Source organism: Trichocoleus sp. FACHB-40, assembly GCF_014695915.1.
Taxonomy (GTDB): domain Bacteria; phylum Cyanobacteriota; class Cyanobacteriia; order Cyanobacteriales; family FACHB-T130; genus Funiculus; species Funiculus sociatus.
The window spans coordinates 1-57,157 of sequence record NZ_JACJPF010000024.1; the positions used below are offsets into that span (position 1 = coordinate 1).

Consider the following 57,157-nt stretch of genomic DNA (forward strand, 5'->3'; position numbering starts at 1 on the left):
TAGAGTATTTATTACATCGGCTTTTAAATGAAGGAGAGCTGGTTATTAAGTGGGGACGAAAGCTCAAAAACAAAGGTAATGCTTTTATCACAATTTAAATGCACAACAGCTTATCAAGTCGAACCTGCTTATCTGCAAAGCTTACCCAAGGAAAAAATTGGTATTGAGTTCATCTGCGCGATCGCTGCTGGGGAAACCCGCGAACAAGCAAGGCGACGGGTGAGATCGATCTTTGTTCATGTCAACCTGATGGCTACACCTTTGAGCAAAGGCCAGTTAGCACAGCTGAATGAGGATGATGGTTTTTCGATTGTTGCTAGAAAAATTGCTGTCACCCATCCGCTTTTGCAACAGTACACAGATCGCAAGCCTCGCGTTAATTGGAATAGTGCGACTGTTGCAGCAAAGTCAACAGTTTTGACGACGTTGCAAGCTCTCAAAGATATGTCTGAGCGATATTTGGGGCAAAAGTTTCCTCACTGGAAACCCTTGGAAAAAGGTCTAATTGCCATGCGGCCAGAGGATGAGGAACTGAAGGAGGGGATAGAGGATTTTCAGGAGCTTTTCGATAATTTGGCAAACCTTCCAAGTTATCAGATACTCGAAGACATGGATACGCCACAATTACGAAGGTTCAGTTTTGAAAAGGATGGCGGCGAAGGAAATATGCTTTTCCGTCCTGTTGGTCAAGTGGCTTTAGTTCAAGCTCTGGGAATTTTGGTATTTAGGAAAGGATTATTGCTGGAAGACATTTTTAAGAAGCTGCGGAAGTTCGACCTGGAAGGCGGATTTAGTGGTATGGAGTACCCGCAATCTCTGTGGTATGGGGTTTTGTATGACCCAAATAAAAAGCGGGTGCAGGTTGCTGGACGGGAGCTGGCGGCGAGGTTAGTGATTTATATCCTGGGTGGAATTCAGGATCAGATGGAACGTGCGGAACTTCGCAAGGTTCTAGCTGATGCAAGAACTATTGAAAACAAAACAATAAGTTTTGATGGTAAGTTTGTTGAACCCAAAGCAGTAGGTTTGCCACCTATTCTGTAACTATACTTGAAATACATTTTCGCGATGCCACTCAAAAGCTTTCTTATCTGGCAAACATTCTTTTTCATTTGGCAGTAGGAGTTTTTGCCCATGAAAATATTTTATAGGTTTAGCGTGAGGAGATTCCTCCACCAAATTATTGCTAACTATAATTTTGTATTCTTCATCAATAGTAAACCAACCAATATCAAATGCCCAATGATGATTTTTACAAAATGATATTCCATTGTTGATGCTACTATCATAAAATCTGGCAAAAGGTTTTATGTGTGCGCCATCTACAACATTTTGATTTATTGAATTAGTAACTTTAAGTTTACAAAACGCGCATCTGTAATCATAAATATGTACAACGGCTTTTCTGAAAAAAGCATCTCTAATTAGCGATTTTTTTAATGTCGCTTTCGGTATATTATTTATGCTTTCTGATTTACCGAATAATTGTGTTTCTATGGTTGAAATATGAAAGTTTTGATTGATTTGTAAAATTTCTATAGTCTTATTTTCTTTAAAAGAAAACCAAGCTCCCACAAGTGCATCAAGTAATTGTTTTCTATAAATTTCATCTTGCAGAAAATCAAATAATTCACTGTCCAAATATGCGTAATCAACAGCCGCTTTTAGCTTGTTAATTGTTTTAGGTTGTATACCATTGAATTCAGGCTTAAATTTTAAATGCCAAAATTCATCTCCTTGTAGATGCAGAAAGGGATAATGTAAACCACCTTTGTAAGTCGTAGAGCCTAATATATTCCAATATCTCTCAAATGTTTCAATCAATTCATTGTCAACTGGAATCTGATTATTAGTAATCAAATTCCGCCCAATTAAATCAATTACAGATAAAACTAATATCGGCTTGTAGTGAGCATCACCACGTTTACGACTACTACTTACATTAAGTTTAGAAAAACGTTGGCAATAGTAGATAACATTTTTCATATATAAAATAAAAATAAATCGATAAAAAAGCTAAAACAAAAATTCATAATGAATATCATAAATAATGTTAAAATTTAACATTATTTATGATAAAAATTTAGTAATATCAAATTCTTCTACTAGCTGTTCCTTTTTCATCCGCTCAGAACTTAAAAATAATAAAATTCGCTCTGAGTAGTCAACTGCTCCCCGCAACTCGTTTTGCAAAATTTCAAGTCCTCCATTAGCATACTCTTCAAATATATGGGTGCGTTTATCTTCATGTTCTTCGTTTTTAGAAGAGAGAATTTTGATATCTTCAGTTTCATTAACTGCTAATAATTTTATTACTATGTCATGTCCTATTGATATAAAATGTTCTTGTGGTATCGGAGAAAGCTCTTTTTTTGAAGGTTCCCCCAAAGGAACTCGTTTTTTATGCTTTGCACCCAACGCTGCTGCAAAGGCGATCACTTCTACATAAGTTTGGAAAGCTCCAGTTGTGTCATCCGATGCAACTAAGGCTTTAACTAAATCAGCTTTATCTTTAGCAACTTTGATTCTATTGGTAGCCATTTTATTAATATAGGTTTTGTTGCCATTTTAACTGAAAGCTGGAAGCGATCGCACTCTCCCAGATTACGTGATCGCATCCATCCCCCAAATTATGCGATCGCACTCTCCCAGATTACGCGATCGCATCCATCCCCCAAATTATGCGATCGCTATCCCCAAGCCGTATTTAAACTTTTATGACAAATGTCTCAGATGATTTTGAGGATGCGATCGCATTTGAATCATCCTGCCGTTTTCACAGTCAAAACCTGCGGTGGAGTAGAATCTGGGGGATAAAGAAAGTCTACCCGTACTTGCCTTTTTTCGCCTGGTGGCATCTTCAGCGTTACCAGTGGTTCACCAGGTTGTCCGCGTCGCTGTACCAGATGAACATAGCGCGTTTTTTCAACTTTATTATCATCAGTGTAACTGACCCTAACTGTACCTCTAAAAAACACTTGATTAACTCGTGGATTTAAGAACAGAAGCCTGTCTGTACCCCCTTCATCTTTCAATGGTGTTTGTACCGATACAGTAACAGTTTGGGGTTGATTGGTAGAGTTATTCAACGGTAAAATAAGATTGTATTCTACTCCATAGTTACTATGAGCAAAGTATGCCGTATCCGAATATCTAGCTAACATGGGGGCGCTTTGAATTTGCCCAGTAGCAAGAGTAATTAAATGTAGAGTACCCAAAGGATAAGAAATTGCTTTTCCGGGCGAAGGAATGCTCAAATCTGAACTATTATTATCAGTAATTTGAGCCTGCCACTGCGCCCCTTGAGAGACACCCGCGACGCGACTGAAAATAGTTGGTTCTCTGGGAGGATCTAAAGGCGTGGGAACTGGATCGCGCTTTCCTGCTAAACTGCCTGTATCGAGTAACTTTTGCCACTCTGCTAACGTGGGCGGACGGCTGGAATTTTTGGCTAAGTTGGCGACATAGACAGCGCGATCGCTCGACAACCGCATCATCGTCGAGCGACCATTTGATGAGGGAGCCTGAACTGGAATTGCCCGATTCATCAACATTGCCGATTGTCCAGGCGGTATTACCAACTTTTCGGGAAAATTCGACTGTCTAATTCCCCGCAACACATCATTCATAGTACGACTGCCAGGGCCAGAATAGACTGTTCCGTTGGGATTTTCTACGATGTCGGGTAAAGTTATAAACGGCGCTTCTGGAGTGGAGAGATAACTAGCAGCTTGCAACACTTCCACAGTAGCGGGTTGAGCGCCTGGGTTGTGGACAATTATGCCTTGATATAAAGTGCTATTTTGGGTTTCCGATCTGGCGATGTGGTGAGAAAATATATCAAATCGCCCTTGAAAGGGAAAGTTTAAATGTGCTTGCGGTACTTGCTTGCCAGTTGGGGGAAAGGTAGAAAGCAAAATGCCTTCAGTTGTCACAAGTTCGGGGCTATTACTATTAAACGTGGGAACAGTATCGAGTTTTCCCGGTAAAGTCCGCACTTCCATCGGTTGCACTTCCACGCCAGCAATGTATTGAGGTGGTACAGCGTAGATATTTAACGCCCGACACATCAACGCTGCGACTTCGCCACGAGTGGCAGTTTGATTGGGTTTTAGCTGTTTGACGTTAGGATAGTTGACGACGATGCTGTTAACTGCGGCGGATGCGATCGCATTCTTGGCATATTCTGGAATCTGTGCCGCATCGTTAAAATACTGCCCAAGAGTTTGAGTCGGATTTTCCGGGATACCATAATTTTTAGCACCAGCCACAACGCCTACAGCTTGCGATCGCGGGATAGCTTGGTTGGGTTGAAAAACTCCCCCTGGATACCCGGAAAAAAAGCCTCGTCTGTAAGCATCTTGAATTGCCTTATGCGCCCAGTAACTCGTAGGCACATCTTTAAAACTCGTGCCATTGCGCTTTATTGGTGCATCGGGAAAAGCATTCAGCATCAACACGGCAAATTCAGCGCGAGTGATAGTAGCGTTGGGGCGAAAAGTGCCATCTGGGTAGCCACTGACTAGCTTTCGCGGTGCCATCTGGCTGATACATTCTTTCGCCCAATGGCTGTTAATGTCACTAAAGGCGGCTTGATTGGGGGTTGCAATCAATAGGGAAGCAAAAAACAGGGAACCAACGAAAGGATGTGTCAGGACTTTTAGACTTTTACTCATGAAAATGTTTTTATGTCAACTGAAATAAGAGAAGTATTTTTACGCTTTCTCGTTCCCTTACTTCAGCCTGATAACGAGGGAAGGAATGCGATCTCACTGTTTTAACTTTTGCTAAATCTTTGGAGTAACCAGCGAGTAATTGCCCCATCATCCTCTGTTTGACTGCGTTGCAGTGCTTCTTTAACTAAAGCTATTTGTAATCCCGGTAACACCAGCGACTCGTGTATTTCACCGCTGCGCCCTTCAGAGATAGAGAATGCGATCGCGTCCCTTAAATTAGCATCAACAACCCAATATTCTCCTACTCCCGAACGTTCGTATAATAACCGCTTTCGCCCCAAATCATCACTAATAGTAGATGCACCAATTTCTACCGCCAACGTAGGCGGATTGTACTCATTCAAATCAACAGGTGAATTAGTTTCAGGAGGTATATTCAACTCCAAACCGATGTAGAAAGCCAAGTCAGGTTGAAATTCATCTAAACCTGCTTTCCTAAAACTGGTATTGGTAAAAACAACAATCGGAATATTTTTAATAGTTGCATAAACAAGAATAATGTACGAAACAATTGAATTGTGACGTCCGTGTCGAGTCCCTACTGCTGCCATTTCAATCCTCATGTACCCTTTATGGTAATAGAACCTTCCTTTTTCATAATTTGGGCTATTAGCAAATGCTACAAACTCATCCCAACTGGCTTTTACCCAGGTATCCGTCACCAAATTCTGCACATTGGGCGCTGAACTAGAAACCATAATCGACCTCTACAATTTCCGTATATTCAAACTCATTCGGGCTTTGCCTCACCAAAGGATAGATATTTCCATTTATCTCAATTGAATCTTGTTCGCATTCAGGCTTAGAAGAATAATAAATCAACACATACTCTCTACCTATTCTATCGGCTATTTCTTCGGCAACTTCACCCCGCCACTGAGTTTTCGTCACCAAAACCACCAATTGATTTGCTAATTTTGGAATTATCTTAGCAATTTGCCGCCGATAAATTTCATCCAAACTGCCAAACGGAGAATCCATCACAATCGGGAAGGTGTTGCTGTCTGGAACCATCAGCATTTTGTTTTGGCTCCATTCTCGCACCTTGTCAATAATGCTACCGATAAACGATAGACTGAGAATTTGATTTTCGCCCGTAGAAGCCGCAACAGGAGCCTCTAAACCTGCGGTATTTTCCACTAGAGTCAGCTCGTATTTTTCGCTAATTCTGGGGATGTAAGGCGTAAAAGAAATGTCCGTAAATAGTTGTTGTACCCTTTTCTCTAACTCTAAGCGAAACTGTTGTTCTTGCAATATCTTCACTTTCGTTAAACGTTCAATCGCCTCTTGAGTTGCAGCAATGCGTCGCTGAGCTAAGGCTTGCTTTTCCTCATTCATTTTATGCTTAGCAATTTGTTTTCCTAAGTCTTCAATTTCAGCTTTTAAGTTTATAACTTGCTGCTGATTTCCTCCTTGATCTAGCGTTAGCTCTAAAATTCTGGATTCAATTTCATCCAATCGCTTTTGTAGGTTCCGAATATCATCACTCGGATCTTTTCTCAATTTTTCTTGAATTTTATCTAATTCCGCTTCTATCTGAGAAATATCTTGTCTAAATCTACTAATATTAGCTTGCTCTTTGTCAATTTCTTCCCAAAAAGCCGGAGCTTGCTTATCAATTTCATCTACCTGAGCTATCATGCGAATTGCTGTTTCTTCTACAGCCGCAATTCCCGCTTTATCTAACCAACCGCTCACATTTGCATGAGCATGATTTCCATCGTGCAATTCTCCACCACAAATACAGCGTTTAGAGTTCAGTAAATCTTTAACAAATTCTCGCGAAATTCCAGTCGTTAACTCGCCTCGCTGCTTCAAATCATCCACAATTGTCCGAAATTGAGCGGTGGTTTCCGATAGCAGTACCGTATAACCCCGCGTAGAAATTGCTTTTTTCAGTGCTTCCTTACTTCTTTGAAGATTTTCTAGGTTGGATGCTTTCAGATTTTCTAATTCTTGGCGTCTTTCTTGCAACTGTTTTGCTGCACTGAGTTCGCGCAAACGGTGACTGGTTTCTTTTTTTAAGGTTTGTTGATTTGACAATTCTTGGATAATTTCATGCTGACGCTGGGCGAGTTGTTCGCTTTCCTTTTCGAGTTTTTGTTGCTGTTTTAATAGTTGTTTGGTTTCGGAGTCGCCAATTGCTTCTAACTCACTTCTAAGAGTTTTCTCAGCTTCTTTCAAGTGCTTAATGGAATTATTTAAAACTTCCACACCCAGAAGCTTTTTAGTAGCTTCGGCAATTTCGGCTTTTTTATCAGAGCGAACTATTTGTTCAATTCGCTCTCCGTCAAAGAAAAAATACTGATGCAAACTACCTGGTAAAATTTGATTAATTATATCTTCTGGATGTTCTCGCGGCAGTAACCAGCGCCCATCATCTTCAGCTACATACATCAGTAATTGACTTTTGCCAGCCTCAAAGTCAGTTTCATTTTTATAAACACGGCAGAGGCGTTGAGCTTGATAGCGTCTACTGTCATGTTCCCAGCCAATTTTTACCCAGCATTCGACAGCTTCGCCCGATTTCGCTTCTGCGATCGCTCTCTTATTCACTAACTGCTCAACTGATGCAAAAGCCGCGCTAAATTTCTCGTACAGCACCCAAGAAAACGCATTTAATAAACTGGTTTTTCCTGCGCCGTTATTGCCATGAATAATAGTAGTATTCTGAACATCTCCACTAGCCAACAAAATTTCTGGGGTTTTGCCATAAAATGAGCGAAAGTTGCAAAGTTTTATTGAAGTAAGCTTCATTTCACAACTTCCTTTACAATTGCTAAAATATCATTATTAATATGTCCGAGACTTTTCTTATCTAGCCTGCCTTTTTCTAGCTGGCACACTCGTTCGATAATTTGTTGCACTTCCGGTGAAGCTGACTTTATTGGCTCTTGCACATCATTTATATTCGCTTCGTTTGTCATTTTCATGCCACCCTGAAAGATTACTTAATTTTAGCTTAAATTTATAAAAGCATAAAGTGGTGAGAGGAATGAACCGCAAAGACACTGCATAGCGCCAACGAAAGAGGAAACAAAAGAAAAGAAACCAGAAGCAAAATAATCTTCTCTCTTCCTCTGCGTTCTCAGCGCCTCCGCGGTTCGTTTCTCATTTCTGAGATAATTTACAAATCCAACAATTCATAGCGCTTTTGCAAAGCCAATAATTTCATTCTGGCTTCTCCTGCATTGTCAGCTAAATCGGCAAATTCTACAAAGCGCCGCAACTCCTTTCGCAGCAAATTTCTCTCTACTTCAAAAGTGTCTCTATCTAAAGTTGGAGGCAGTACAATTGTGTCAAATAGAGTAGCACGTTCCTTGCCTGGATGAGGGCGCAAAATTCGCCCTCGACGCTGAATAAATTGGCGTGGATTGCTACTACTCGCCAAAATTACCGCGTTTTGAATTGCTGGAATATCGACACCTTCATCTAAACAGCGAATAGCAACTAAACCCTGTAATTCGCCATTTTCAAATTGTTGCCGCAAATTCTCTCTTTCTGACAAAGGTGTTTCGGCAGTGTAGGTATTAACGCGATAACCCAGTTCTTCTCCCAGAATTTTAACAACAGCTTTGAATTGGCGTGAAACGAAATTATTCGAGTTAGCAAAATCGCTATGTACGGAACCATCACCGCAATAAAATAAGGTGTGGGAAGTATCCAGGCGTTGACTCATTAACTCGCGCAAAGCTTCTAACTTATTAGCAGCAGCGCCAATTAACCTCGCCCGCTTCATCAACAACGGCTTCAATTCTTCATTGTCTTCAAAATTTGCCGCAATATTATCCCGTTGTTTAAACAGAAGATGTCTGCCAATACTGGCACTTAGTTTGGTATAAGTACGCGCTTCCGCTTCTGTTAGTTCTACGAGTATGGGATAATAAAGATAATGTACCAGCGCCCCCTGTTGAATTGCATCTTTCAGGGTAAACTCTGGTTTTATAACTGTGCCAAAGTAATCAAATAAAGATTGCGTACCTGCATCATCAAAATAGCGTTCTGGTGTTGCCGAAAGTCCTAAACGCAACCCAATACTAGAAGGTAAACTTTCCTCTAAACGTCGTGCGCCGAGGTTATGGGCTTCGTCTCCCACAATTAAAGTTTTTGGGGGAAAATACTTTAATTGCGACTGCAACCCCTCACCGATCAGCGTGGAATTTGTAGTAATGACTGTGAGAAAATGTTGGTTGCCAGAACGCAAGTTGTAAAGTTGCGTCGATAGCTGACTTTGCCAGCTGCGGAGATTCTCAAAAGCTAAGACTGGTTCTAATCCAAATTTTTCGCATTCTCGCGCCCATTGCGTCACCAAATGCCGATATGGGCAGACTATAAGCAACACTTGCAAGCCGATTTGTTGATACAGTTCAGTTGCGATCGCTAATGCCGCAATAGTCTTGCCGCTACCAGTCGCCATCTTCAGCGTACCACGCCCTTTGTTGGCAAACCAATTAGTAACAGCTTCCCGCTGATACTGTCGCAGCTGAATAGATGGTGGCATTCGGGGACATCCCTTTCGCGGTGGATTTCCCTCGGTTGAGTAGCTGCCCTTATTTTCGCCCGCTACAGGTAATCTTAATCTGAACTGAAGTCCTTCAAATCGGGGAGTTGCCTTGGGAGGAATCGTAGGCGTTAGTTTCGGGGCATTGTAGGCGGCATTCATGGCAGATACAGGGCAGCATATAATCTAATGAATTATACATCTAGTGTTTATGGGGTTCCCTTCACAGTAACTTCACACTATATGCGTAAATTTCATTATCAAAACTCATATTTATTGACAAAATGCCTTTCCTAAGACCATTTTTATCCCCATTCCGCATCCTCATTTTGGCATATGAAACTTGAGGGCGCGGAATGTGGACTAAGACATTATTCGGCTCAACTTAAAGGAAAGATACTTTGCTATTCCAAGTCGGAAGAGATGCTGAAATTATCAGTTTGCTTGTTACATTACCTAAAGTATAAAACTGTCCCCGTACCTCCCGGTATTATCCCCTGATTGTGCAACGCCAAAAATCCAAAACTTACAACTTATACCTTCTCAATACAAGCTTTTAGCTGTTCGCTGAGAACCTGAACATGAGGTTTCTTTAGCATAGTTAGATGATTGCCAGGAATATTATGAATTTCCACCCCTCCAACAGCTAGATTGCTCCAGCCCATACTTGTATCTTGCTCCGTTTTTAACTGAACGCTAGTCTTAAAAAGAGTAATTCGATTCGGGTAGACTTGTGGAGTATAGTTGAGAGTTGCTTCGCTGTTAGCATGGAAAACGCGAAGCATAGGTTGAATTGTTAACTCTCTTAAAATCTGCGACCTAGACTCCTCAGACATGAGATTACCTATAGCCTCCTCGCCCAATATCGAGCGCCAGAACAGATTTTTCTCCAGCAGCAGAACCAACTTATTTAAAATAGGAAAACGACATAGAAAACTCTGATACTCGTTTTTACTATCAGTAAGTAAATAAAAATAATCTATAATAAATGACCATATATATCGCGTCGCTATGGTAAAAAGAAACCTGAAACCATCTCTAAAAGAAGGTTGATTATCAGAACCTGGGGCTAAAGTATCAAGCATAGCAACTAGACCGACTTCATACCCGGATTTTTGCAATTGTTGAGCCATTTCAAAAGCAACCAAACCTCCAAAAGACCACCCTCCTAAAAAATAAGGGCCTTTTGGCTGCACCACGCGCAACGCTTCAATATAATAAGCTGCCATATCCTCAATGCGAGTTATTGGGGGCTGTTCTCCGTCAATACCTCGCGGTTGTAACCCATAAAAAGGCTGATTTTTGCCCAAATGATACGCTAATTCGTAATAAGGGAAAACTACACCAAAAATAGGATGCACGCAGAAAAAAGGTGGATTTGAACCTTTAGGTTGAATTGCAACTAAAGGCGACCAAGACCGAGAATTATTTTCTACAAATAAAGTGCTTGCTAAACTTTCAACTGTCGGATTTAAGAAGAGGGTAGATAGCGGTAACTCGCGTTTAAACTGCTTGTATACCTCATCCATGAGGCGTATAGCCAGCAGGGAATTTCCACCTAAGTCAAAGAAGTTATCGCCAATACCTACACGCTCAATGTTAAGAACTTCAGCCCAAATTTTTGCTAAAGTTGATTCTGTAGAAGTACGAGGAGCAACGTGTAAGGTTAAATTCAAGATTTCAGATTTTAAATTGAATGGTGTAGGTAATGCTAGACGATCTACTTTTCCATTAACAGTCAGTGGTAGAGAATCTATCAATACAAAAAATGAAGGTACCATGTAATTTGGTAACTTCTTCTTCAGGAAATCGCGAATTTCAATGGTGGTTAACGCCTGATTTTGCTGCGGTACAATATAAGCTACTAAACGCTTATCATCAGGTCTATCTTCACGCACAATTACCACCGCTTCTTTAACTGCTGGGTACTGCCTCAGAACCGCCTCACTTTCTCCTAATTCGATGCGAAAACCGCGAATTTTAACCTGTTCGTCAATGCGTCCTAAAAACTCAATGTTTCCATCTGGTTTAAACGTCGCTAAGTCACCTGTTTTATAAAGACGCTCGGTTCTACTCTCCTCTTTAAGGGGGTAGAAAGAAGAATTTACCTGTATTTGTGCTTCATTTTCTATTTTTACTGCCTTTATAAAAGGGCTAGGAATAAACCGTTCAGCAGTTAATTCCGGACGGTTTAGATAGCCGCGTGCTAGTCCATCACCGCTGATGTACAATTCGCCAGTAATACCGATAGGTACTGGCTGTAAATATCTATCTAATATATAAATTTGAGTATTAGCAATTGGGCGACCGATGGGCGGCTTTTCGCTATTGTCATTAATTTCTGCAATCGTAGCCCAAACAGTTGCTTCAGTTGGCCCATAAGCGTTAAAAAATCTGCGATCAGAAGCCCATTTGTTGACAATATCTTTAGAACAAGATTCACCTGCACAAATTATAGTATGCAGTGCGGGAAGTTCTTCTTTCGGTAATACCGCAAGTACAGCAGGCGGAAGGGTAACGCAAGTAATATTATTGTCTTTGCATAGCTTTATTAAAGCTTGTCCAGGCAAAAGAGGTTCTTTTTTAGCTATGTAAAGCGTTGCTCCTATTCGCAATGCCATGATAATTTCAAAGATTGAGGCATCAAAACTCAAGGAGGCAAATTGTAAGATGCGATCGCTTGGCTGTAACTTGAAAACTTCGATCTGAGCTTCTCCTAAGTTAGACAGTCCTCTGTGCTGTACTAAAACACCTTTTGGTTTTCCGGTTGAGCCAGAGGTGTAGATGACATAAGCTAGATTATTAAGTGTTACGTTACTGGTTGGGTTGTGTTGGGGATGGTAAGCGATCGCATCCCAGTCCGTATCCAAACATACAGACAAACCGTGTTGGCGATCCCCCCAACAGTCTTTCCAAAGGGGAGCTAATATAGATTGCGTTAATAAGATGGATATTTGAGCGTCTTCCAGCATGAAATTAAGACGTTCTTGCGGATAGCTTGGATCTAAAGGTAGGTATGCTCCACCTGCTTTGAGGATGCCCAATAGTCCCACTATCATATCTACAGAACGTTCTACACAAATGCCCACTAAAACGTCTGGAACTACACCCAGTTGTTGCAGGTGGTGTGCAAGTTGATTGGCTCTGATATTCAATTCGCGGTAGGTTAATTGCTGATTTTGAAAAATGAGCGCGATCGCATCCGGACTTTGCTCTACCTGCGCTTCAAATAACTGATAGAAACACTGCTCTATTTTAGATGCTAAATCTTGGGGTTTCGATTTATCCTGGTTAAATATTAATAGTTGTTTCTGCTCTGCATCGGTCAAAATTGTTAATTCAGAAAGGCGCTTTTGTGGATTTGCAACAATACTTTCCAGCAGCGTTTGGTAATGTCCCAGCATCCGAGTAATAGTAGCGTCATCAAATAAATCAGTGCTGTATATTACTTGCCCTTTAAAACTTTCCGGCGATTCCCACAAGTGAAACTCTAAATCGAACTTGGCGCTTGGGCTGTCAAACTCCAACTGCGAGAGCGTTAAACCCGGCAATTCTAACGCCTCAATGGGAGTATTTTGCAAACTAAATGCAACTTGAAACAAGGGATGTTGGCTGAGGTTTCGCTCTGGATGCAGTTCCTCTACTAGCTTCTCAAAGGGTAAGTCTTGATGGGCATAAGCTCCTAGCGTAACCTCCCGGACTCTGCTCAGCAATTCCAGAAATGTTGGATTGCCTGATAAGTTAGTACGCAGCACCAAACTATTGACAAAAAAACCAATTAATCCCTCAATTTCGCGACGGTTGCGGTTAGCAATTGGTGAGCCGACAACAATATCTGATTGCTGAGTGTAGCGATAGAGTAAGGTTTGAAATGCCGCCAAGAGAGTCATGAACACAGTTACCCCTTGGCGCTGCGAAAGTGCCTCTAGTTCGTTACTCAGGCTTTTCGGTAACTCTAGAAATTGCGTCGCGCCTCGGTAGGTTGGAGCGGTTGGGCGAGGTTTGTCAGTGGGCAAGTTCAGTGAGGGAATATTGTCCAGCTGCTGCTTCCAGTAGGCTAACTGAGTCTCTAGAACCTCACCCTGTAGCCATTCGCGCTGCCAGTCGGCAAAGTCTGCATATTGGATCGGCAGTTCTGGCAAGGGCGATCGCGTGTTGTTGGCAGCTGCATACAGCGTTCCTAGTTCCCGAATTAGCACCCCAATCGACCAACCATCACAGATAATGTGGTGCAGATTCAGCAGGAGTACATATTCTGAAGAGTCTAACTGTAGCAGCATCACTCGCAGTAACGAGTCCTGAGATAAATTGAAAGGACGCGATCGCTCCTCGGTAGCTATTCGTCGAGTTTCCGCTTCCCGTTCGGTTGCTGGTAGCGAACGCAAATCTACTACTGGCAGAGGAATGGTTAAGCTGGGAGCAATTACCTGGACGGGTTGCCCATCAAGCATCCTAAAAGTGGTACGCAAAGCTTCGTGGCGACGCACGATTTCGTTGAACGTCTCTTCCAGCGCCGAAGTGTTGAGCGAACCTTTTAGGCGAAGTGCAGCCGCTACATTGTAAAAGGTATTGCCTGGGAAGAGTTGGTCGAGAAACCACAATCGCTGTTGAGCAAAAGATGCTGGAAATACAAAAACTTCCGTTTCTTCAGCTTTCATTTTGTTGTTGTTCACTCAGCACTCCCATCTTAAAAATCTGAATCACCCCGTTATGCAGTTCATAGCGTCCAATTTGGGGCTTCCACTCTAGAAAGTCTTCCAATGCGATCGCTTTGGGTAAGGCTTGAGTCATGGCTTGCTGCTTTCCCAGAATCAATATAGGTGCATTTTAATCAATGGTGCGATCGCGCTGATTTCGGCACTCACTTCTTTTTCTACTTCTTCCCACCCCAGTAAAGGCGAATCTCCCACAGTTTGCATCCAAGGGGTGTTTTAGCCTCGAACAGTTTATCCTGCATGGCAGTTTTTATCGATTCGGTTCCCATTGAATTTACCTTGGCTCTATTAGGATAGGATAACCAGTATCCAAGCGAAAGCGATCGCCTGCACGAGTTCCCTTCACCAAGACAAACATAGTGCATTTTTGTAGCGATCGCACGCTGAACGATCGCCCAAATGCTCAAAGAAAATTCTCAGCAGATGGAAGCGATCGCAATCTAGAAAGGGACATTACCTGGTACGGCTGCACCGTAAAACGAAAGTGCTACTCCTGCGTCAGCCCTTGATGTTGAAGTGTTCCCTCCGCTTGCTGCTCCACTATTTGAAATATCGGACAGTTCCTGTTCAAGCTTAGTTCATTAGACTTTCAGAAAAACCCCAGTTACTAATTCCCAGCTTGCCAAATCGGAATTCCTCCTACCGTTGGAACAGCCAACATCTGACCATCTGGACTAAATAATCCTGTACTAGCACCACTACTCACATCAAAACCACTAAGAGGCCATTGCTTGCGAATTTCGGCATTAATAATACGTGAACCAGCTACCTGACCAGCAACCAGATAAGTTTTAGCATCAGGACTGAGTGATAACTGGTCATCCGTTCTGTCTACCGAAGCCGAAACAGTACGCACAGTTCCACCCGTTTTCACGTCCCAAGTGCGGAGGTGAGCTTCATATATCGCGTCTTTTGACAGACTGGTTAAGGTTTGACCATCCGGGCTAAAGGCCATGCTCTGGGGAAGTAACTCATTTTTTTCTTTTAGGGTATGGAGGAGTTGACCTGTGTTAGGATTCCAAAGTTGAATTAAGCCTTGCCAGTGATAAGTTCCTCCCTTGAGGATAGATTCATTGGAACCGAGGCTGGCTAACACTTGGCTATCAGGGCTAAAACTCATCCTTCGTAAAGATTTGATATTACTCCTGAGTACAAAACGCTTTTCGCCGGTTGCTACATCCCATAGCTGAATCTGCGGATTTTCGGAACCAAAATATTTTCGGGCGCTACTGGCAATAAATTGTCCGTTTGGGCTAAATTCCAGGCTGGAAATAATGCTAGCCGGGAAATTTTCGCCAGAATCATTAGGGGAGCGAAACTCTGCACTATTGGTGACAATCGGTTTTTTCCAGATCGCTTCTCCGGTTTTGCTATTCCACAGACCAACTGCTATTGATTTATCAATTTGCGAGTAGACGATGCTGGCAACAAACTGTCCATCAGAGCTGATGGAAACATCTCCAAAGGAAGTGGTATCGTCGGCTTTGATAGATGAGAGTAATTCCCCTTTCCTTACATCCCACAATTGAATGGCTTTACCCTGTTCACCATTACACACGAGTAGAAGCCCATTAGAACTAAACTTGGCATAGTTGGCGACAGTGGGCAACTTGTGAACTAGCTTGGAGTTTTCCCAAGATGGTTTAGCTTGAGCCACGGAAGGGGTTGGTGCTTGAGTGAAGAAGCCAGCCGATTTTGCCACAGATGTCCCCACAAGTGTAGCGATCGCGAGGACGGTTACTGTTAAGACAGTTGTTTTCTTCATACTCAAGCCAAAAGTAGTAGTGATGAACTACTTACTAATGACTCTCGATGAATGATTCTGTTTCCCTTGGCTTGGCAACACTTCGCCCAAGATAGAGGCATGAATGGATGAGGCTTTGTTTGCGATCGCCTTCTTTTAGAATTGCTTATAAGTTGGGCGGTTTGCCTCGCTTCCTTTTGGGGATGAGGTTGCGATCGCGTCTGGTCAAATTCGTGCGCGTCTTGCCAGTGAGGTAACTCCGATTGGTGCCTATGATTTGCAAATTGCAGCGTTAGCGAAACTTTCCGAAGGAATCGCTCTGGCAAATAATTTAACGCTGGTGACATATAGCGGAGTTATAGGGAATTTTGCAAGAATTGGGTGAGGAAGTCAGTTTGTAGGTAAGGAGTGAGAACTATGCACAGCATTACACTAAAATCCCATATCGGTAGCGATGGTCTTTTGAAGGTTCATTTACCTGATATGAGAGATACAGATATCGAGGTTGTCATTGTCTATCAAACTAGCCTGCCCAAAGGTGTTGAAGCTGCATCTGTTTCACAGTTTTACGGATGTATTCAGGATGACTCATTTATTAGGCATCCTCAAAACGAACAACCTGAACGCGAACCTTTGTAATGAAATATCTTCTTGATACAAATGTCTGCATTATTTATCTAAAAGGCAGAAATTTGAACTTAAAGCAGAGGCTTGAGGCGGTTCCCATTCAAGAGATAGCTGTATGTTCGATCGTCAAGGCAGAACTTTGCTTTGGAGCGATGAAAAGCGCTAATCCAGAACGCAACTTTGCCCTACAACAGGCATTCTTGGCGCAATTTGTCTCACTCCCTTTTGACGATCTCGCTGCTACTATCTTTGGGGTGATCCGGGTACAGTTAGAAACTAAAGGGATACCCATTGGGGCTTACGACTTGCAAATTGCCGCGATCGCTCTGGCAAATAATTTGACTCTGGTGACACATAATACAAGAGAGTTTGGACGGATTGAGGGGTTGCAGGTTAAGGATTGGGAAATTGAGGCGTAAGCGATCGCTTCAGTACCTTCAAAAGGTTGTATAGAATTGCTCACGGGAAACAGATACCGGAATTCTAGCAAGATGCTTTACGCTGACAGTTTCGTGTAATGGTCGCAGATAATACCTCTGGTAGTTCCTATGGCTACCGGATGTCGAAAGTAGCGTTGTCAATGGCAGGCAAATTGCTTCCTAGAGCCGATAGATATAATGTAGTGAGTGGAAAACGATGGTGATTTTCCTGTCGTAGGTAGCCACAAGATTAGCAATCGTACTGTGTTAACAACTTAACTTACCTCTAGGCAATTAGTTTATCAACCAATATGCAAATTAAAATAACTTTAAAGAATTACAGGTGCTTCTCCGATTCCAAGCCCGCAAGAATTACCCTTCGTAAGGGTTTTACTGCACTTATAGGAATAAACAATTCTGGAAAAACTGCTTTACTCAAATTCTTTTATGAGTTCCGATCCCTTTTATCGCCTCTTTCTGAGACAAGGACTTGGCTAGACTTCTCTGCTGGGCTGGAGCATACTTTTAATCCTCCCAAAGAGCTTTTAGACAATCAAGAGATTTTTTGCAATACCAATAATCGTCCATTAGTAATAGAACTAGATTTTTTGCGTGAAGATAAATCAGAGTTTGGAAAAACACTGATTCCTAAAAAACTGACAATTACAGTTCAAAGAAATTTAAAATACGTTGGTCATGTTTTTGGAAAAAATAAGCTTCTAATAAGCCACCCAAAACACTCTTTTGACGGGCAGAAAAATGCTTTTGTAATTGAGGGAAGTGGTACAATTTTAGCAGAAATATCCTCAGCATTTTTAGATTCACTTATATTTCTAGGTCAAACATTGTATATCGGCCCATTTAGAAATGTAATAAATCTTTTTCCAACTCAAGATATAAATCAAGTTAGGACTATACAATCCCTTCATACTAGCTATTTTGATATCAATGTTGGATTGTCTCTTATTCAACGGTGGCGTGAATCTAAAACAGGAAATAATAAGGAATTAGTAAAGAGAGCATATACATTACAGAACGACATAAAGCGAATTTTCGATTTTGAGAGTATAGATATTAATTCATCAGTCAACGATCAAACAATTCAATTCGTTATCAATGGTGAGGTCTATAGCCTTTCAGAAATTGGCTCTGGGCTTTCTCAATTTTTCTTAATTCTTGCAAATGTTGCTGTAAATCAGCCATCTTATATTCTTATTGATGAACCTGAGCTTAACCTTCATCCTTCATTACAACTTGACTTCTTAACTACACTTGGAAATTATGCTGAGCATGGAATCCTCTTCAGCACTCATAGTATGGGGCTAGCAAGAGCAAGCGCTGAACAAATTTATGTAGTTCACAAAGACAAAAAAAATGAAGGTAGTGAGATAAATGAGTTTGATAAAACAAAGAGTTCAAAGCATTTGTCGGAGTTTCTTGGTGAGTTGAGTTTTTCTGCTTACAGAGAGTTTGGCTTCAATAAAGTCTTGCTTGTTGAAGGACCAACAGAAGTCAAAACTATCCAACAATTCCTCCGCAAGTATGGAAAAGAACACGAAATTCTTCTTTTACCTTTGGGTGGTAGTAGTCTTATAAATGGAGCATTTAGAGATGAATTACAAGAAATTAAACGTATTTCTGACAATATATACGCACTAATTGATAGTGAGCTAGAAGCACCTGATGAAGAATTAGCCATTGACAGAAAAGAATTTGTTGATACATGCAAACAAATTGGTATTATATACCATGTTCTTAAATATCGGGCTATTGAAAATTATTTTCCAGATCACGCAGTAAAAGCGATTAAAGGAGATAAATTTTCTGCACTTAACCCCTATGAAAGTCTTAAGATTAAGTCCCAATATGGGTGGAGCAAAGCAGATAATTGGCGAATGGCAAAAGAAATGACTCTTGAGGAACTATCAAAAACAGATATTGGAAAATTTATTGAGCAATTAATCGCTTAATCTTACAAAGCAATAGAGTTAGACCAGCGCCCCCTTACTTTAGGTAAGCCTCTGGTTTCATAGTGCGATCGCGCTTTCCCTGACAACCCAAGGAAAACACTATTTCGACTTTCGTTTCGACTTGGGCGGCGTTCGGTGTGCGCCAAAGTATTTTTCACTGCGGTAGCGAAGCCACACCCGCAACTGCTGCGGAATCTGGTCTTTTTGTTCTTTGGTCAGCGTGTTGTAAAGGGCTAACGCGCGATCGCGTTCTCCCCGACAAGCAGCATTATTATGAGCATCCCAGTAGCTACGGGCAACCCGAATCCGCCGACAGACTTCCTTGATGAGAGCTTCTCCCGTGAGGGGATTTTCCGGCTTTGCCATACTTCAATCAGAACGCCTTACAGTGAGAATATTAAGTAAGAAAGGAACCAGCAATTCCTTGTCGAAGTACACGCGAATCGCTGGCTGCGCTTATAAAGTAACCATGCTAGGTGAATCGCCGCTGCTAATCCTTATCTTCTCCATCCTTCTCCTCATCGTCCTCATTTTCAGAGGGTTGAGTTTTCTCTTGGCCCTCTTCATCGTCATCATCAGCCTTATTAACGTTCTGGGATTCTTTTTCCGATTCTTCTACAGGTTCGGAATTTTTAGCGGCTTCACTACAACCAACCAGAACGATATTACCTGCGAACATCACAAGCAGACCCAAGCAAAAAGCACTAAAAGATTTAGTCCACAACGGTATCATTTGGGATTTGGGTTCTCCATCAATACTATTCATATCTTTTTAAACTTTAGCGAACTGCACTGCATTTAAACCAACGATTTGATTTGTCTACCGTCATAAATTGGGTTATGGCTGGACTTGTGCTTGCCAGCCTCCATTGAATTGGCTATTTCAATGACCAGGTATTTTTGCACAAATGGGATGCTTCCGCCGAGCGCCTTAAAATATCAGGTGGTTGATGGAAGTTCCAACAACTCCGGTTGTTCTTCGACAAGAGCCAAAGGTTGTTTAAGCTGCCAAGTCCTATCCTGGGATTCCAGCAAAGACTGATGATAATTCGCCAAAGTAGCGCGATGTCCCACACTTAAGAAAGTAGTCCCTTTCGCCTGCAAATGTTTATACAACCGCTCCTCGTTGTCCAAATCTAGGGCGCTGGTTGCTTCATCTAAGATGGCGTACTTGGGTTTGTTCAGCAGCAACCGGGCGAAGGTTAGCCGTTGTTGTTCACCCAAAGAGAGGACATCTGCCCAATCCTCCTGGGCATCAAAACCGCCAAATCTTTCCTCTAAACCTGCTAAATTCACCTGTTCCAGCACTTGCTTTAAGTGTTCGTCGTCAACCTCAAGGTGCGTGTTCGGATAGAGCAATTGATCGCGCAGAGTACCCAGCACCATATAGGGACGTTGCGGCAAAAATAGGATCTGGTTGGATTCAGGACGAATAATGGTTCCTGTACCAGAATCCCATAGTCCCGCGATCGCTCTCAGCAGGGAACTCTTACCACAACCACTTGGCCCCATCACCAAAAGTCCCTCTCCCGCAGCTAACTCTATCGACAAATCTTCTACTAATGTGCGTTGATAGTTGGGCGTTTGCAGGTTGAGATGTTCGACAGCGAGGCGTTCCGCTTCCACCGTTTGAATTTTAGGCTGTTCCTGATTCGATTCCGTCCGCTCTAAAAATTCTGCAAAGGTATAGAGACGGTTAATTCCAGCGCCAAACGTGGTTAATTGCTGGAAACGAGCAACGACAACATTCAGCGAGAAAAAGACTCTCACAAAAGCGCCTTGCGCCTCAGAAACTTTACCTACCTCCATTTCTCCGGCAAAAATCGCCGGTGCAACCACTAAAGCAGGCAAGATAAACGGGATAAACTCATAAGCATTTGTGAGAACATTTAAGTTCAATTCCCAAACCAGCAGCCGTTTGACATTCTCAAATACATCGAAAAACCGCTGCTTAACTTGGTTTGACTCCCGTTCTTCACCTTGGTAAAAAGCGATCGCTTCTGCATTCTCCCGAATTCTCACCAGACCGAAACGTAAGTTGGCTTCCTTCTTCAGTTGCTCAAAATTCAGTCGGACAAGCGGCTTCCCAAATACAACCGTCGTCACCAGGGTGCCAATCAAGGCATACAGCACCAGAAACAACACCAGCGGTTTAGAAATACCCCAGAGTACGCTGCTGAAGGCAATCGTTGACAGCACCGACTCCACCAACCGCAGCAAAAAGGTGAGAGATTCTTGGGTAAAACTGCGAACATCTTCCGAGATTCGCTGATCTGGGTTATCGATTTCGGTGCCAGAGATATGCAGATTATAGTAGGAGCGATTCTGAAAGTAGCTATCTACGAATCGATGGGTTAGCCATTTGCGCCATTGCAAACTCAGGCGATCGCGCAAATAAGTATAGCCTGCTAAAAGGGGTGCATAAATTACCAACACACCGACGAAAATGATGACAGTTTGCCAAAAGCGTGGCTCATCACGGGCTGAGAGCGATGAAATCAGCACCCCTCGCTTATTGTTGAGTACCACACTCAACCCCGTATACGCCAGCAAACATAGCACAACGCCCAGCAGTAACCCTCTGGCTTGCCATTTCTCATCCCCTGACCAATAGGACTTGGCGATCGTCCAGAACTGCTGGACTACATTGAAGTTCAATCGATCCATCGGCTTGCTTTCCTTACAACCAGGTTTGCCAGGAGATAATCTGTAAAGGTGAATCAGAGCAAAATTTGCTCAAATATTGGTGCGGCTCATCTCTGAGCAATTGTTAAATTATGCTACAAATTTCTAACACGGTGAGTATCCCAGAGTATGAGATTGAGATGAGTGCAATGCCCTCTCAAGGGGCAGGCGGGCAAAACCTCAATAAGGTAGAAACTTCTAAGCGCCGTTGCAGCCAATCAATACAAACTTCTGCCAAATCTTCAGATATAAAGGTGCGGAGTGCGGTGCCAATTGCAGAAGCTAACTATACAAAGGCGCGAATAATAAGTGATGAAGGGGCAATTTTAGGAGAAAACTAACTTGTTTATAGTCAGCTTGATTTAGGAACAAAGAGCATTACCGCGATCGCAGAAAACACAACCACGTCAATACATTAATCAACAACCGTTACTTTGGTACCTAACTTCACCCAACCCTTCTCAATTAACTGCTGCAATGTGTTGGAGTCGAGATGGATGCAGCCACCTGAGTTAGCTTGACCAATATTCTCCGGATTGGGTGTACCATGAAGTGCAATTGAGAACCAGTAGGGCGTTCCCTGGAATGTACTCATTTTAGGACCCGTGATGCTTGCCGTTGAAGTGAGTCCGATATAGCCATTGCCATAGGCACTGTCTGGGCTACCGTTCCCATCAAAGTCAAGAGAACTCATGTTCTTGAATAGCTGAGCTAATCCTTGCCGAGGGTTAACTAAGCTGCGATACTGAGTAACTTTGACAAAACGCTTAACGTTATCTTGGGAAATCTGGTTGTACTCAGATTTTTTGTAGAGAATCAAGTCTACCCTCATCTCGCCTGTGGGAGTAACAAAGTCATTCATATTTTGTTTGTCTTTGAGTCCGCCCTTACCAATACCAATACTTGCCTTGTAAATCGGAACGCTTTGGTTATTGAGTACCTCTAAGCGCTTGTCTACTCGATGAATGAGCAGCGAGTAACGTTCTTCTTGAATGCTGTTGAGTTTATCAGCATTATTTACGGATGGTGGCAAGGATTGTGGCTTAGCTTCAATTACGTTTTTTGGAGTTGGAACGACAGCATCAGATGATGTACAAGCGCATAGCGCTATTGGTAGTGCAACTAAGAGCCAGTTTGAGATGAGACGAGATGTTGTAAACACAACTAACCTAACTGGGGCTTGCTCAACTATTTCTCATCATAATAAGGGAGATCCTCTAAATTGTTCTTCTACGCAGGACACGAGAATAAGCGATAGAGGATGCTGCGTTGTTGGCTCAAGTGGTTCAATACATTGGCGTATCTGCAACTTTGCTTGGTTAAAAGCTGTCAGCCACGAACTGAGAGTCCGAAAATACCAAGGCATTGGCTCCCACTCGTCCTCGCCAAAGCTCGTGAAGCGCTCGGTTCGCCAGCCCTCTTTGTAGGCGGTGTCGCCACAGGCACTCCACGGGTGAACCGTTTGCACAACTAGGTGTCCATTAGGTACTAGAACTGTACCCAGCGCAGCCAGCAGCGGTACAATGGTTTCCCCTAACAGCGAGAAGTTACAGACTACGAGATCGTATAGTCCATCGAGTTGATTTGGGTCGTTGACGATCCGATCGTAAGAGAGGGTGCGAAACCTACCACCACCTGCTGCGTGAGCTTGTTGAACTAAAGCAGGACTCCCATCTACCCCAAAGGCTTCGATACCGCGTTCGTTTAATGCGCGTACCAGCCAACCTTCACCGCATCCAACATCTAGCACGCGGCGAGGTTGCAGCGCCACCAAAACCTCCACAATGGCGGCATCAGTCACAACGCGGCGACTGGATATTAGTTGCTCGCGGACTGCTTTTGTCCAAGCACGAGCATTCGCATTCCAACTTAAATGCAAGCGGTATTCCAAATCAGATTGGGACATAAAAGCCTCCAGTTGTGCAAATTATACGTGCAGCGATCGCCAATGGCATGAACAGTATGAAAGCACTCAAGCGTTGTCGAGGAAATACTTGCAGTACAAAGCGAACGTTTCTAGGCGTAGTGAAAGAAAAACTCCGTGTTTGATATATTGCAGCTAGAGAGGGAGCTAGAGGCGAGGCTGCTACTTTATGCTGGAATCAGCACCAATAGAGCGAAACGGGGCAACAATTTCTGTGCAATGCTGCACTGTCTATAATCAAGCGAATCAATCATGCTGCAAATTTCTAACACCGTAAGTATTCCAGAGCATGAGATTGAGATGAGTGCGGTGCGATCGCAAGGGGCAGGGGGACAAAATGTAAATAAGGTGGCGACTGCCATTCACCTACGCTTTGATATCATCGCTTCCTCGCTGCCCGATCGCTACAAAGAGCGGCTGTTGAAGCTTTCCGACCAACGCATTACTAAAGAAGGTGTCATTGTCATCAAGGCTCAAGAACACCGCAGCCAAGAGCAAAATCGAGAAGAAGCATTGCAACGATTGCAAGACTTGATTAAAAGTGCGATCGCAGTTGCCAAACCACGCAAAAGGAGCAAGCCGACCCGTAGCTCTCAAAGAAAGCGTCTGGATAGCAAAACTAAGCGATCGCAACTTAAGACGATGCGAGGAAAAGTTACAGATGAATGAGTGGTACAGAAAAGACCTCGTTTACATTCATGATGTCGGTTTCAGGAGTTACGTTCTGCAAGCGATGCCAGGAATTCTGGCAATTCTCAAACAGCATGGCACCGAGGAGTATGGGCGATCGCGCTGGATTACAACTCTCAATTTCCATCGCTGACACCCCATTGAAACTTCATTGCATGGATCTTTGCTACTAAAGTAGAAACTTCAACACTTGAACCAATGGGTGCTAAATCCTGATTGAGAATTTGTTGAGCAGTTGCAAAAGCCTGAGAACCTGTAGTATCACCTGTATGGAAAACCAAGCGATTTACCTGTGCAAGACGAGCCGCCAAAAGTTGCAAAAGAGCCATCAATACACGATTACCTCCGTAGGCTCCGCATCCCCAGAAACCAGTATGAATTATCACAATCGGTTCTTTCAATTGTGAGTATGATTCAATCCTTGCCGCCGAAAATCCAGTAAACGCTGTCGCAAGAATATATTCAATATCTTCTTGGGAGTAAGAGCCATAGCCACCTGAAGGGGCTTCCATAGCGATAATGTTGGTAATTGTGGGTGGATTGAGTGGTTTTGTTGCCAGTTCAATGGCTTTTGCTGTAGCACGTCCGAAATTGTTACCATAAAGCCCAAAAGGTCTTCCCTCTTCTGCATTTGGATTAGTAGCGATCTCACATCGCCGTTCAACTCCACAAATCAGGACAGGTGTGGGTTCTCCTGCCTCTACGGTTAGCGGCTGAATGCCTGCATCTAACAATGCTTCTCGAAGCGAACCAAGAGCAGGATGTTCAGCTACCTGCATCTCATCCTGAGCGAATAGCGAACCACCGTATGCACAGAAAAGGTCAGAATGGGCGAAATTGAGATACCACTCAACCTGGTTACTGTTCTGATTTGATGGCTCGTAACCAAAGTAACTTGGTTGCTGATGAAACTCAGTTTGAGACTCTGAAAAGGAAAGAATATTTGGAAATGGCATTGCACGCCATCGTGAGAACACTAACTGACCACTAAACTTAGAGGCAGGGGGACAAGCGCACTGGTAAACAATTTTCTTGTTTGTGTCATACAGTTTTGGTGGATAAGAATCTACCAGGTGTTGGGCGTTGAACGTATGACGACAAATCAGATTTTCGTTCATAAACTTTTTCACTTACAGATAGATCGCGCCGCATGGCACAGAGGTGTGAAACGACAAAACCCCAAATGGCTTATCCTGCAACTTTAAACTATGTGCAGCCTCGCTTGACGCTGGCTGCCAACAGATAACCTTGTAACCATGCCCCCATCAATAACTAAAGCGGCATAACTATTTATTCAACCGCACAAGACCTGTATAACACGCTTATCTGTAATGTTATCCTGCACTTTTGCGGTCTGACACCCGCTAAATTGTACTTTTTTGACTTTTAACTTTTGGCTTGCTTAATGGGTTCTATATGCAGCAGCAGAAATTGCCACGATGCTGCAACAGGTGGGCTACCAAGTCGAAATTCAGCGTTGTTATGGTCAGTTTGCTTTACCCAATGCAGCATGGGCATTGATTGCCAGAAAGTCTAAGAGCAACCCTTGACTCTTCGCGGTTATTCCGGCAGCCATCAAGATTTTAAGCCGCAGATTAAGTCGATGCGAGGGAAGGTTACGGATGAATGACGGTGCTGAATTGAATTTTTGGCGTTGCATAATGGAAGTATGAATAGAGGTCAATTGAGGATGCAATGCCCTGAATGCGGTTCCACCCATATCCGTAAAAATGGGAAGAAACAAGGTAAACAAAATCACATTTGTGTTGTTTGTGGTCGCCAGTTCATCGAGCGCTACGAACCACCGAAAGGCTACTCAGATGAAGTCAAACGAGAATGTCTGAAAATGTATGTTAACGGCATGGGCTTTCGGGGTATCGAACGAGTCAAAGGTGTGCATCATACGACGGTGATTACTTGGGTCAAGCGCGTGGGACAACTGCTGCCTGATGCTTACGAGCCAGAGACTGTTCCCCTGGTGGGTGAGCTAGATGAATTAGAAACCTTTGTCGGTTCAAAAAAAACAAAATCTGGCTGTGGACAGCAGTTGACCACTTCAAGCAAGGGATCTTAGGGTGGGTCTTAGGTGACCACAGTGCAGAAACATTTCGACCGTTGTGGCCAATTGTGCAGGCATGGCAGTGCTATTTCTATGTCACTGATGGATGGTCGGTTTATCCAAGCTTTATTCCAGACGGCGACCAGATTGTCAGCAAGACATACATGACACGGGTTGAGGGGGAAAACACAAGGCTTAGACACTCCGCGAGCTCGACTGCATCGCAAGACACTGTGCTATTCCAAATCTGAAGAACTACTGAGACACTCAATTAGATTGTTACTACATTATCTGAAATTCTGGGATGTTCCGGTTCCTCAATAATTCATACCGCTATTCAGCAACGCCGAATTTTTAACTCCAATTGCGATCAGCTTCTGGCTGCAATCGTTTAGCCGCGTCAATCACATCTTGCAGTTCTACTGGATCACTCAACGGATCAGTATCAAGTGTCATGACCCGATTGAATTCCTTCTGCCAGCGTCGCAGTTCTGCAATATAGGGTTCGTAAGGCACACGTCTGAGATTATCCCCTTCCTCCACCAGGTCACAAATTCCGTTGTGTAGCCACTCACCCGTATGCCAATCCGGCATATCAACAGCGGGAAATAAACAGATTCCATGCAGATCCATGCCAGAATTAACCGCCGCCAGAGACTCTTCCACTACGTCCTTTAGCCACTCATCTCTTCCTTCTTCCAACCCACTGGTTTCGCCAATGATCATCGGTCTGTGATACCGCTCCCAGACGCGCTGCATTAAGTCATGGAGCGGTTTGATGCGATCGTCGTGGGGTTCGAGCGCTTGATGGGGCCCCTGTTCCCGGTATTCCATCTGACCAAAGGAATAGTTATTTGCACCAACGATATCGAGAATTTCCGGGGAACCGCCGAGTTCCGGGTGTTCTTTTCCGTAAAGGATGTCCCATGCGAGGAATGTGTCCACATAGGTTTCGTGATGCGCTGCCTCGACTAAATCCGGGTGATCGCGCGGTGCGACCACCTGAACCAAGGGATCAATGTGAACCATCCTTGAGGCGGGTTCCACTTCTCGAATTGCCTTAACTCCTGCGATCGCTGCCTTACACAACGCCAATCGCAAGCGAAAACGGTCTTCTTTTGTGGTTTTATAAGGAGCCACCCAACCCCACTCGCCACCGCAGAACGAGAAAAAGGTAATCTCATTAATCGGCGTGAAAAAATAGGGGCCTGGTAAGCGGGGAATTACATACTCTGCTGCTGCGCGACAGTAACGGGCAAAGCGATCGCTAAACTCATCAGAAAATGGATCGAGATCGTCTGGATATCCGTAGTGGCACAGATCCCAGATGGGAAGAATCTGCGTCTCCTGCATCGCTTCAATCATGGGGTCAAGGCTAGAGAAGTCGTAGCAGCCACCGCGATCGACTAACGGCCAAGGAATCGCTTCGCGTGCCACATCAATCCCCAGCGATCGCAATATGTTGTAGTCTTCCTGCGCGTGGCGATCGTGCTGTGTCTCCTTAATCAGATTCCGCCGCTGCTTGTCCTTCCAGAGAAACGTCGAACACTCAAAGCCAGAGATGAAGAAGGTGGGGAAAATTCCAGATCGTTGAGCCATGCGTTTGCTCTGTAAGTTTACTCGTCATGGTAGGCACTCTTGCTCATTTGAGACACTATCTAACGCGAGATAAATCCGTTGAGTTCTTTGGAGAAGTGTTTACAGCATTTCTAAGGAAACAGGTTTAGTAGGTGCTGGAAAAGCAGCATCTAAGGAAGCCAATTCATCAGCACTCAATTTCAAATTCAGGGCAGCATAATTCTGCTCTACATGGTCAATGCGGCTGGATTTGGGGATTACAATTACATTTTCCTGATGCAACAACCAGGCGATTGCTACTTGAGCCGTAGTGACTCCTCGTTCCCCTGCGATCGCCTTGAGTGCTTGATTGTTCAGCAAACGCCCTTGCTCAATCGGGGAATACGCCATGATAGGGATACCTCGTTGCTGACACCAGGGCAGTAAATTCCACTCAATTCCCCGTCGCATCAGGTTGTAGAGGACTTGATTGGTAGCAATTGCTTTCCCACCCTTCAACCCAATGACTTCTTCCATATCCTCGACATCAAAGTTACTCACCCCATAGCTGCGAATTTTGCCTGCTTGTTGCAGCGTTTGAAATGCTTCCAAAGTCTCTACCAGTGGCACAGAACCGCGCCAGTGGAGCAGGTAAAGGTCAAGATAGTCGGTTTTCAAGCGTTGGAGACTTCTTTCGCAGGCAGCAATTGTTCCTCGCTTCGAGGCGTTATGAGGGTAGACTTTGCTAACTAGAAAGACGGATGCACGACGATTTGCGATCGCGTGGGCGATTACTTCCTCTGCACCGCCTTCGCCATACATTTCGGCAGTGTCAATCAAAGATAAACCCAAATCGAGTCCGTGGCGTAAGGCATCAATTTCGCTCTGGCGATTTCTGGCATTCTCCCCCATCTGCCAGGTGCCCATACCAAGAATCGGAATTAATTGTCCAGAAGGTAGTTTAAGAGTTCGCACGGCAGTTTCCATCCATTCAACCTATTGCCCTTGAGCGCATTTTTGGCTGACGCATGGGCATGGCATCAATTCTAGAGAAAAGCACTGTTAGAGCGGTAGGTGCTTCCGTTGTTTCTGAGTAGAGTTTTTTTCAACCAAAACTACGGTAGTCTTCCGGCTTACAACAAAGTTATTGTCTGAGATGGTTAGCAGAAGCCTTAGAGAGTAAATATAAGTACCAGGAATTACGCAACTGTTAGCCGCGAGCTAACCCGATGAAGTAATAATGAAACTGATTTCTTGCCTCCCTCAGTTGTGTTTGTCTTATGCTCAGTGTCCCTCTGCAACTACCTGACGCAGATATCGTGTTCTACCCGTCTCTGCTGGATGGGCAGGAAAGCGATCGCTTGCTCACACAACTGACTGAAACAATCGACTGGCGACAGGACTGGATTACCATTTACGGGCGTTCAATGCCTCAACCGAGGCTGACGGCTTGGTATGCCGATCCCGGTAAATCCTACACTTACTCTGGCATCACGATGCACCCCTCTCCCTGGACAGGCACACTACTCGACCTCAAGGCAAAGGCTGAAGCGGTTTCTGGTGTGGTGTTCAACAGTGTGTTGCTCAATCTCTACCGAGATGGCAACGACAGCATGGGGTGGCACAGCGATGATGAACCAGAGCTAGGACACAATCCAGTTATTGGTTCTCTGAGTTTGGGAGGAACACGGCGGTTCATACTGCGGCACCGAGCCGAAAAAGGCTTGAAGCATCAACTTGAGTTAACTTCTGGTAGTTTTCTACTGATGCAAGGGACAACGCAGCATTACTGGCAGCATCAAATTCCTAAGACTAAACGTCCGGTTCCTCCCCGGATTAATTTGACCTTTCGAGTCATTGACTTGTCAGTTCGCCTTACTAGCGAACTTGACACTGATTGAGCTTGGTAAACAAAGCAGGCACGTAGTCATAATAGCGATCGCTAGCAAGATAAATGGCATCCGTGGTACAACTGCCACAACCGGGTTCGCTGAGCATGTCACTCAGCAAGTTGGAGGAAATTCCTCCCCAAGGAAACTGTCCGATTGGTGCCGTAGCAGTAGAGTTCAGTTCCGAATCGAATCGCCATTTGGTTCCAGCTAACACGACCCCAAAAGGATTGTTTTCCGGTAATGGTTGGCTTCTGCGCCATCCCACTGCCTGTCCAAACTGCTCAACTCGTGCTTTCGGATTTTTCGTCTGGGAGGCTGTCTGCTGCCAGATGCGCTTTTGAGCGCTATAGCCAAAGCGTCCCTTACTGGCTTGCGACCAGAGAGTGTCTATGCTACGAAAGTCTTCGCAGGGAAGACTATTGAGCAGGGTTTTGCTGCCGTAGAGTAAGTCTGCACCCTGTCCTTGGAGCTTCTGCAATCGCTGGAAGATGGCGCGAGTCTCTACATCCGCACCCCGCCAGTCACCGGCTGCTAAAAGGCTTTTGAGGCGGCTGTAGTTGATGCGCCATTTATTAGGAGAGGTGCTAGCGATCGCATCGAAGGTGAAGCTTTTAACGATGTCCTGAAATACCTGCCGGATGGAATCGTTCTTTTGCAGGTAAGCGCCTTGTAGCCGAAATACATAGCGACCATCAGCGCTGCTGAACAGCACGTTATCAGACTCGTAGAGTCCAGTCGAAGTGTAAGCGATCGCTTTCTGTCCCGCAACGGTGAGGGGGCGATCGTCATTTTGGCTGAGTTCGCCTTTCCAGCTGGTTAGGGGCAACCGCTTGGAGTTGTCGTAAATGGTGATGCTGACGATCGGAGGAGTTTCAGGTAAATTCCCCCGGTTCAAAAAATCTTTCTGCTGCCAGACTTCTAGGACTTCCAGAGGCGGACTTGGCTTCGTCGATTGAGTGGTTTCGGTAGGCGTAATCACATAGGCCTTTGGGGATACGAAGCGAAACCCAAAGAGATCGCTCAGGTAAAAGACATCCCGACTTTGGACGGTTGCAGAGTTGGGAGTAGGTTTGGCAGCAATTGCCACAGGCGCGGGAGATTGAGTGGAGGATGTTGGAAGATTTGTACTACAGCCAATAGCCAGAAATGTTAGTAACCCAACTACAATAGAGCGCTTCATATCGCTAGCTTAAGTATTCTTTAATCTCGATGTCGTCTCCAGTCTGGCAAGTTTGCGATTGAATCGGTTGGTTTGTTTCAGTTTGAGATACAAAGGCGATCTCTCTATTGGTTTGCACCGATCAACTCAGAAGACGAAAGGCAAACTTAAGCCGCCTTCGCTGCCGACACTCGGCTGAGCTTCGTTGTTGTGCAACACTTACAAGCCTATGAGACTGGTAAACCAATTTGCGTGAACCAAGTGTACTTGTCTATGTAGCCACGCTGGAAACGAATTTTGCCATCAATGACCTGAAAGAAGCCACACCCGCGTAGTGTAAAACTCTTGCCGGTTGGTGGGTTGCCGCCAAGCTCACCCAAGAATGTGCCGCCACCGCTCCACTCAACGATCGCCCACTCGCCATCCTCGAAGATATTTTCAGGATGCGTGTAGTTGTCTGGAAAGGCATTGAAGAAGGCGATGAAACTCTCAAGCAGTGCCTCCCGCCCTTGAAGTGGGGCACCAAAGGCAACCTGATGGTTGATGGCATCATCGTGATAAAGCTCGATGAGTGCGTAAGGATCGCGAGCGTTATAGGCAGCAACCCAGTCGTGTAGAACTTCTTTGGGCAATTTCATATCGCTAATCATACCAAAGACAATTGCGACCAAATATTATTTGGCTGCACAACGATAATGCTAAGCGCTGGCAAACAACCGCAATGCTGTCAAATCAATCACAGAAATAATGAGATGTTGGTTTTTCAAAGCCCGATTCAACCTACGGTGATGAGCGATCGCACTATCAACAGATGCAGCGTGGACTAATACCATACTGTACTGGACTGCTGGTTTGATCGGCGGTGGTGCAAAGGTTATCGACTACGAGCAAAGACACCTCCTTGAAGATACGGATTGCACTCACCCAACACTAAACAAGTGCGATCCCCAGAGATTAAGTGAGCCAGTCTAACAGCTGGTTAGATTTTTCCTAGAATGCGATCGCTTCCATTTGCTGAGAACTTTCTTTGAGCATTTGGGCGATCGCATTATTCGTGAAGGGAGAGCGATCGCTTAGCATAGTATACCGAAAGTGATCGCTCTCCTTATCAATAAATAACACAGCAAATATTAAGAGGAAATCCTAATATTAGAGATATAGAGCAGGGACGAGTACTTATGTTGTTTAGGTGAACCTTGTCAATGACTAAATCTATATCTTTATTGTGATAATACGCCTGAGTATGAAATCTAAAATATTATCTTCTGGGAGTCTCTCTCGTCTCCAGCTTCTAACAGTTCCCTTAGCACTTACTCTCACCTTGATTGGAGGGATTGGTTGGTATGTGTGGGATTCTTACCAAGCTTTCAAAAGAATCCAGACACAAGATATGCGGATTCAACAATTGAGCGCAGAGATTACCTATCTTGATGAAGTGCTAACGATGTCAGCTCACATGGCTGTTGCAACAGGTGATTCTCAATGGATAGAGCGTTACCAAAAATATGACCCCCAAGTTATTGCAGCGCTGGCAGAAGCGACAAAGTTAATCCCGACTGTTTTTGAGGGCAAGGCTAGCGAGCAGATTAATGCTTCTGCTCAAAAGCTGCTGGCTATGGAAGAAGAGGCGTTTCAGTTGGTTCAACGGGGTCAGCGGCAACTAGCATCCGAGCTTTTGTTTGGTCAAGAATATGAAACACAAAAACAGATTTATACAGCAGCAATGGGGCAGGTTACATCTGCTATGCAACAGTATGCAGAAAACTCGCTCAAGACACAAACCCAAAAAGCATCGATCGCAATCTTGATCGTGATTGCAACCTTGATAATCTTAATACTGGTTTGGATTTTTGTGCTGCGGATGTTAGTAAACTCAATTCAATCAATTCGCGAGGTGAGTTCTACCATCTCTGCGGTAACTAATCAAATCACATCCGCTATCCAAGAGCAAGAAGAGTTAGCAGTAGAACAAGCTTCCGCCGTTAGTCAAACAACCGCCACAATGAATGAGTTAGGCAGTTCGGCGCGTCAGTCAGCAGAGCAGGTTGAAGTAGCTCTAATAGAAGCAAAGCAAGCTCTAAACTTAGCAGACAATGGAACTCAGGTTGTTAGTCAAACCCTCAACAGTATGGATACTTTGAAAAATAAGGTAGGAGCGATCGCGGATCGGATTTCCTGCCTAAGTGAGCAAACCCGACAAATTGGTACTATTTCTAGCTTGGCTAGGGACTTAGCCAATCAAACCAATATGCTTTCACTTAATGCTGCTGTGGAAGCAGTTCGGGCAGGTGAAGCTGGAAGAGGATTTTCAGTCGTTGCTTCAGAAATTCGCAAATTGGCCGACCAAAGCAAAGGATCAGCCCAAAAGATTGCTAATCTGGTCAACGATATTCAATTAGCCATTACCTCAACGGCTATGGTAACGGACGAAGGGACAAAAACCGTTAGTGAAGGCATGAATCTCAGCAACAGGAGCGCTCAGACATTTAATAATGTTGCTAACGCTGTGAATACGATTACCCTAAATAGCCAGCAAATTTCGTTGACTGCTCAACAGCAAGCTGTTGCCATACAACAAGTTTTTGAAGCGATGAACTCTCTAAACCAGGGGGCAAGCCGAACAACTAATGTTATCAGTCAAACTAAAACCGCTGCTCAACAACTCAACGAAGCTGCCTCTAGCCTTAAAGAACTGGTCTAGTGTGTGTATTTAGTTGAGTTGAGTGCGTAGATACTCCCTATGCTACGATCGCTTCCATGTGCTGAGAACTTCCTTCAAGCATTTTGGCGATCGCATTCTTGATGAAGAGAGAGCAATCGCATATTGTAGCGGAAGCGATCGCTTACGCCTCAATTTCCCAATCCTCAACCTGCAACCCCTCAATCCGCCTAAACTCTCGTGTATTATGTGTCACCAGAGTTAAATTATTTGCCAGAGCGATGGCTGCAATTTGCAAATCATAAGCACCAATCGGAGTTCCCACGCTGGCAAGACGCGCACGAATTTGACCACACGCGCTCGCAGCCTCATCTCCAAAAGGCAGCCAGACAAACCGCCTCAAAAATTCCTGTTGCCGTTCTAGCGTTCGAGTTGGGTTATTGCTTCGTAGCGCACCATAAAATAGTTCAGCTTTGACCACCGAACACACAGCCATGTCTTCCGTAGGTGTAGAAAGCAAGCGATCACGCACCGAAGTTGAACGACTATTCAAATACGTCACACAAACATTCGTATCCAACAGGTAACGCATTCCTAGTCAAAAGCTCCGGCAAGGTCATCATCAAGAGCTTCTGCAATCCCCTCTTCATCCAGAATAATCGGGTCATCCGCACAGATACCATAGAGAGATTCTAATGAGGGTTCAATGGTTGTTAACGATGGAACAGGCTGATAAATCACCATTACTTCCAGATCCTGCTCTCTTAGCCCTACAGGAATTTCAAGATAGAGGATGCCATCTTGTCCAACACGTTGCCTTACTTTAATGCTCTCCATCGTCCTTGGCTCCGTGCTTACAACCTAGAACCCCAACACACTGAAAAACAGAGGCAATACCTTGCATTCATCTACTATTACACCAAACTCAACGGCGATCCACCCATACTTACCACGGCAGCACCTCTCCATTAGCGTGCCAAAAAGTACCTGTATTCTCCAACGTCAATTCATCAATCCGAGCCAACAAGCCCTTGACGGACTCTTCTGGAGTAATGCCACCAGATGTAAAATTCGTCATGCGGGTTTGAACTAACCCAGGATGCAGAATTGCCACTGCGATCGCACGCGGTTTGAGATCGAGAGATAGCGACTTGCCAGCCATTGACAACGCTACTTTAGACATTCGGTAGCCATAGGAACTGCCAGAGGTATTATCTGTGATCGAACCCATCCGACTTGTCATCAAGGCGATTTTGGAGCCGGCTTTGAGAAGTGGCAATAGCGCGTGAGTCACTCGTAAAGGCCCCAGAGCATTCACCTCAAACTGCTCTCGAATGCTCTCAAAATCTAAGTCTTCCAGCGTCACGCGCTTGACAATTCCTGCATTGTTAATCAGGACATCAATAGTCGTACCATCAAGGCGATCGCGCAAAGAAGCAACCGAAGCATCAGAGGTAATATCAACCCCCTCCTCAACCTGCACCCCTAGCTGCTTCAATTCCTCAGAAGCACTGCGACAGACGGCAATAACGCGATCGCCCCGCGCTTGCAGTTGGCGGCAATATTCGTAACCAATTCCCCGATTGGTACCCGTAATCAGATAAGTTGCCATGCGAACTCCAATGTCTTAATTAGAGAGACGTTCCTAGAAACCACTCATAGCCTATTTGAAACTGTCGCTTACCATCCTGCTCCAGAATGCTGCCGTGTGCCACGATCGCTCGGTCAAAATCCCAGGAGAGGATCTGTTGAATGGACTGCTTTACCTGGGTTTTCTCCTGAGTTGCGATTTTTTCCAGTAATGATGGACGAAGTTGCTGGTAGCTACCGATCAGTTTGGCAACTAACTGTGTAGTAAGCGAACTGTTTCCATCAAAATGAAATGCCAGGTCGGTCACAATCAAAGTGCGACTTTTGGCATGGAAGAAAACCCATTCATTCAGAGGAGAGTATCCTTTGATATCCAGTGTGTTGAACCCTGTAACCATCGCAGCTTCAACGCCATCAAAAAGCTGGCTGGTGCGATCGCTAAGAATCTGGTCAATCACTAAATCGGGGCGCTTCTGTTCTAAACCCGATGTTGCCCAAAGTTCTGCATCAGGATAAATCTGCTTGAACTGGGCGACGAACAAGTGATGATACAAATTGGGAACAACGATGTAACCAACGTCTCCTAATTGATTCAATTGATTAATCAGTGCCTCATCAATGCGAATTGGTGAGATGACCATTAATTTGTTATCGTTCAGACGAATCACCGTCATTCTCGTCCCAACTTCTAACCCAAAATATTTCAGCGGTTGTTCAGCAACCCAAATGTCGGTATCAATCGCTCTCAGCATCGTCATGATTCAATTAGATTCGGTGGGTGAAGGATTAGAATTGCCGCACGCTGTAGTAAAGACAGGCTACACTACCGACGATATAAACTAACCAGGTGCCAAAAAAGCCAATCGCCCGTCCCGGTGACGGCCCATAGGTTTGGATCAATCCCCAAGCATGAGCAATCCGCGCCAGAATCAGCGTTGCACCCAGCAGCCACAGCATTCCAGATGCGGCTTGCATCCACTCCAAGGCAATCAGAAATAACAAGCCGAGAGGCAGATACTCGGTGAAATTGCCATGCGCCCGGATCGTCCGCTGCAACACCCCATCATCCACCTCTTTCGTGACAACGGATTGTTGCGTCAGTTTCTCTACAAATGCTGCCCAGGCGTTGGGATGCTTCAAGTAATTGGGCTGTGAGGCAATTTCTGCGGGGGTCGCACCATGCCAAATGCGAGTCCGGGTACGTTCCATCGCCACCCGATAGGACAAACCTAGAGCCAGTAACCCGTGACAGCCAATGAAGAAGGTTGAAATCGGAATCAGTGCAGACATTGATACTCAACAATCGCAATTCTGGTACTGAGGTTATTTGATGTTGGCGATCGCAGTCTTTTAAATTCTTGCGGAATATCGCCATCAGCTTTTTGGGACAATCAATTTTGAGTGAATGTCACCGAAATTGGATCTAGATGCCCGACTTCTTCAAGAAGTCTGGTATCTGAGTAGCAATTCAATGATCCATCGCCCCTGCCTATGAATCTCTTGCAAGAGTTTCTGTTCAACCCAAGCGATCGCACAATTCCCCTCGACCAGCCACCGGTGGAAACCCTACCACAATGGGGACATTGGCTGGAAACGCCAGAAATGATGGTGGCAATCATCCCACCGGGACATTTGGAAGTGAATTTGCGATCGCCACTTCATCTGGTAGTCACCAGTTTTGGCGTCACTCGTGGAGTTGCTGCCTTTGATAGCGATCGCCTGCGACCTTACGAAGCCCTGCCGGGAGGATTTGATATTGTGCCTCAAGGCAGCACTTACCGTTCTGTCGAAGATGCCTCCTGTTTTGTGGTGTTTGGGTATTCGCAAGCGTTCCTGTCGCGCACAGCGGCAGGAGAGCAAAGAGTTGAGTTACTGCCGGGGCAGATTCCAAAGACGCATTGGGGTTTAAGTACAGCGATCGCTATACAGGAGTTTTTTAACGACGGACAGGTTGGCGGTGCGTTCTACCTGGAATCCGTGGCAACGGCAGTGCTAGGGCAAATTATCTACCGGAGATCGAATCTCTCTGGATTCAAACGTCCGCCAGAATTTTTGGAACCCAAGCTGTTAAAAACTAGCCTGGAATACATCCAGGCACACCTGTCACAGGAATTGAACCTGAGCAATATTGCTGCCACGGTGGGGTTTAGCGCGTACCATTTTGCGCGGGCATTCAAAGCTACCACGGGGCTGTCACCCTATCAATACGTCCTGCGGTGTCGGTTGAAATATGCCCAGAAACTTTTGCATGATCAAACCCGCAGACTAGCTGAGGTTGCAGTGGAGGCGGGATTTGGCAACCAGAGTCACATGACCACCGTGTTTCGGAGAATGTTGCAGACAACCCCAAGACGTTATCAACAGGAGAAGGGGTTACGGCTACCCATTCTGTGACAATGCCAGCATTACTGATGACGGCGGCTTTATAGGGTCGTCAGGTCGAGGATGGCTTGTAGCCCAGCATTCGGAAGTAGAGCCCTTGTTGGGACAGAAGTTCGTCATGGGTGCCTTCTTCGACAATCTCGCCCTCCTGCATCACAAAAATGCGATCGCAGTCTACGGCGGTTTCGAGTCGGTGCGTCACTAAGATAATTGTTCTTTTGCGACGCAGACGCTGGAGGGTTTCTATAACCCATTGCTCGTGCTTCAAATCTAGCGAACTCGTGGGTTCGTCGAGGATAAGTATCGGAGCCTTCGTAGCTAGCGCCCGCGCGATCGCTAAACGCTGCCGCTGTCCGCCCGATAGGTTCTGTCCACCCTCAGTGAGCAGAGTATCGTACTGATCCGGTAAGGCTTCGATGAACTCAGCCGCCCCGGATTCCACCGCCGCCTCCCGAATCTCTTGCAAGGTCGCTTCCGCGCAGCCGTAGGTAATATTCTCCGCGATCGTTCCGGGGAAAAGTGGGCTGCCTTGCGTGACCAGCGCCATGTGTTTGCGGACATCGGCAACCTTAAGGGTGCGGATGTCGAAACCGTCGAGTTGAACGCTCCCCTTTGTCGGATCGTAGAAGCGTGGAAGGAGATTGAGCAGCGTACTTTTTCCCGTCCCGCTAGGCCCCAAAAATGCCACCATCTGACCCGGTTCGATAGTCGCATCGATCTCCTGTAACACGGGTCGCCCAGGGATGTACTCAAAGCTGACATCGGCAAGGGTTAGAGTGCGGGGATGGACGGGAAACGATCGCGCATCAGGCTCGTCCGCTATGGTGGGCGGCTCGTCAATGACCGTAAACACGCGATCGCATGAGGCTACGAATGTCTGGATCTTGGTCGTGAACCCCAACACCCAACCGATTGGGTCCCAGAACTGATTGAGGTACGCCAAGAATACGATCAGATCGCCGAGGGTCAGTCCGTTCGGCACCTGGCGCAAAAACTGGTCGCGATAGACCAGGTACCCGCCGTAGCCGAAGATTACCCCGCTTCCCAGAGCGAATACTACCTGAACCGTGAGTGGATAGAGGTTCTCCTGCCAATGAAGCCGCATAGAGGCACCAACGCTCCGCTCAACCACCCGCGTGAAGCGCCGCGACTCCGTTGCTTCTCGACGGAAAGACTGAATCAGTCCGATCAACTCTATCGCTTGCTGCATGGTTGAGGTCATCACCGCATCCGTCTGCTTCGACTCGAACGCCCGACGCCGAATCCTTCCCTCAAAGTACCAATTCGCCAGTATTAGCAGCGGCGTGAACGAAAGTGCGAACACGGTGAGAAGGACGTGGCGCGACAGCATGATCCAGATCATCGCCGTCAGCGTCACCGATGCGGCGGTAGAGCCGATCAGCGTATCGATTACCCCCCAAGGGCCGAGGCTGTCGTAGCTCAATCGATAGATTGCGTCACCTTGCGATCGCGAACCGTGCCAGCCTAGACTCAGCGCCTGCATTTTGTCGTATAATTCGGTGCGAACCCGCAAGGTGCCGTTGTACTGGATGCGGTAGTTCAACATCTTACGAAGCATGAAGACGGTATCGCTCATGATCCTGATGATCGTCGCGACGAACGCCATTCCGAAAATTCGGTTCAGCTTGCCTTCGCCGAAGGGGGCAAGAAACAGCGTATGTATCCAGTTGGGTTTCGGGTTTGGTGAGAGAACCGTATCAACTAGAATCGCCATAGGCCAAGCGTTGAGAAGGTTGAAAAGCACCGATGCCCCGATCAAAAATAAGAGCGTGACGATCAGCCAGAAGTCCTTGCGGAAGTAGGAAATAGACCGGAGGACGATCCGCAGCAACCAATGTTGGTTGATTGACGGCACCACCATTTTTGGTGAATTTTTATGGGGTTTTAAACGTGCTTTGAGTGGAAAAGTCATGAATGTGCTGGGTGACTCTAAGCAGGACAATGCACCAATTGGGTGATGTCAGAGGACTGGGGAGGTCAGGAATCTACTTTGGGTTTTCACTCCTGTCCAAAAATCCTCAATCGAACCTCTGTAATATCCCCTGATCAACAGGACATTTTTGTAGTTAGGTGTAAGAAGTTAATTAAAAGTTATCAAGCTGGTGGTGCTGCGACAAAAAGAGCGTAAAGGGTTTGTCTTGTTGCCCAAGCGATGGGTAGTAGAACTGACTGATGTGTTGACCCGTTGACCATTTCAACCCTTTTAACGGGTTTGAGCTTTCAGCCGGAACTTAAGTTCGCTGCAAGGTGCAATTGAAGCTTACATAATTGACGTTGCTGAATATGGGAATGATTTTCCAAAATTTAGAGTGAGCCTTCGATGTTCCAGCGCTCGCTTCATATCTACATTCAGTAACACCGATAATTCCAACCCAGTTATGATTGAATTGTTTCTATCCTCTGTATCAAGACATTATATACTTGTTAAAACATTTAGATAAGGTACAAGACTGTGAATGAGAAATTTGCAGAGGTAGTCACCCAGTGTAGAAAACCGACTATCGAATTACTTAGGAAAGTGCTTGCAGCTAGACAAGGATTCTCTGAAATTGAAAGTAACTTCATTACATACATGGCTGGATTTTCTCATCATGAATTTGCAGAAAGTTTATTTTCGGATTTTAATTTATTTTTCTTAAAAGGAACTTCGATATTTTTTGATAAAGAAAATAATAAGTTTCACTTCAAAATATTATTATACGACCAAAATCATTACTGTAGTAAGTTACATATGGGAAGGATAGAGCGTGATTACAACTCTCCAATGTTTTGGAGTAAAATGGAATTCAGAGATAAAGATGGTTTATACATTGATAGCCTTGGAAAGCAGCTACGCGGATGTTCTGGAGAACAGGTCAGAGCGTACATCGCACAAGGAACATCAGGTATATCTGAAAATGTGGTGTCTTATCAAAGAGATTTGCAAGGTTATTGCGTAGTTACTCATTTCGTTAGAGCGGCTGAACCTAATACGGATATCAATGTAAAAACTGTTTTTAGCAGAGTCACAGCGTGCATTTTTATAAACACCTCCGAAAAATCTTTCTATAATCTGTCACTTTATCAATTTCAACACCGAACCGAGCTATACCCGTTACTAAAAAGTATATATTGGTATGTCATAGATGCCATACCGCCTGAAAAAGTTATAGATTTCCTACACAAAATTAAAGCCGATTTCAAGCTAATACAATATGCAGGTACAAAGCATGACTATCTTCAAGAAGTACTACCTGAGATTGAGCTGATGGTACTAGAGCGATGCAATCAACTTTTGAGAACTCCTTAAAGAGGAAATGGCGTTGCTGAGTGCAGGTATAAAGCTATCGCTAGAACCTCGAAGGCTCGTTCTAAATTTTAGGAAATCATACCCGTATTCAGCAACGCCACATAATTCACTCCTGCCAGTTCAAAAAAGCATCAATCATTTAGGTAAATAAACTGGGTGATGTGCAGCACATTACTTCGTTAAGGTCGGGCTGTTGTAACTGTTATGACAGAAACATTGGCGTATACAACTGCCGTCTTATTGGATTGTATCGGCTAGTAATAGAGTTGTTGTCCTACTAGAGCTACATACCTATCTATATGAAAAATCTCAACCAGTTGTCTTGGAAAAACGCGATCGCGCGTAGCGCAGCGCCAAAAGCGATCGCTCTGGCTGTTATGGCAACACTTGCCACTGGAGCGATTGCGCGGAGCGCAGCGCTGGAAGCGATCGCTAAACTCCCATCAACAGCCCAACCCTCAACCCAACCCAACCCAACTCAACAACACCAACCTCTAACTCCAAAAAAGACTTTGAGCAAATCTACGATTTAAGCGGGCATAAATACGATGTTAATTTCCTTGCCTTCAATCCGAATAGTCAAATCCTGGTTAGCCATAGCGCTGGTACGGCAATCAAGCTGTGGAACCTCAAGACAGGTAAGCTGCTGCGTACCCTGAATGAAAACGTATATGCCGCAGGTGTTGTTGCAATTACTCCCGATGCCCAAACCTTAGTGACTGTTGACCATAACCCACAGGCTAATAACAAAACGATTAAGGTGTGGAACCTGAAAACTAATAAACTTCTCCGCACCTTGAACGGTCATTCACAACCAGTAAATCACCTTGAAATTAGTGCCGATGGGCAAACTTTAGTAAGTGCCAGTAATGACAAGAAAGTGTTGGTGTGGAACCTGAAAACAGGCAAACGTCTACAGACCATCAATCCCCAATCAACGCCGATTCTGGCGATTGCCCTCAGCCCAAACGGTCAGCTGCTTGCGACTGGCGGTGGAGAGAGTGTGGATCAAAATACCAGTAAGGACACCAGCATTAAGCTATGGGATAGCAAGACGGGAAAACTACTGGGTACTCTCGAAGGACATACTAGCCCAATTGGTTCTATTGCGATCGCTCCCGATGGGCAGACTCTGGTCAGTGTTGCAGATTCCATCAAGATATGGAACCTGACAACAAAGCAGCTTTTGCACACATTACCCGGAGGTTCTGCTTCCATTTCAATTAGCCCTGATGGGCAGAAGCTGGTTACGGCTGCTTGGGATCATTCAGTCAAATTGTGGAATTTGCGGACTGGAACGTTAGTGAAAACCCTGTTTGAGCCTTCCATGAACGATCAATACGTTGGTCGCATATACGCAACCAGCATTGCCTTTAGCCCGGATGGAAAAACTATTGCCATCGGTTCTGGGGGTGTTTTGTCCACTTTTGGAATCAGGGTTTTGCGGGGGTCTTTTTGAAGTACCAGCCACCTTTTGGGAAGTTACCGTCATTTAGAGCAATCTGGTTAAAACGGCAGCGATATACCTATCTATAATGAAAAATCTCAACCAATTATCTTGGAAAAATGCGATCGCTCTGGCTGTTATGGCAACAATTGCCACTGGCGCGATTGCTAAACTCCCATCAACAGCGCAACCCTCAACCCAACCCAGCTCAACAACTCCAACAACCTCTAACTCCCAAAGAGACTTTGAGCAAATCTACGATTTATCCGGGCATAAAAACGATGTTACTTTTCTAACATTCAGCCGTGATGGTCAAATACTGGTCAGCCATAGTCCTGGTGAGACAATTAAACTGTGGAACCTCAAAACAGGTAAGCTGCTGCGTACCCTGAATGAAAAAGTATATGCCGCCGGTGTCGTTGCAATTACTCCCGATGTCCAAACCTTGGTGACGGTTGACCAGAAAGCACCCTTTAATAATGACAAAACGATTAAGGTGTGGAACCTGAAAACTAACAAACTTCTCCGCACCTTGAACGGGCATTCCCAACAGGTCAATCGCCTTGCGATCGCTGCGGATGGGCAAACTTTGGTAAGTGCCAGCGATGACAAGAAAGTATTGGTGTGGAACCTGAAAACAGGCAAACGGCTACAGACTATTAATCCACAATCAACTCCAATTCTGTCGATTGCCCTCAGCCCAAACGGTCAGATACTTGCGACTGGCGGTGGAGAGAGTGTGGATCAAAATACCAGTAAGGACACCAGCATTAAGCTATGGGATAGCAAGACGGGAAAACTGCTGGGTACTCTCGAAGGACATACTAGCCCAATTGGTTCTATTGCGATCGCCCCCGATGGGCAGACTCTGGTCAGTGTTACAGATTCCATCAAGATATGGAACCTGAGAACAAAGCAGCTTCTCCACACGATACCCGGAGGTTCCGGTTCCATTGCAATTAGCGCCGATGGGCAGAAGCTGCTTATTTCTTCTTGGGATTATTCAATGAAGTTGTGGAATTTGCGGACTGGAGGGCTACTTAAAACGCTGGTTGAGGCTTCGATTAACGACCAAACGCTTGGTCGCGTATACCCAAGCAGCATTGCTTTCAGTCCGGATGGCAAAACGATTGCAATTGGTATGGGGGGTGGTTTGTCCGATTTTGGAATCAGTGTTTTGCGGGGGTCTTTTTGAAGCGCCGATCGGCTTTTGATTAAGTTACCGTCATCTAGCGCAATAGAGTTAAAACGGCGTTTTAACTTGGAGATGGAGAGTTTCTCCCGATTGCGGATGCACAAAGCGAAGTTCCCTAGCGTACAGATGTAACCGACTGGCAGTTGCACGACATTCGTAAGATAGCCCAATATCGTTACAAATAATTTCTATGTAACCGCTGCAACCTGGGCAGTATCACTTATTAAGTGTCCATCTTCCATGTGAACAATGCGATCGGCAATATCCAAAATGCGGTTGTCGTGAGTGACCAGTAGAATGGTGCAACCTTGTTCTTTTGCCAGTGTTTGCATCAGGCTAACGACTTCACGACCGGATTTGCTATCGAGAGCAGCAGTCGGTTCGTCAGCAAGAATTAGTTTGGGATGACTGACCAAGGCGCGGGCGATCGCTACTCGCTGCTTTTGTCCACCCGACAGATCGGCGGGATAGTAATTGATCCGATTTCCCAATCCTACCTGTTCTAGTATTTCGGCTGAGCGCTGGCGCATCTGGTGCAAAGAAATATCCTTGTGCAACTCTAAGCCCATCTTGACGTTCTGGAGTGCCGTTAAGCTACCGTGCAAGTTGTGCGCCTGAAAGATATAACCATTGTGCCGTCGTGCTTGTACCAGTGCTGTCGGATTTGCACCACAAAGTTCTTGTCCTAACACCTTGAGACTACCGGATTGGGCAGATCGCAATCCACCCACTAAAGTTAGCAGCGTGGTTTTGCCGGAACCAGAAGGGCCGGTCATGATGATAATCTCACCAGCATTAATTTCTAAACTGATGTCAAATAAAACTTGTTTGCGGAGTTGACCTTGACCAAAATAGTGATCGAGGTTGTGGATACAGATGACAGGTTGAAGAGACATAAATATAAACCTAAAACATATCAGCCGGGTCAGCCGATTGCAATTTGCGGGTAGCGATCGCTCCTGACAAGGTACACATCACCATCGTCAACATCAACACGAAAATTCCTCGTGCCACAGTCATGTACAGAGGCAAATTCGTCGCATTACGAGTCAGGCGGTACAGTCCTGCGGAAATGGCAATACTAGGGATAAAACCGATGATTGCCAAGATAACGGCTTCTTCAAACACCACCATGAGTAGGTAGCGATTGCGATAGCCCATTGCCTTGAAAGTGGCGTATTCTCCCATGTGAGCGTTCACATCTGTTGAGAGAACTTGGTAGACAATGATGACGCCAACAATGAAGCCCATTGTCACGCCCAAGTTAAAAATAAATCCAATCGGTGTATTCTTTGCCCAGTAGCTTCTTTCAAACTCGATAAATTCCTGCCGAGTCAAAACCTGAACATCATTTGGCAAGTGTGCTTTCAAAGCTTGTACCGTTTGCACTGGATCGGTTCCGGGTTGCAGTTGCAATAAGCCGACACTGACGCTGCTTGCCTGTCTGCGGGGAAACAACCGCAGAAAGTTTTGGTCGCTGGTAATCAGGTGTCCGTCTGCACCAAAGGAAGATCCGATGCGGATTTTGCCAGCAACGGTAACACTATGGCGCTCAATTTCTGTCTTCAGTGGCTGGTTTTGTTCGAGTTGCGCGATCGCTGCTTTGTAGTCTCCACGGCTACCGCTGTCAAACAAAACTGTGTTAGGCAGCTTAATCAGGTTTAATTGTTGGTTAATGTCTGGTTGCTCAAAGACTGAGCTGTTAGGGTCAAATCCCAACATCAGCATACTCGTTTCGCGCTGGGTGGTCGGATGCTTCCAGTTCACCATGTTGGCGTAGAGCGCTTCCGCAGACTGAACGCCGGGAATATCCATCGACTGGTACAAACGCCGTCGCGGGAAGGACGACATATTTGATAGATTGCGAGCTTGAGGGCTGAGCAGAACGACATCGGCGCGAACGCTATTGTGGACAAGAACGGCACTGTTGAATAGCGCACTCTGAAACCCTAACTGCATCAACATCAAGACATCTGCAAACACAACACCCGCACACGCTACGACCAGTTTTCCTTTTTGATGACTCAGTTGCAGCCATCCTAAAGGTGTCCGGCGTTGGAGTTGTTGGAAGCCAATCATAATTCAATGACCACCTTAACTTGCTGATTCGTTAGTCGGGCAGCCTTGCTACTTGAGCCTGCATCCAGACGGATTTTGACTTCTACAATGCGCCCATCAATATTGGCGGATGGATCGCTATTCACAATGTCTTGGCGCAGCACTTTGTAGCCAACCTGTTCGACAGTACCGTTGAGTTCGCTGTCAATGGAGTCACTACTCACCCGCGCAGTTTGCCCTGGACGGATGTTCTTGATGTCACTCTGATAAACTTCTGCAATCGCAAACATCTGTTGCGTTCGCCCAATTTCGGCAATCCCGTCATTGCTAATTAGTTCGCCGGGACGGGTGTAGATTTTGAGGATTTGACCATCTTGAGGCGATCGCACGGATGCCTGCTCTAAGTTTGCCTTGGCTTGCTCAACGGCTGCTAAGGCTTGTCTGACATCAGCTTGAGCTACCTGCACGTCTACTGGACGCACCTCTGCAATTCGATCCAGGGTGGCGCGGGCTTCATTCAGTTGCTGTTGGCGAGAATTGCGAGTGCGATCGCGGGCGGCTTGCGCTTCTTGGAGTTGTTTTTGGGCAGTTGTAAGTGTCAGTCGCTTACTATCGCGCTGGGATGCCGAAACCGCTCCGTTCTGGTAAAGCAATGCGTAGCGGTGGTACTCCACCTGTGCATTTTGGACTTCCGCTTCCAGACGGGCAACGGTAGCGGCTTGCGCGTTCAAGTCCCCAACCCGTTCAGCTTCCAGTTGGGCAATCTGGGAGCGTTGCGCCTGGATTTCGCCCGTCTTCGCTCCTGCACGCACCTGATCCAGTTTGGCTTGGGCAACTCGTACCTGTTCTTGTGCCTGCATCACAGATGCCTGGAGGCGATCGCGACTGTTGAGTATCGCGATAACTTGTCCTTTACGAACGCGATCGCCTTCCTTGACTAACAGTTGATCCACTCGATTCCCCTCAGCAGATGTGGGTGCAGAAAGCGCGATCGCTTCACCCTCTGGCTCTAGCCGTCCCAACGCCGTCACGGTTTTGATTTGGGGCGTACTGATCACTGTGGATTCGATGGGACTGGATTGCTGGATACGCCCTTGCCAAACGGTATAGGCCATCACTCCACCTGTTGCCAGCGTTGCAGCGATCGCCAGCAGAGTCAGTGGTCGAGAAAGACGTTTAGAGGATGGATTACCTGCTGCTACTTCTTGCATCATCTGTCAGATTCCCCAGTTCTAGGAAGGGACTAAACTAAACGGTTTAGTTTTCATACAACTAAACTAAACCGTTTAGTACAATAACGTCAAGGGAGTCCTGAAAATTCTCTAGAACTCCTCAAAGCGAATACCTCTAGAATGACTGTGGCAATCAGATCAGGAATGAATGAGACGGACGAAGATGACGGAACCGAAGCAGGATGGGTTAGCAGAGAAAGCCGAACAGATATTGGCAGGCGCAATGCAAGAGTTTCTGGTGCATGGCTATGCCGCGACTAGCATGGATCGGGTGGCGAAGACGGCTGGCGTATCCAAACCAACGGTTTACACCTACTTTCAAGATAAAGAAGGACTGTTCACTGCCCTCGTCCAACGGTTTGCTCAGAGAAAGTTTTCCATCATCCAACGTTTTCTGCCGTCGGAAGGAGATGCTTTCGTGGTGCTGCGGCAGCTATTAACGAAGGCACTGAATGAGATCATTTGCGATAGTGAAGAAATTGCCCTGTTGCGGCTAATTATTGGCGAGTCTGGACGTTTTCCCGAACTGGCGCAAATATTTGTTCGGACGTTGGTAAAACCGGGCGTTGAAACCTTGAGCCAGTATCTGGCATCGAGCCCAAACTTAAAGATTGCCGATCCTGAAGCAACCGCACGCATTTTTTTAGGTGCATTAGTTCATTTCATGATGGTACAGAAAATGCTTCACGGTCAGGATATTCTGCCGATGGAGAGCGATCGCCTGATCGATAGCTTAATGAATCTTCTCAAGGAATCCGAAGCTTGAGCGGAGTTGATATTAGCAACGGTTTGCACATCCTTGTCACCCCGAACAGTTGATGACAGTTCGGGGACTACCGATTGAGTTGTGGGCAAATATCTAGATATGCGATCGCATAAGCTGTTTCCAGTGCTGGAATAATTCTTTTTAGCGGGACTTAAACCCCTTCGTTGTCTCCGCCCCTACCTGTCCCGGTTCTGCAATGTCGAAGACAAAGACACCCGGAGGAATTAATGCCCGATAGATGCGACGGAAGAGTTGATTTAACGTTTGGCGATCGTTGTCTGGATCGAACAGGTAGTGAAGGCATTCACTGATAGAGGTAACAGCGCTACACGGCGGGATGTCAGTTTTGAACAGGGACTCGACCCGAAACTCCGCATTCGGTACTCGTGTTCGAGCGATCGCGATCGCAGAGTCAGAGATATCAACTCCCAAAACCCGATAGTGAGTCTTTTCAAGTTCTTGTGTCCACAACCCAGTTCCGCAACCCAAATCCACCACTAAACCTTTTCGTATATTGCTCCGATCCAAAATTTCTAATATACCGGGAGCAGATTTAAGAGCGTAGTCACTAAAACCAACGTTGTGAATAAACGCGAGGTCTTCTTTGTACCACTCTGTCATATTGTCACCTTCGCACCAGTAGTCTGACTCATGAATTTACAGTTGGCACTGATGAGCAAAACCATATCTGATTGAGGCATTGATTAATCTGATGTACCTCTAGAGACTAGATTACACAATCGGAAGCGCGATCGCAAACTCTGTGCCTCCTCCCCATTCAGAATTTACTTCTATCGTTCCTCCGTGCTTTTCAACAATAATTTGATGAGCGATCGTCAGTCCTAAACCTGTTCCTTTTCCAACGGGTTTAGTCGTGAATAGATGGTCAAAGATACGTTGTTTGACATCTTTCGTCATTCCCATCCCATTATCTACAATTCGGATTGCAACCTGCTGTTCATTCTTCATTTCTGTTTCAACGATAATTTGGTTTGGACTTGCTTTAATCGCTTCATAACTGCGCCCCAGGTTCGCTTCTTCCAAGGCGTCGATCGCATTTGCCAAAATATTCATAAATACCTGATTGAGTTGTCCTAAATAACACTCGACTTTAGGAATTTCAGCGTATTTTTTGATTACTTGAATTGCCGGACGATAATCCTGAGCTTTCAAACGATGTTGCAAAATCATCAGGGTACTTTCAAGTCCCTCATGGATGTTAACTGATACCTTGCAATCTACATCAGCACGCGAGAATGTTCTAAGTGATGTACTAATGTTGCGAATTCGCTCAATTCCTGTCTGCATAGACAAGAACATTTTAGGTAAATCTTCTAGAAGATATTCAATATCAATCTCTTCAGCTTTTTGTTCTATTTGTATGCCAGGATTAGGAAATGTGGTTTGATAAAGACGGATATAATCGACTGCATCTTTAACAGCAAGATTAGCTTGCTCTAAATTGCCAGTAATACAACCTACTGGATTATTAATTTCATGAGCGATACCGGCAACTAACTGACCAATTGTAGATAGTTTTTCATTCTGAATTAGCTGCAATTGTGTTTTTTTAAGTTCTTGTAGGGTGTAGGTTAATTCAGATGTACGTTTTTCAACAACTTGCTCAAGTTCTTGTTTTTGTTGTTCGAGTTCCAAACTTAAACGTCGAATTTTTAAGTGGGTTTGAATCCGCGCAAGTGCTTCTTCTTGGCGAAACGGTTTGGTAATATAGTCTACGGCACCTAAATTTAACCCTTTTACTTTATCTGTCGTATCAGTCATTGCCGTCATGAAAATTACTGGAATGTTTTTTGTAGACGGATCGAACTGCAATTTACGGCAGGTTTCAAATCCATCTATTCCTGGCATCTGGACATCCAGTAAAATCAAGTCTGGCTGATAACTCTTGGCTTGCTCCATTCCACCAAAACCATCCATTTCTACCAAGACTTCATAGCCAGAAGAAGCCAAAGTATTATATAAGACTTCTAGATTGGTTGGATTATCATCAATTACTAAAATAATTTCATGACTGGAATTTAATAACATAGTTTAATGGCTCCTGCGGTTAAATATTGGTGTATTTATAGATGGGCAGTCACCCGACTTTTTCCTGAAGAAATTGGCGAATTTTCCGAATATTAAATTCTTTAACTAAAGAACTTAATTTGCTTACAAATGGCTGATAGCTTTCATCTAGTTTGGAAAGTCGTTCCAGTTCGTTTTGAATGCCTTTGATTTGTCCTCGCTTGGCAAATTCCAGTAGGCTCGACAGTTCAGATAAGGGTGGCACAACGAGTTCGGTTGGTCTTGTGTCTACGAAGCGGGTTGCGATCGCTGATTCAATAGGGTTTGGCTCCGCATAGATCCAGTCTAGTTGTAGATGTTTTGCCAAGATGTGATATAAATCCTCGGCTTGCAAGGGTTTAGCTAGAAAATCGTTGCCGCCTGCTGCTAGGCTTTTCTGGCGATCGGTATCGTAAACGCTTGCCGATGACACAATGACTGGCACATCCTTGAACGTTTCTGACTGGCGCAGAAGCGCGAGAAAATCCCAACCGTTCATGTTGGGCATGAGTAGGTCAGTAATAATCAAATCTGGTTGAACTTGATGCGCCTTCTCCAAGCCTTCCCGTCCATCACTGGCTTCAATGACGGTGAATCCCAACGGTTGCAGCAAGTTAACAAAGACCGAGCGATTTTCCCATCGATCGTCCAGAATTAAGATGCTTCTGCGATCGCCTGTATAACCCGTAATGCGTCCTGCTTTGTTCAGTGTGTTGGTTGCTATCGAGTTTGTTACTAAAGCACACTCGATCTCAAACTCAAACGTACTACCGACATTTAGTAAGCTCTTAACGTGGATGTCTCCTCCCATTATCTCGACAATTTTTTTGCTGATGGCAAGTCCTAATCCAGTCCCCTCCGCTTGTCGCTTGAGATCACCAACCTGCTCGAAGGGGAGGAAAATTTGTTCTAGTTGCTCTGGTGACATTCCAATGCCAGTGTCCTCTACAACAAAGCGAAGTCGAGTCAACGAGGGTTGCAGCGAATTTTCAGTCACCTCTACTCGTAATGTGACGCTACCGGAGTCTGTAAACTTGATAGCATTGCCCAAGAGGTTCAGCAGCACTTGTCGCAAGCGTTTATGATCGGTGGCGATCGCTGTGGGCAGATTATCGGGTGGCTGATAAATGAACTGAATGCCTTTTTGCTCGGCGCGAATGCGGCAAATTTCCTCGACTCCTTGCAGGAAGGCAGACAGATGTACATCGCTCAGATGCAGTTCCATCTTCCGGGCTTCGATTTTGGAGAGATCGAGAACGTCTTCGATTAGCGTTAGCAAATGAGAGCCGCAATTATAGATAATTTCGATGCCGTGTTGTTGCTGTTCGGTAAGATTGGGGGCAGCAGAAAGAACTTGAGCATACCCCAGGACACCGTTGAGAGGGGTGCGTAGTTCGTGGCTCATGTTAGCAAGAAATTCACTTTTAGCTTGGTTGGCAATTTCGGCAGAATTTTTCGCCTCATTGAGTTCAGTCGTCCGTTCTTCGACTCGTTGCTCCAATTCATCATTCGCTTGCCGGAGTTTTCTTTCTGCCTTACGGTTTTCACTCGTCACCGCAGAGATGACAAATGTGATGATTGCGATGACGCAAATAAACGATTGCAGCAAGATGAGCGATTCATTGGGCGAGGCTTGTTTGGCAAACGAACCGAAACCGCGAACGGTGCCAAAAACTGCGATCGCTGACACAATTAGCACGAGTAGCGTTGATATCCGCGCTTCAAACCGAAACGCCGACCAAATCAGTGGGGGAATTACCATGTATTCGATTGGATATCCTCCCGAAAAAGCTATATGGTCGAGCGCGATTACCCAGACTAATACAAATACAAACTCTATAATTTCTTGCTTGTTAAATTTTCTGGGATGTTCAGATTTTTGCCACCATGCCAGCAATAGGGGTGTAACGACCAAAATGCCCGTGCTATCTGATGCCAACCAGGTACGAAACACTTCTGCAAAGGCTGTCCAGGGAGCAATCCCACTTGTGCAAAGCGTGACGGCGGCTAGGAGAGAACTGAGCAGGGGGGTGGGGATGGTCAGGATGATAAATTTAAAAACATCTTGCGATCGCTCTAAAAAATTGTGGCGTTTGATGAAGCGATTAATTAGAAAAGTCCCGCTGAATGGAGTGAGCAGGTTGACAGCGGGAATAATCAGACTGATTAAAAGATTGTTTGGGAAAAAAAGAATATGACTAACAATGTAATCACTCACAAATAAAATCGGCCAGACGCGATAGCCCAGTATCAGCATTGCTGCCAAAAAGACACCGAGTGAAGGCCAAAATACGGAGGCACCATTGACAAATGTCGTGGATAATCCTACGTATCCTAAATAGAGGTGAACAGCCGGAATTACCAGTGCTGCTATCAAGAAAGTGCGGTCGAGTTTAACTGGGAATTTCTGCTTTATTGCCATTGGCTGCATTTCCGGTCTCCGCGCACATACCATAAGAGCAGCCAATCTCTAGAAAGGCTGCTACCCTTATAGTTCCCAAATTAAATTTGAAGTTAACAGCGGGTGAGATTGAGATAGGTTAAGCCACAGAAATCTTAATTGGGGCTAAGGCAAGGACTCCTGCGTTTCAGATCATTTTGAAACTTACTCAGCTTGCCGAGGAGTCCTGCCCTCTTAATTTATTGATAAGTTTGCGCGGATGTTGGACGCGATCGCGTCCAAGCCATTACCGACCCGGCTCAATCTCCGAATCTGACTCCTGCCGAGAAAGACATCTTAACCCAGGCTGGGGGAGACATTTTGCTATTCCAATTGGGCGGCCCCTTGAGCTTTGGAGCCGCCAAGATTATCTCTCAACGAATGGCAATCGTCAAAGACTATCTAGCACTGGTGGTGGATTTGAGCGAAGTCCCATCGATTGGTGTTACGGCTGCCTTAGCAATCGAAACAATGGTGGAGGATGCAGTAAAACAGCAACGTCATGTATGGATTGTCGTCACACCCGGACAAGTTCAGCGACGCATTGAGAAACTGAAATTACAACGATTTTCCGCAGCAGTGCAGCCAACAGCTTAAATGGACAAACTGGTTCCATACCGCCACAAATTTACCAACTAGAAAACCGCTTCCAAGCGTTGCAATCTGCATTGGCGATCGCTCAACCCGAAATTCCTTTCACCACCACAACGATCGACCCTTGAATGGCATTCCTCTGATTCCATTTTCAACCTTGATTTATTGCACTAGGTTCCATGTAGACAAGTTCCCAAATGTGGCTATCTAAATCTTGAAACCCATGTCCGTACATAAAACCGTGGTCTTGTGGTTCCTTGTAAGTTGATCCACCAGCGGCGACTGCCTTGCGAACCATTTCATCGACTTGTTCTCGGCTGTCAGAAGATAAGCAAACCAGCACTTCAGTGCTTTTGGTTGCATCACAAATTTCTTTCGGAGTAAACGTCTTAAACTTGTCGTGAGTCAATAGCATCACGAAGATGTCATCGCTGACAATCATGCAGGTAGCCGTTTCATCAGTAAATTGAGCGTTAAAACTGAAGCCAAGTTTCGTAAAAAACTCGACAGACTGATTGAGGTCTTTTACAGGCAGATTCACGAAAATTTTAGTAGTCATGTTTTCTCCTTTTGAGAGTTCATTGCATATATGGAAGTATCGGTAAGGCGACGCTAATGTTCCGCTTGAGTCGTTTCACAAAAGACCACCAGTTGACCGTCTCATGGGTGGCAAGGGAGACTCAAGCCGTCACCAAAAACTCATCAAGACAGTCAAAGCTGGAGTTCCACCCTCCAATAACCCCCATCTCCTCATGCTTCCGGCGGTCTTCGGCAGACTCATGCACAATGCGGAGTGTGAGCTTGGTCTTGCCGTCCAAATCCTCGAAAAGCGCTGTCATCACGATTCCCTTTGGCAGATCGGCGTTCACGACCTTTTCAAAGCCTTCATCAAATTCATCACTGCTAACAATCCGTTCAAGAGGCACAATTTCGCGGAAGACACCTTTAACCGGATACTCTGTGCCGTCTGGGCCAATCATGACGTAGCGCGATTTACCCCCTGGACGCAGATCCAGGGGGTAAATCACCTTGGTCGTGAAGCCTTTGGGCCCCCACCACTGCGCTACGTGTTTTGGGTCAGTCCACGCCTTGAACACCAGTTCACGGGGTGCGTTGAAGACGCGAGTGATGACGATCTCGCGATCGCTTTGAGCATCAATGGAATCATTTTTATTGCCCATCTTGTTTCTCCTGGGTTTGTAACTCGTGCAGGTAATCATCCAGCCGATTAAGTCTCTCTTCCCAAAATTGGCGATATTGCTCGATCCAATCCGCCGCATCCTTAAGTGGCTCCGCTTTGAGCTGGCAGGGTCGCCATTGAGCCTCCCGACCCCGCGTGATCAGTCCAGCACGCTCCAGCACCTTGAGATGCTTGGAAATGGCAGGAAGGCTCATCTCAAAGGGTTTAGCTAATTCAGTAACCGATGCCTCACCCTTGGCAAGGTGGGCCAGGATGGCACGCCGGGTGGGATCAGCAAGGGCGGCAAAGGTGACGCTCAGTTGATCGGAAGACACTTTTATTTAACCATGCAGCTAATTAACTACAAAGTTAAATAAAGTATCCAAGAATGTCAAGTGCTGATTTAAGCGATCGCTTGAACTCTTACATTGCAGTAGGGTATCCCTTGACAGTCACTGCCACGCCGGGATAGAAGCAGGGCTGGATTTGCAAGATGCCCAAGGTCAACGCAACGGCGGCAGATAACTTTAGCAACACTACTAGCAATCTACATCCGTCCCCTGCCGTGAAGGGTTAGGCTGTCTAACATTAGAACCATTCATATATGCCTAAAGGAATGGTACTTAGTTAAGGCTGTGGTCACACACCAGTCAGTAGACAACTGGAATGTTCTCTTCGTGGTGAGAAGAGTCAGTTCTGATTTGATAATGCTATGAATTGAGTAACTGGCTCAACCGTTAGACGGTGTCATTCCCAGGACTAATACGTGCCAGATGGTTTTCAAGTAAATCTACCCAACCATTTGAGCGATTCTGATAATGAATATCGAGTAGGCGAATGAGTTCGTATCTTTCCAAGGTAAGGTAAGCTCCTCTGAGCAACTTGTAGGCTCTCGATGAGTGTTCTTCTCCATACCAGTACCATAGGGATCTCCCCTTAGCGAGAGCTGCTATAGCTTCTCCCTGAGTATCAGGATTGAAATTCTCTGGTTTTATTACACTAAGACCTGTATCAGAAAACAAGCCTTCTGGTCTGTCTTCATCAACCAATAATGAGCTTTTTGCTAAGAACTTTTCAAACTCAAAGCGAAACTGGAGAATATCTTCTATTTGTCTTTGATAGTCTGCTATTTCTTCAGAATCATCACTTTCTGAGATCCATTCTTGGCAAGACGAGGTTCGTTCATCACATCTCGAAAGAATAGCATCGAAGAGACTCTTGTATACTACAATTTCATCCCCATCATTGTTGTAGTAGGACGCTACACCACGGAACCCCCGTGTTGGTTCATCCAGCAGCATTCCCCAATGTTCACCATCACACTCACCTGTTAGGCAAGTAAAAAACTCAGGAACATCTCGATAGTATCGATAATGTAGTAAGACATGAGCGATAAACTTGGCATCTAATAAATCATCAAATTCTAAAATAAGTTCAAGTGGCCCGGCTGGGTAAAGCCCGATAACGCTCAATGCCATTGATTTGTCATCACTTTGTGTGCGACTAATCATGAACTCATGTACGCCAAAAAGCGCATCAGGAAATTCAACATCGTACAACTCTTTTAGTTTCTGCTGATACTGCTCTTTCGACCAACTCATAAGTGTTGCAACTATATTCCTTACAAGTAGTGCAGTCTAACTTACTATTGAGCCGCATATCACATTATGGGCTGTAATATGCTGCACCAGGGCGGTCTAACTCTAGGAATTTAGGGTCAATGGCTGCATTGAAAGCGGGATAACTCCAATATGTAAATTTTTGAATCTATAGAATTTCAACCCATCAAAGAAAATCTCTTCTAGTTTGCCTACAATGGGTTACAGACGTATTTGCAAGTCCTTTCTTGCCCTTCGCTTCTATGATTTTTCCTCCCTGGTAAGCTTCTAGAACCCAATCCAACCAGCGATTCGCCTTACAACTAAGGTGGAGAAGTTGTTCGTGGATTCCCCCTCCCCTCGCCAACGCCGTGAAGATGCTGCGCTGGTGTTCAAATTTTGAGGATGGGAGAATTTCACGATGTCATTGGATGGTAAAAACAAAACGACCAGGACTGTCATTCTATTAACGATGATCTTCCTGGTGATAGAATTATTAGACGAACTGGTGGATGGAGTCCGGGGTGCTGCGTATCCATTGATTCGCAATGACCTGCATCTTTCCTATGTGCAAGTTGGACTGTTACTGACGATACCCAATACAATCAGCAGCCTGATAGAGCCAATTCTGGGAATTTGGGCAGATATCGGTCAGCGACGGCAATTAATTTTGGGGGGAGGCGTTGGTTTTGCGATCGCATTACTCCTCATTTCCCTCAGCTATAACTTTTCCTGGCTGTTAGCAGCCTTTGTGCTGTTTTATCCAGCATCCGGTGCCTTTGTCAGTCTTTCCCAGGCGACGCTGATGGACATGGAACCGACTCGCCACGAACAAAATATGGCACGCTGGGCATTGGCGGGTTCTGTCGGCAATGTCCTTGGGCCTTTGGCTTTAGCGGGTGCGATCGCATTCCATCAAAGTTGGCGGAGTGTATTTTTAATATTGGTGGTACTAACGGTATTACTTGTAGGGATGTTGTGGAAGTATCCGTTTGCAACTCCAACAACATCTTCTCAAGTTGATGAACGTGTACTTAGTTTCAAAGATGGCGTCTGTAATGCCATCAACGCATTAAAACGACGCAAGGTGCTACGTTGGCTAACCTTGTTGCAATTTTGCGATTTGATGTTGGATGTTCTGCGTGGCTTTTTGGCACTGTATTTTGTTGATGTAGTGGGTGTAAACAACACTCAGGCAAGTTTTGCTCTCACGGTCTGGTTAGGGTTTGGCTTGCTAGGAGATTTTCTTCTCATTCCCTTACTAGAGCGGGTGCGAGGATTAGATTATTTGAGGATTAGCGCCATCCTTGTTTTGTGTCTTTATCCAGCTTTTTTGGTTGTACCCAATATCAATATCAAGTTGGTCATTCTTGGCTTCCTGGGCCTCCTTAATTCGGGTTGGTACTCAATTCTCCAAGGGCAATTGTACACAGCGATGCCGGGTCAGAGTGGTACCGTCATGACGCTGGATAACCTGGCGGGTTTCGTGGGTGGTTTAGCTCCGTTGGCGCTGGGTTTGGTTGCTCAACAGTATGGTTTGCAACCGACGATGTGGATGTTGCTTGCAGCACCCATCGCCTTACTGATTGGGCTTTTTTGAATTCTTTACCACTGGCAGGCGTTGCATTCATTTCGCAGTCTTGCTAGTGGTAATTTGATATTCGGCTATTCGGGTTGCTTCAGGGCTGATCTTGCTTTGTTCATATATTCCATCAAAGCTGAATCCATCGCGCCTCGACTGACAACTTCGACGCCTTCTTGCTGATACATCTGGCTAAGCGATCGCTCAATTCCGGCATCGCCTCCGGTAAATTCTTGAATCAGTTCTTGTGAGCGTCGAGCTAATGCCTGCACTGCTTCACTGCTTGGGTCAATGCCGTTTTGCATTGCAGTTCGAGCTTGATCGATCAATTCTTGCCATTGAGCTTCAACCTGCCGAATCCGTTCTTCACCCAGCATTT

57 protein-coding genes and 6 pseudogenes (1 of these 63 cut by a window edge) are annotated in these 57,157 nt (G+C 45.2%); 22 read left to right on the top strand and 41 right to left on the bottom strand.

What is annotated here, in order from left to right; genetic code table 11:
- Positions 1-111: 111 nt before the first annotated feature.
- Positions 112-1,044, top strand: a pseudogene (locus H6F63_RS01015) (DGQHR domain-containing protein); the annotation flags it as partial.
- Here H6F63_RS01015 and H6F63_RS01020 read toward each other — a convergent pair.
- Together H6F63_RS01020 and H6F63_RS01025 are read right to left on the bottom strand one after the other, a co-directional pair.
- Positions 1,045-1,986: an HNH endonuclease gene (locus H6F63_RS01020; RefSeq protein WP_190634124.1), complete on the bottom strand. Its 942-nt coding sequence runs from the start codon at positions 1,984-1,986 to the stop codon at positions 1,045-1,047.
- Positions 1,987-2,070: 84 nt separating this feature from the next.
- Entirely contained in the window at positions 2,071-2,541 is a 471-nt protein-coding gene (locus H6F63_RS01025) for a DNA phosphorothioation-associated protein 4 (RefSeq protein WP_190634126.1), read from the bottom strand.
- A gap of 67 nt (positions 2,542-2,608) precedes the next feature.
- Between H6F63_RS01025 and H6F63_RS30315 the strand changes: the two genes are divergently transcribed.
- Complete coding sequence (locus tag H6F63_RS30315; RefSeq protein ID WP_277876313.1) at positions 2,609-2,737, top strand: hypothetical protein; 129 nt, start codon at positions 2,609-2,611, stop codon at positions 2,735-2,737.
- Between the two features lie 25 nt (positions 2,738-2,762).
- Here the strand turns inward: H6F63_RS30315 and H6F63_RS01030 are convergent, their stop codons facing one another.
- From H6F63_RS01030 to H6F63_RS30805, 7 genes and pseudogenes are all read right to left on the bottom strand, one after another.
- Entirely contained in the window at positions 2,763-4,676 is a 1,914-nt protein-coding gene (locus tag H6F63_RS01030; RefSeq protein WP_190634128.1) for a DUF3370 family protein, read from the bottom strand.
- Positions 4,677-4,777: 101 nt separating this feature from the next.
- A complete protein-coding gene (locus H6F63_RS01035) occupies positions 4,778-5,434 on the bottom strand; it encodes a Uma2 family endonuclease (protein WP_190634130.1) in 657 nt (218 codons plus the stop codon).
- A complete protein-coding gene (locus H6F63_RS01040; RefSeq protein ID WP_190634132.1) occupies positions 5,424-7,493 on the bottom strand; it encodes an AAA family ATPase in 2,070 nt (689 codons plus the stop codon). Before H6F63_RS01040 ends, H6F63_RS01035 begins: the two co-directional genes overlap by 11 nt.
- On the bottom strand, positions 7,490-7,663 hold the full coding sequence (locus H6F63_RS01045) for a hypothetical protein (RefSeq protein ID WP_190445543.1): 174 nt from the start codon (positions 7,661-7,663) through the stop codon (positions 7,490-7,492). Before H6F63_RS01045 ends, H6F63_RS01040 begins: the two co-directional genes overlap by 4 nt.
- A 200-nt stretch (positions 7,664-7,863) precedes the next feature.
- Positions 7,864-9,360, bottom strand: coding sequence for a DNA phosphorothioation system restriction enzyme (locus tag H6F63_RS01050; protein WP_347276756.1), 1,497 nt, complete (start codon positions 9,358-9,360; stop codon positions 7,864-7,866).
- A gap of 410 nt (positions 9,361-9,770) precedes the next feature.
- Positions 9,771-13,895, bottom strand: a complete 4,125-nt coding sequence (locus tag H6F63_RS01055) for a non-ribosomal peptide synthetase (RefSeq protein WP_190634137.1) — start codon at positions 13,893-13,895, stop codon at positions 9,771-9,773.
- A gap of 40 nt (positions 13,896-13,935) precedes the next feature.
- Positions 13,936-14,028, bottom strand: a pseudogene (locus H6F63_RS30805) (Uma2 family endonuclease); the annotation flags it as partial.
- A gap of 283 nt (positions 14,029-14,311) precedes the next feature.
- On the opposite strand from H6F63_RS30805, the gene H6F63_RS01065 reads away from it, so the two are divergent.
- A complete protein-coding gene (locus tag H6F63_RS01065) occupies positions 14,312-14,461 on the top strand; it encodes a hypothetical protein (protein WP_190634139.1) in 150 nt (49 codons plus the stop codon).
- Positions 14,462-14,559: 98 nt separating this feature from the next.
- On the opposite strand, the gene H6F63_RS01070 is transcribed toward H6F63_RS01065, so the two are convergent.
- Together H6F63_RS01070 and H6F63_RS01075 are read right to left on the bottom strand one after the other, a co-directional pair.
- Positions 14,560-15,717, bottom strand: a complete 1,158-nt coding sequence (locus H6F63_RS01070) for a hypothetical protein (protein ID WP_190634141.1) — start codon at positions 15,715-15,717, stop codon at positions 14,560-14,562.
- Positions 15,718-15,719: 2 nt separating this feature from the next.
- The gene (locus H6F63_RS01075) at positions 15,720-16,043 is read right to left on the bottom strand and encodes a hypothetical protein (protein ID WP_190634143.1); all 324 of its coding nucleotides are present in this window, start codon (positions 16,041-16,043) and stop codon (positions 15,720-15,722) included.
- A gap of 70 nt (positions 16,044-16,113) precedes the next feature.
- On the opposite strand from H6F63_RS01075, the gene H6F63_RS01080 reads away from it, so the two are divergent.
- The 4 genes and pseudogenes from H6F63_RS01080 to H6F63_RS01095 all read left to right on the top strand — a co-directional run bounded on the left by H6F63_RS01080 (position 16,114) and on the right by H6F63_RS01095 (position 18,712).
- Entirely contained in the window at positions 16,114-16,335 is a 222-nt protein-coding gene (locus H6F63_RS01080; RefSeq protein WP_190427764.1) for a hypothetical protein, read from the top strand.
- On the top strand, positions 16,335-16,742 hold the full coding sequence (locus tag H6F63_RS01085; RefSeq protein WP_190634145.1) for a type II toxin-antitoxin system VapC family toxin: 408 nt from the start codon (positions 16,335-16,337) through the stop codon (positions 16,740-16,742). Before H6F63_RS01080 ends, H6F63_RS01085 begins: the two co-directional genes overlap by 1 nt.
- A 101-nt stretch (positions 16,743-16,843) precedes the next feature.
- Positions 16,844-16,915 (top strand): annotated as a pseudogene (locus H6F63_RS01090) (short-chain dehydrogenase); the annotation flags it as partial.
- Positions 16,916-17,053: 138 nt separating this feature from the next.
- Positions 17,054-18,712: an AAA family ATPase gene (locus H6F63_RS01095; RefSeq protein ID WP_190634147.1), complete on the top strand. Its 1,659-nt coding sequence runs from the start codon at positions 17,054-17,056 to the stop codon at positions 18,710-18,712.
- Between the two features lie 99 nt (positions 18,713-18,811).
- Here H6F63_RS01095 and H6F63_RS01100 read toward each other — a convergent pair whose 3' ends face one another.
- The 3 genes from H6F63_RS01100 to H6F63_RS01110 form a co-directional block, all read right to left on the bottom strand.
- Positions 18,812-19,078 (bottom strand): Precorrin-3B methylase, encoded by a 267-nt coding sequence (locus H6F63_RS01100; RefSeq protein WP_190439531.1) that lies wholly within the window; start codon positions 19,076-19,078, stop codon positions 18,812-18,814.
- A gap of 124 nt (positions 19,079-19,202) precedes the next feature.
- On the bottom strand, positions 19,203-19,478 hold the full coding sequence (locus tag H6F63_RS01105; protein ID WP_190634149.1) for a hypothetical protein: 276 nt from the start codon (positions 19,476-19,478) through the stop codon (positions 19,203-19,205).
- 173 nt (positions 19,479-19,651) lie between these two features.
- A complete protein-coding gene (locus H6F63_RS01110) occupies positions 19,652-21,379 on the bottom strand; it encodes an ABC transporter ATP-binding protein/permease (protein ID WP_190634151.1) in 1,728 nt (575 codons plus the stop codon).
- Positions 21,380-21,489: 110 nt separating this feature from the next.
- Here H6F63_RS01110 and H6F63_RS30810 point away from each other — a divergent pair.
- Positions 21,490-21,597 (top strand): annotated as a pseudogene (locus H6F63_RS30810) (aminoacyl-tRNA hydrolase); the annotation flags it as partial.
- 215 nt (positions 21,598-21,812) lie between these two features.
- On the opposite strand, the gene H6F63_RS01120 reads toward H6F63_RS30810, so the two are convergent.
- Positions 21,813-22,559, bottom strand: a complete 747-nt coding sequence (locus tag H6F63_RS01120; protein WP_190634155.1) for a L,D-transpeptidase — start codon at positions 22,557-22,559, stop codon at positions 21,813-21,815.
- Between the two features lie 36 nt (positions 22,560-22,595).
- Complete coding sequence (locus H6F63_RS01125; RefSeq protein WP_190634157.1) at positions 22,596-23,303, bottom strand: class I SAM-dependent methyltransferase; 708 nt, start codon at positions 23,301-23,303, stop codon at positions 22,596-22,598.
- A 14-nt stretch (positions 23,304-23,317) separates the two neighbouring features.
- Between H6F63_RS01125 and H6F63_RS30320 the strand changes: the two genes are divergently transcribed.
- The 3 genes from H6F63_RS30320 (at position 23,318) to H6F63_RS01135 (ending at position 24,144) form a co-directional block, all read left to right on the top strand.
- Positions 23,318-23,446 (top strand): hypothetical protein, encoded by a 129-nt coding sequence (locus H6F63_RS30320; RefSeq protein ID WP_277876314.1) that lies wholly within the window; start codon positions 23,318-23,320, stop codon positions 23,444-23,446.
- Positions 23,447-23,573: 127 nt separating this feature from the next.
- The gene (gene arfB, locus H6F63_RS01130) at positions 23,574-23,990 is read left to right on the top strand and encodes an alternative ribosome rescue aminoacyl-tRNA hydrolase ArfB (protein ID WP_190634160.1); all 417 of its coding nucleotides are present in this window, start codon (positions 23,574-23,576) and stop codon (positions 23,988-23,990) included.
- Positions 23,983-24,144 carry a hypothetical protein gene (locus H6F63_RS01135; protein ID WP_190634161.1) on the top strand — a complete coding sequence of 54 codons (162 nt, stop codon included), beginning with the start codon at positions 23,983-23,985 and terminating at the stop codon, positions 24,142-24,144. Before arfB ends, H6F63_RS01135 begins: the two co-directional genes overlap by 8 nt.
- Here the strand turns inward: H6F63_RS01135 and H6F63_RS01140 are convergent.
- On the bottom strand, positions 24,128-25,129 hold the full coding sequence (locus tag H6F63_RS01140) for a hypothetical protein (RefSeq protein WP_190634163.1): 1,002 nt from the start codon (positions 25,127-25,129) through the stop codon (positions 24,128-24,130). The two genes, H6F63_RS01135 and H6F63_RS01140, sit on opposite strands and share 17 nt — an antisense overlap.
- Positions 25,130-25,701: 572 nt before the next feature.
- Between H6F63_RS01140 and H6F63_RS01145 the strand changes: the two are divergent.
- A pseudogene (locus H6F63_RS01145) lies at positions 25,702-26,394 on the top strand (IS1 family transposase).
- Positions 26,395-26,424: 30 nt separating this feature from the next.
- On the opposite strand, the gene H6F63_RS01150 reads toward H6F63_RS01145, so the two are convergent.
- Together H6F63_RS01150 and H6F63_RS01155 are read right to left on the bottom strand one after the other, a co-directional pair.
- On the bottom strand, positions 26,425-27,669 hold the full coding sequence (locus H6F63_RS01150) for a family 1 glycosylhydrolase (RefSeq protein ID WP_190634165.1): 1,245 nt from the start codon (positions 27,667-27,669) through the stop codon (positions 26,425-26,427).
- A 99-nt stretch (positions 27,670-27,768) separates the two neighbouring features.
- Positions 27,769-28,614 carry an aldo/keto reductase gene (locus H6F63_RS01155; protein ID WP_190634167.1) on the bottom strand — a complete coding sequence of 282 codons (846 nt, stop codon included), beginning with the start codon at positions 28,612-28,614 and terminating at the stop codon, positions 27,769-27,771.
- A gap of 293 nt (positions 28,615-28,907) precedes the next feature.
- Here H6F63_RS01155 and H6F63_RS01160 point away from each other — a divergent pair, with 293 nt between their 5' ends.
- Positions 28,908-29,528: an alpha-ketoglutarate-dependent dioxygenase AlkB gene (locus tag H6F63_RS01160; RefSeq protein WP_190634168.1), complete on the top strand. Its 621-nt coding sequence runs from the start codon at positions 28,908-28,910 to the stop codon at positions 29,526-29,528.
- Here the strand turns inward: H6F63_RS01160 and H6F63_RS01165 are convergent.
- The 4 genes from H6F63_RS01165 to H6F63_RS30330 all read right to left on the bottom strand — a co-directional run bounded on the left by H6F63_RS01165 (position 29,506) and on the right by H6F63_RS30330 (position 31,800).
- A complete protein-coding gene (locus tag H6F63_RS01165) occupies positions 29,506-30,699 on the bottom strand; it encodes a GUN4 domain-containing protein (RefSeq protein WP_190634171.1) in 1,194 nt (397 codons plus the stop codon). The two genes, H6F63_RS01160 and H6F63_RS01165, sit on opposite strands and share 23 nt — an antisense overlap.
- Positions 30,700-30,905: 206 nt before the next feature.
- On the bottom strand, positions 30,906-31,349 hold the full coding sequence (locus H6F63_RS01170; RefSeq protein WP_242019453.1) for an ester cyclase: 444 nt from the start codon (positions 31,347-31,349) through the stop codon (positions 30,906-30,908).
- A 27-nt stretch (positions 31,350-31,376) separates the two neighbouring features.
- Entirely contained in the window at positions 31,377-31,511 is a 135-nt protein-coding gene (locus tag H6F63_RS30325; RefSeq protein ID WP_277876315.1) for a hypothetical protein, read from the bottom strand.
- 157 nt (positions 31,512-31,668) lie between these two features.
- Positions 31,669-31,800: a hypothetical protein gene (locus tag H6F63_RS30330; RefSeq protein ID WP_277876316.1), complete on the bottom strand. Its 132-nt coding sequence runs from the start codon at positions 31,798-31,800 to the stop codon at positions 31,669-31,671.
- A 121-nt stretch (positions 31,801-31,921) separates the two neighbouring features.
- On the opposite strand from H6F63_RS30330, the gene H6F63_RS01175 reads away from it, so the two are divergent.
- The gene (locus H6F63_RS01175; protein WP_190634172.1) at positions 31,922-33,379 is read left to right on the top strand and encodes a methyl-accepting chemotaxis protein; all 1,458 of its coding nucleotides are present in this window, start codon (positions 31,922-31,924) and stop codon (positions 33,377-33,379) included.
- 142 nt (positions 33,380-33,521) lie between these two features.
- Here the strand turns inward: H6F63_RS01175 and H6F63_RS01180 are convergent, their stop codons facing one another.
- From H6F63_RS01180 to H6F63_RS01200, 5 genes are all read right to left on the bottom strand, one after another.
- A complete protein-coding gene (locus H6F63_RS01180) occupies positions 33,522-33,929 on the bottom strand; it encodes a type II toxin-antitoxin system VapC family toxin (protein ID WP_190634174.1) in 408 nt (135 codons plus the stop codon).
- 2 nt (positions 33,930-33,931) lie between these two features.
- Positions 33,932-34,174: a hypothetical protein gene (locus H6F63_RS01185; protein ID WP_190634176.1), complete on the bottom strand. Its 243-nt coding sequence runs from the start codon at positions 34,172-34,174 to the stop codon at positions 33,932-33,934.
- A 109-nt stretch (positions 34,175-34,283) separates the two neighbouring features.
- Positions 34,284-34,949, bottom strand: a complete 666-nt coding sequence (locus H6F63_RS01190; protein WP_190634179.1) for an SDR family oxidoreductase — start codon at positions 34,947-34,949, stop codon at positions 34,284-34,286.
- A gap of 19 nt (positions 34,950-34,968) precedes the next feature.
- On the bottom strand, positions 34,969-35,685 hold the full coding sequence (locus H6F63_RS01195) for a DUF4336 domain-containing protein (protein ID WP_242019454.1): 717 nt from the start codon (positions 35,683-35,685) through the stop codon (positions 34,969-34,971).
- A 28-nt stretch (positions 35,686-35,713) separates the two neighbouring features.
- Entirely contained in the window at positions 35,714-36,217 is a 504-nt protein-coding gene (locus H6F63_RS01200) for an MAPEG family protein (RefSeq protein ID WP_190634181.1), read from the bottom strand.
- Between the two features lie 201 nt (positions 36,218-36,418).
- Between H6F63_RS01200 and H6F63_RS01205 the strand changes: the two genes are divergently transcribed.
- Positions 36,419-37,321: an AraC family transcriptional regulator gene (locus H6F63_RS01205; protein WP_190634182.1), complete on the top strand. Its 903-nt coding sequence runs from the start codon at positions 36,419-36,421 to the stop codon at positions 37,319-37,321.
- Between the two features lie 40 nt (positions 37,322-37,361).
- Here H6F63_RS01205 and H6F63_RS01210 read toward each other — a convergent pair whose 3' ends face one another.
- Positions 37,362-39,242 carry an ABC transporter ATP-binding protein gene (locus H6F63_RS01210; RefSeq protein ID WP_199297505.1) on the bottom strand — a complete coding sequence of 627 codons (1,881 nt, stop codon included), beginning with the start codon at positions 39,240-39,242 and terminating at the stop codon, positions 37,362-37,364.
- A gap of 540 nt (positions 39,243-39,782) precedes the next feature.
- Here H6F63_RS01210 and H6F63_RS01215 point away from each other — a divergent pair.
- From H6F63_RS01215 to H6F63_RS01235, 4 genes are all read left to right on the top strand, one after another.
- Positions 39,783-40,619, top strand: a complete 837-nt coding sequence (locus tag H6F63_RS01215) for a hypothetical protein (RefSeq protein WP_190634184.1) — start codon at positions 39,783-39,785, stop codon at positions 40,617-40,619.
- A gap of 299 nt (positions 40,620-40,918) precedes the next feature.
- Positions 40,919-41,152: a hypothetical protein gene (locus H6F63_RS01220; protein ID WP_190634186.1), complete on the top strand. Its 234-nt coding sequence runs from the start codon at positions 40,919-40,921 to the stop codon at positions 41,150-41,152.
- Positions 41,153-41,334: 182 nt separating this feature from the next.
- Positions 41,335-42,078: a WD40 repeat domain-containing protein gene (locus tag H6F63_RS01230; protein WP_190634188.1), complete on the top strand. Its 744-nt coding sequence runs from the start codon at positions 41,335-41,337 to the stop codon at positions 42,076-42,078.
- Positions 42,079-42,154: 76 nt separating this feature from the next.
- Complete coding sequence (locus H6F63_RS01235; RefSeq protein ID WP_190634190.1) at positions 42,155-43,261, top strand: WD40 repeat domain-containing protein; 1,107 nt, start codon at positions 42,155-42,157, stop codon at positions 43,259-43,261.
- 188 nt (positions 43,262-43,449) lie between these two features.
- Here H6F63_RS01235 and H6F63_RS01240 read toward each other — a convergent pair whose 3' ends face one another.
- Genes H6F63_RS01240 through H6F63_RS01250 form a run of 3 tightly spaced genes read right to left on the bottom strand, consistent with a single transcriptional unit; the run spans position 43,450 to position 46,533 of the window.
- Positions 43,450-44,157 carry a DevA family ABC transporter ATP-binding protein gene (locus tag H6F63_RS01240; RefSeq protein ID WP_190634192.1) on the bottom strand — a complete coding sequence of 236 codons (708 nt, stop codon included), beginning with the start codon at positions 44,155-44,157 and terminating at the stop codon, positions 43,450-43,452.
- 10 nt (positions 44,158-44,167) lie between these two features.
- Positions 44,168-45,340, bottom strand: coding sequence for an ABC transporter permease DevC (gene devC / locus H6F63_RS01245; protein ID WP_190634194.1), 1,173 nt, complete (start codon positions 45,338-45,340; stop codon positions 44,168-44,170).
- On the bottom strand, positions 45,337-46,533 hold the full coding sequence (locus H6F63_RS01250) for an ABC exporter membrane fusion protein (RefSeq protein WP_190634196.1): 1,197 nt from the start codon (positions 46,531-46,533) through the stop codon (positions 45,337-45,339). Before H6F63_RS01250 ends, devC begins: the two co-directional genes overlap by 4 nt.
- 166 nt (positions 46,534-46,699) lie before the next feature.
- Here H6F63_RS01250 and H6F63_RS01255 point away from each other — a divergent pair, with 166 nt between their 5' ends.
- Complete coding sequence (locus H6F63_RS01255) at positions 46,700-47,317, top strand: TetR/AcrR family transcriptional regulator (RefSeq protein WP_190634198.1); 618 nt, start codon at positions 46,700-46,702, stop codon at positions 47,315-47,317.
- Here H6F63_RS01255 and H6F63_RS30815 read toward each other — a convergent pair.
- The 4 genes and pseudogenes from H6F63_RS30815 to H6F63_RS01275 form a co-directional block, all read right to left on the bottom strand.
- Positions 47,242-47,462, bottom strand: a pseudogene (locus H6F63_RS30815) (hypothetical protein); the annotation flags it as partial. The gene H6F63_RS01255 and the pseudogene H6F63_RS30815 sit on opposite strands and share 76 nt — an antisense overlap.
- On the bottom strand, positions 47,459-47,938 hold the full coding sequence (locus H6F63_RS01265; protein WP_190634200.1) for a class I SAM-dependent methyltransferase: 480 nt from the start codon (positions 47,936-47,938) through the stop codon (positions 47,459-47,461). The gene H6F63_RS01265 and the pseudogene H6F63_RS30815, both read right to left, overlap by 4 nt.
- A gap of 111 nt (positions 47,939-48,049) precedes the next feature.
- Complete coding sequence (locus tag H6F63_RS01270; RefSeq protein ID WP_190634203.1) at positions 48,050-49,366, bottom strand: response regulator; 1,317 nt, start codon at positions 49,364-49,366, stop codon at positions 48,050-48,052.
- 49 nt (positions 49,367-49,415) lie between these two features.
- Positions 49,416-51,806: an MASE1 domain-containing protein gene (locus tag H6F63_RS01275; protein WP_242019455.1), complete on the bottom strand. Its 2,391-nt coding sequence runs from the start codon at positions 51,804-51,806 to the stop codon at positions 49,416-49,418.
- A 339-nt stretch (positions 51,807-52,145) separates the two neighbouring features.
- Between H6F63_RS01275 and H6F63_RS29150 the strand changes: the two genes are divergently transcribed.
- Entirely contained in the window at positions 52,146-52,421 is a 276-nt protein-coding gene (locus H6F63_RS29150) for a sodium-independent anion transporter (RefSeq protein ID WP_199297507.1), read from the top strand.
- Between the two features lie 148 nt (positions 52,422-52,569).
- Here H6F63_RS29150 and H6F63_RS01285 read toward each other — a convergent pair whose 3' ends face one another.
- The 4 genes from H6F63_RS01285 to H6F63_RS01300 form a co-directional block, all read right to left on the bottom strand.
- Complete coding sequence (locus H6F63_RS01285; protein WP_190634207.1) at positions 52,570-52,977, bottom strand: VOC family protein; 408 nt, start codon at positions 52,975-52,977, stop codon at positions 52,570-52,572.
- Positions 52,978-53,098: 121 nt separating this feature from the next.
- Positions 53,099-53,599 (bottom strand): SRPBCC domain-containing protein, encoded by a 501-nt coding sequence (locus H6F63_RS01290; RefSeq protein ID WP_199297517.1) that lies wholly within the window; start codon positions 53,597-53,599, stop codon positions 53,099-53,101.
- Positions 53,589-53,933 (bottom strand): metalloregulator ArsR/SmtB family transcription factor, encoded by a 345-nt coding sequence (locus H6F63_RS01295; RefSeq protein WP_190439622.1) that lies wholly within the window; start codon positions 53,931-53,933, stop codon positions 53,589-53,591. Before H6F63_RS01295 ends, H6F63_RS01290 begins: the two co-directional genes overlap by 11 nt.
- A 402-nt stretch (positions 53,934-54,335) precedes the next feature.
- Complete coding sequence (locus tag H6F63_RS01300) at positions 54,336-55,199, bottom strand: ADP-ribosylation family protein (RefSeq protein WP_190634209.1); 864 nt, start codon at positions 55,197-55,199, stop codon at positions 54,336-54,338.
- A 418-nt stretch (positions 55,200-55,617) separates the two neighbouring features.
- On the opposite strand from H6F63_RS01300, the gene H6F63_RS01305 reads away from it, so the two are divergent.
- Entirely contained in the window at positions 55,618-56,796 is a 1,179-nt protein-coding gene (locus H6F63_RS01305; RefSeq protein WP_190634210.1) for an MFS transporter, read from the top strand.
- Between the two features lie 65 nt (positions 56,797-56,861).
- Here H6F63_RS01305 and H6F63_RS01310 read toward each other — a convergent pair whose 3' ends face one another.
- Positions 56,862-57,157 carry the 3' portion of a MerR family transcriptional regulator gene (locus H6F63_RS01310; protein WP_190634212.1) on the bottom strand. It continues 445 nt past the right edge of the window, so only the last 296 of its 741 coding nucleotides appear in the window; its start codon lies beyond the right edge, outside the window — the gene reads right to left on this strand; the stop codon is at positions 56,862-56,864.

Coding starts and splice junctions, on each gene's coding strand:
- H6F63_RS01020 (WP_190634124.1), bottom strand. CDS start 1,986: ATGAAAAATGTTATCTACTATTGCCAACGTTTTTCTAAACTTAATGTA.
- H6F63_RS01025 (WP_190634126.1), bottom strand. CDS start 2,541: ATGGCTACCAATAGAATCAAAGTTGCTAAAGATAAAGCTGATTTAGTT.
- H6F63_RS01030 (WP_190634128.1), bottom strand. CDS start 4,676: ATGAGTAAAAGTCTAAAAGTCCTGACACATCCTTTCGTTGGTTCCCTG.
- H6F63_RS01035 (WP_190634130.1), bottom strand. CDS start 5,434: ATGGTTTCTAGTTCAGCGCCCAATGTGCAGAATTTGGTGACGGATACC.
- H6F63_RS01040 (WP_190634132.1), bottom strand. CDS start 7,493: ATGAAGCTTACTTCAATAAAACTTTGCAACTTTCGCTCATTTTATGGC.
- H6F63_RS01045 (WP_190445543.1), bottom strand. CDS start 7,663: ATGACAAACGAAGCGAATATAAATGATGTGCAAGAGCCAATAAAGTCA.
- H6F63_RS01055 (WP_190634137.1), bottom strand. CDS start 13,895: ATGAAAGCTGAAGAAACGGAAGTTTTTGTATTTCCAGCATCTTTTGCT.
- H6F63_RS01070 (WP_190634141.1), bottom strand. CDS start 15,717: ATGAAGAAAACAACTGTCTTAACAGTAACCGTCCTCGCGATCGCTACA.
- H6F63_RS01075 (WP_190634143.1), bottom strand. CDS start 16,043: ATGTCACCAGCGTTAAATTATTTGCCAGAGCGATTCCTTCGGAAAGTT.
- H6F63_RS01080 (WP_190427764.1), top strand. CDS start 16,114: ATGCACAGCATTACACTAAAATCCCATATCGGTAGCGATGGTCTTTTG.
- H6F63_RS01085 (WP_190634145.1), top strand. CDS start 16,335: ATGAAATATCTTCTTGATACAAATGTCTGCATTATTTATCTAAAAGGC.
- H6F63_RS01095 (WP_190634147.1), top strand. CDS start 17,054: ATGCAAATTAAAATAACTTTAAAGAATTACAGGTGCTTCTCCGATTCC.
- H6F63_RS01100 (WP_190439531.1), bottom strand. CDS start 19,078: ATGGCAAAGCCGGAAAATCCCCTCACGGGAGAAGCTCTCATCAAGGAA.
- H6F63_RS01105 (WP_190634149.1), bottom strand. CDS start 19,478: ATGAATAGTATTGATGGAGAACCCAAATCCCAAATGATACCGTTGTGG.
- H6F63_RS01110 (WP_190634151.1), bottom strand. CDS start 21,379: ATGGATCGATTGAACTTCAATGTAGTCCAGCAGTTCTGGACGATCGCC.
- H6F63_RS01125 (WP_190634157.1), bottom strand. CDS start 23,303: ATGTCCCAATCTGATTTGGAATACCGCTTGCATTTAAGTTGGAATGCG.
- arfB (WP_190634160.1), top strand. CDS start 23,574: ATGCTGCAAATTTCTAACACCGTAAGTATTCCAGAGCATGAGATTGAG.
- H6F63_RS01135 (WP_190634161.1), top strand. CDS start 23,983: ATGAATGAGTGGTACAGAAAAGACCTCGTTTACATTCATGATGTCGGT.
- H6F63_RS01140 (WP_190634163.1), bottom strand. CDS start 25,129: ATGAACGAAAATCTGATTTGTCGTCATACGTTCAACGCCCAACACCTG.
- H6F63_RS01150 (WP_190634165.1), bottom strand. CDS start 27,669: ATGGCTCAACGATCTGGAATTTTCCCCACCTTCTTCATCTCTGGCTTT.
- H6F63_RS01155 (WP_190634167.1), bottom strand. CDS start 28,614: ATGGAAACTGCCGTGCGAACTCTTAAACTACCTTCTGGACAATTAATT.
- H6F63_RS01160 (WP_190634168.1), top strand. CDS start 28,908: ATGCTCAGTGTCCCTCTGCAACTACCTGACGCAGATATCGTGTTCTAC.
- H6F63_RS01165 (WP_190634171.1), bottom strand. CDS start 30,699: ATGAAGCGCTCTATTGTAGTTGGGTTACTAACATTTCTGGCTATTGGC.
- H6F63_RS30325 (WP_277876315.1), bottom strand. CDS start 31,511: ATGGTATTAGTCCACGCTGCATCTGTTGATAGTGCGATCGCTCATCAC.
- H6F63_RS01175 (WP_190634172.1), top strand. CDS start 31,922: ATGAAATCTAAAATATTATCTTCTGGGAGTCTCTCTCGTCTCCAGCTT.
- H6F63_RS01180 (WP_190634174.1), bottom strand. CDS start 33,929: ATGCGTTACCTGTTGGATACGAATGTTTGTGTGACGTATTTGAATAGT.
- H6F63_RS01185 (WP_190634176.1), bottom strand. CDS start 34,174: ATGGAGAGCATTAAAGTAAGGCAACGTGTTGGACAAGATGGCATCCTC.
- H6F63_RS01190 (WP_190634179.1), bottom strand. CDS start 34,949: ATGGCAACTTATCTGATTACGGGTACCAATCGGGGAATTGGTTACGAA.
- H6F63_RS01195 (WP_242019454.1), bottom strand. CDS start 35,685: ATGACGATGCTGAGAGCGATTGATACCGACATTTGGGTTGCTGAACAA.
- H6F63_RS01200 (WP_190634181.1), bottom strand. CDS start 36,217: ATGTCTGCACTGATTCCGATTTCAACCTTCTTCATTGGCTGTCACGGG.
- H6F63_RS01205 (WP_190634182.1), top strand. CDS start 36,419: ATGAATCTCTTGCAAGAGTTTCTGTTCAACCCAAGCGATCGCACAATT.
- H6F63_RS01210 (WP_199297505.1), bottom strand. CDS start 39,242: ATGACTTTTCCACTCAAAGCACGTTTAAAACCCCATAAAAATTCACCA.
- H6F63_RS01220 (WP_190634186.1), top strand. CDS start 40,919: ATGAAAAATCTCAACCAGTTGTCTTGGAAAAACGCGATCGCGCGTAGC.
- H6F63_RS01235 (WP_190634190.1), top strand. CDS start 42,155: ATGAAAAATCTCAACCAATTATCTTGGAAAAATGCGATCGCTCTGGCT.
- H6F63_RS01240 (WP_190634192.1), bottom strand. CDS start 44,157: ATGTCTCTTCAACCTGTCATCTGTATCCACAACCTCGATCACTATTTT.
- devC (WP_190634194.1), bottom strand. CDS start 45,340: ATGATTGGCTTCCAACAACTCCAACGCCGGACACCTTTAGGATGGCTG.
- H6F63_RS01250 (WP_190634196.1), bottom strand. CDS start 46,533: ATGATGCAAGAAGTAGCAGCAGGTAATCCATCCTCTAAACGTCTTTCT.
- H6F63_RS01255 (WP_190634198.1), top strand. CDS start 46,700: ATGAGACGGACGAAGATGACGGAACCGAAGCAGGATGGGTTAGCAGAG.
- H6F63_RS01265 (WP_190634200.1), bottom strand. CDS start 47,938: ATGACAGAGTGGTACAAAGAAGACCTCGCGTTTATTCACAACGTTGGT.
- H6F63_RS01270 (WP_190634203.1), bottom strand. CDS start 49,366: ATGTTATTAAATTCCAGTCATGAAATTATTTTAGTAATTGATGATAAT.
- H6F63_RS01275 (WP_242019455.1), bottom strand. CDS start 51,806: ATGGCAATAAAGCAGAAATTCCCAGTTAAACTCGACCGCACTTTCTTG.
- H6F63_RS01285 (WP_190634207.1), bottom strand. CDS start 52,977: ATGACTACTAAAATTTTCGTGAATCTGCCTGTAAAAGACCTCAATCAG.
- H6F63_RS01290 (WP_199297517.1), bottom strand. CDS start 53,599: ATGGGCAATAAAAATGATTCCATTGATGCTCAAAGCGATCGCGAGATC.
- H6F63_RS01300 (WP_190634209.1), bottom strand. CDS start 55,199: ATGAGTTGGTCGAAAGAGCAGTATCAGCAGAAACTAAAAGAGTTGTAC.
- H6F63_RS01305 (WP_190634210.1), top strand. CDS start 55,618: ATGTCATTGGATGGTAAAAACAAAACGACCAGGACTGTCATTCTATTA.